The sequence below is a fragment of the Streptomyces sp. 796.1 genome, from assembly GCF_047525675.1.
Classification (GTDB): domain Bacteria; phylum Actinomycetota; class Actinomycetes; order Streptomycetales; family Streptomycetaceae; genus Streptomyces.
This window is the reverse complement of the sequence record NZ_JBLIWA010000008.1, coordinates 98,943-155,320: the sequence shown is the minus strand read 5'-3', so window position 1 is coordinate 155,320 and position 56,378 is coordinate 98,943. Positions and strand designations below refer to the sequence as shown.

52 protein-coding genes and 3 pseudogenes (1 of these 55 only partly in view) are annotated in these 56,378 nt (G+C 72.9%); 25 read left to right on the top strand and 30 right to left on the bottom strand.

What is annotated here, in order from left to right:
* The 3 genes from ACMA1D_RS08230 to ACMA1D_RS08220 all read right to left on the bottom strand — a co-directional run.
* Window positions 1-926: the start of a protein kinase gene (locus tag ACMA1D_RS08230; protein ID WP_414723190.1), read on the bottom strand. 2,158 nt of this gene lie to the left of the window's left edge; 926 of the gene's 3,084 nt are visible here — the first part of the coding sequence; the start codon lies at window positions 924-926; its stop codon lies off the left edge, out of view.
* Between the two features lie 347 nt (window positions 927-1,273).
* Window positions 1,274-3,112 carry a protein kinase domain-containing protein gene (locus tag ACMA1D_RS08225; protein ID WP_414723189.1) on the bottom strand — a complete coding sequence of 613 codons (1,839 nt, stop codon included), beginning with the start codon at window positions 3,110-3,112 and terminating at the stop codon, window positions 1,274-1,276.
* Between the two features lie 714 nt (window positions 3,113-3,826).
* Window positions 3,827-5,533: a glycerol-3-phosphate dehydrogenase/oxidase gene (locus ACMA1D_RS08220; RefSeq protein ID WP_414723188.1), complete on the bottom strand. Its 1,707-nt coding sequence runs from the start codon at window positions 5,531-5,533 to the stop codon at window positions 3,827-3,829.
* 532 nt (window positions 5,534-6,065) lie between these two features.
* Between ACMA1D_RS08220 and ACMA1D_RS08215 the strand changes: the two genes are divergently transcribed.
* A complete protein-coding gene (locus ACMA1D_RS08215; protein ID WP_414723187.1) occupies window positions 6,066-7,358 on the top strand; it encodes a nucleotide sugar dehydrogenase in 1,293 nt (430 codons plus the stop codon).
* A gap of 165 nt (window positions 7,359-7,523) precedes the next feature.
* Window positions 7,524-8,693: a sensor histidine kinase gene (locus ACMA1D_RS08210; protein ID WP_414723186.1), complete on the top strand. Its 1,170-nt coding sequence runs from the start codon at window positions 7,524-7,526 to the stop codon at window positions 8,691-8,693.
* A gap of 108 nt (window positions 8,694-8,801) precedes the next feature.
* On the opposite strand, the gene ACMA1D_RS08205 is transcribed toward ACMA1D_RS08210, so the two are convergent.
* Window positions 8,802-9,971, bottom strand: a complete 1,170-nt coding sequence (locus ACMA1D_RS08205) for a rod shape-determining protein (protein ID WP_414723209.1) — start codon at window positions 9,969-9,971, stop codon at window positions 8,802-8,804.
* Between the two features lie 375 nt (window positions 9,972-10,346).
* On the opposite strand from ACMA1D_RS08205, the gene ACMA1D_RS08200 reads away from it, so the two are divergent.
* A complete protein-coding gene (locus ACMA1D_RS08200; RefSeq protein ID WP_414723185.1) occupies window positions 10,347-10,997 on the top strand; it encodes a hypothetical protein in 651 nt (216 codons plus the stop codon).
* A gap of 178 nt (window positions 10,998-11,175) precedes the next feature.
* Here ACMA1D_RS08200 and ACMA1D_RS08195 read toward each other — a convergent pair whose 3' ends face one another.
* The 5 genes from ACMA1D_RS08195 to ACMA1D_RS08175 form a co-directional block, all read right to left on the bottom strand.
* On the bottom strand, window positions 11,176-12,303 hold the full coding sequence (locus ACMA1D_RS08195) for a GuaB3 family IMP dehydrogenase-related protein (RefSeq protein ID WP_414723184.1): 1,128 nt from the start codon (window positions 12,301-12,303) through the stop codon (window positions 11,176-11,178).
* Window positions 12,304-12,445: 142 nt separating this feature from the next.
* Window positions 12,446-12,712 (bottom strand): hypothetical protein, encoded by a 267-nt coding sequence (locus ACMA1D_RS08190; protein WP_349996246.1) that lies wholly within the window; start codon window positions 12,710-12,712, stop codon window positions 12,446-12,448.
* A gap of 201 nt (window positions 12,713-12,913) precedes the next feature.
* Window positions 12,914-14,416: an IMP dehydrogenase gene (gene guaB, locus ACMA1D_RS08185; RefSeq protein ID WP_414723183.1), complete on the bottom strand. Its 1,503-nt coding sequence runs from the start codon at window positions 14,414-14,416 to the stop codon at window positions 12,914-12,916.
* 482 nt (window positions 14,417-14,898) lie between these two features.
* Window positions 14,899-15,501 (bottom strand): sigma-70 family RNA polymerase sigma factor, encoded by a 603-nt coding sequence (locus ACMA1D_RS08180; protein ID WP_349996506.1) that lies wholly within the window; start codon window positions 15,499-15,501, stop codon window positions 14,899-14,901.
* 444 nt (window positions 15,502-15,945) lie between these two features.
* Window positions 15,946-16,557 carry a response regulator transcription factor gene (locus ACMA1D_RS08175; protein ID WP_003948568.1) on the bottom strand — a complete coding sequence of 204 codons (612 nt, stop codon included), beginning with the start codon at window positions 16,555-16,557 and terminating at the stop codon, window positions 15,946-15,948.
* 379 nt (window positions 16,558-16,936) lie between these two features.
* On the opposite strand from ACMA1D_RS08175, the gene ACMA1D_RS08170 reads away from it, so the two are divergent.
* Window positions 16,937-17,251, top strand: a complete 315-nt coding sequence (locus ACMA1D_RS08170) for a WhiB family transcriptional regulator (RefSeq protein ID WP_414723182.1) — start codon at window positions 16,937-16,939, stop codon at window positions 17,249-17,251.
* A gap of 504 nt (window positions 17,252-17,755) precedes the next feature.
* Here the strand turns inward: ACMA1D_RS08170 and ACMA1D_RS08165 are convergent.
* Entirely contained in the window at window positions 17,756-18,685 is a 930-nt protein-coding gene (locus ACMA1D_RS08165; protein ID WP_414723181.1) for a LysR family transcriptional regulator, read from the bottom strand.
* A gap of 94 nt (window positions 18,686-18,779) precedes the next feature.
* On the opposite strand from ACMA1D_RS08165, the gene ACMA1D_RS08160 reads away from it, so the two are divergent.
* Both ACMA1D_RS08160 and ACMA1D_RS08155 read left to right on the top strand, forming a co-directional pair.
* Entirely contained in the window at window positions 18,780-19,454 is a 675-nt protein-coding gene (locus ACMA1D_RS08160) for an MOSC domain-containing protein (protein ID WP_414723180.1), read from the top strand.
* A gap of 301 nt (window positions 19,455-19,755) precedes the next feature.
* Window positions 19,756-20,559 carry an SDR family NAD(P)-dependent oxidoreductase gene (locus ACMA1D_RS08155; protein WP_414723179.1) on the top strand — a complete coding sequence of 268 codons (804 nt, stop codon included), beginning with the start codon at window positions 19,756-19,758 and terminating at the stop codon, window positions 20,557-20,559.
* Between the two features lie 309 nt (window positions 20,560-20,868).
* Here ACMA1D_RS08155 and groL read toward each other — a convergent pair whose 3' ends face one another.
* Both groL and groES read right to left on the bottom strand, forming a co-directional pair.
* Complete coding sequence (gene groL / locus ACMA1D_RS08150; RefSeq protein WP_414723178.1) at window positions 20,869-22,491, bottom strand: chaperonin GroEL; 1,623 nt, start codon at window positions 22,489-22,491, stop codon at window positions 20,869-20,871.
* Window positions 22,492-22,585: 94 nt separating this feature from the next.
* Entirely contained in the window at window positions 22,586-22,894 is a 309-nt protein-coding gene (gene groES / locus ACMA1D_RS08145; protein ID WP_014178834.1) for a co-chaperone GroES, read from the bottom strand.
* A 431-nt stretch (window positions 22,895-23,325) separates the two neighbouring features.
* Here groES and ACMA1D_RS08140 point away from each other — a divergent pair, with 431 nt between their 5' ends.
* A complete protein-coding gene (locus tag ACMA1D_RS08140) occupies window positions 23,326-24,528 on the top strand; it encodes a THUMP-like domain-containing protein (protein ID WP_414723177.1) in 1,203 nt (400 codons plus the stop codon).
* 91 nt (window positions 24,529-24,619) lie between these two features.
* Here ACMA1D_RS08140 and ACMA1D_RS08135 read toward each other — a convergent pair whose 3' ends face one another.
* Window positions 24,620-26,158: an MFS transporter gene (locus tag ACMA1D_RS08135; RefSeq protein WP_414723176.1), complete on the bottom strand. Its 1,539-nt coding sequence runs from the start codon at window positions 26,156-26,158 to the stop codon at window positions 24,620-24,622.
* A 472-nt stretch (window positions 26,159-26,630) separates the two neighbouring features.
* Between ACMA1D_RS08135 and ACMA1D_RS08130 the strand changes: the two genes are divergently transcribed.
* The 5 genes from ACMA1D_RS08130 (at window position 26,631) to ACMA1D_RS08110 (ending at window position 31,142) form a co-directional block, all read left to right on the top strand.
* Complete coding sequence (locus tag ACMA1D_RS08130; protein ID WP_414723175.1) at window positions 26,631-27,371, top strand: TetR/AcrR family transcriptional regulator; 741 nt, start codon at window positions 26,631-26,633, stop codon at window positions 27,369-27,371.
* A 325-nt stretch (window positions 27,372-27,696) separates the two neighbouring features.
* A complete protein-coding gene (locus ACMA1D_RS08125; RefSeq protein WP_414723174.1) occupies window positions 27,697-29,382 on the top strand; it encodes an RNase A-like domain-containing protein in 1,686 nt (561 codons plus the stop codon).
* A 12-nt stretch (window positions 29,383-29,394) separates the two neighbouring features.
* On the top strand, window positions 29,395-30,093 hold the full coding sequence (locus ACMA1D_RS08120; RefSeq protein WP_414723173.1) for a contact-dependent growth inhibition system immunity protein: 699 nt from the start codon (window positions 29,395-29,397) through the stop codon (window positions 30,091-30,093).
* Between the two features lie 42 nt (window positions 30,094-30,135).
* The gene (locus tag ACMA1D_RS08115; protein WP_414723172.1) at window positions 30,136-30,435 is read left to right on the top strand and encodes an RNase A-like domain-containing protein; all 300 of its coding nucleotides are present in this window, start codon (window positions 30,136-30,138) and stop codon (window positions 30,433-30,435) included.
* An 11-nt stretch (window positions 30,436-30,446) separates the two neighbouring features.
* Window positions 30,447-31,142: a contact-dependent growth inhibition system immunity protein gene (locus ACMA1D_RS08110; protein WP_414723171.1), complete on the top strand. Its 696-nt coding sequence runs from the start codon at window positions 30,447-30,449 to the stop codon at window positions 31,140-31,142.
* Window positions 31,143-31,220: 78 nt separating this feature from the next.
* On the opposite strand, the gene ACMA1D_RS08105 is transcribed toward ACMA1D_RS08110, so the two are convergent.
* The 4 genes and pseudogenes from ACMA1D_RS08105 to tsaB all read right to left on the bottom strand — a co-directional run bounded on the left by ACMA1D_RS08105 (window position 31,221) and on the right by tsaB (window position 34,219).
* Window positions 31,221-31,496 carry a hypothetical protein gene (locus ACMA1D_RS08105; protein WP_414723170.1) on the bottom strand — a complete coding sequence of 92 codons (276 nt, stop codon included), beginning with the start codon at window positions 31,494-31,496 and terminating at the stop codon, window positions 31,221-31,223.
* A complete protein-coding gene (gene tsaD, locus ACMA1D_RS08100; protein ID WP_414723169.1) occupies window positions 31,493-32,782 on the bottom strand; it encodes a tRNA (adenosine(37)-N6)-threonylcarbamoyltransferase complex transferase subunit TsaD in 1,290 nt (429 codons plus the stop codon). Before tsaD ends, ACMA1D_RS08105 begins: the two co-directional genes overlap by 4 nt.
* Before the next feature lie 142 nt (window positions 32,783-32,924).
* Window positions 32,925-33,398, bottom strand: a pseudogene (gene rimI / locus ACMA1D_RS08095) (ribosomal protein S18-alanine N-acetyltransferase); the annotation flags it as partial.
* 131 nt (window positions 33,399-33,529) lie between these two features.
* Complete coding sequence (gene tsaB, locus ACMA1D_RS08090) at window positions 33,530-34,219, bottom strand: tRNA (adenosine(37)-N6)-threonylcarbamoyltransferase complex dimerization subunit type 1 TsaB (protein ID WP_414723168.1); 690 nt, start codon at window positions 34,217-34,219, stop codon at window positions 33,530-33,532.
* Window positions 34,220-34,532: 313 nt separating this feature from the next.
* Between tsaB and ACMA1D_RS08085 the strand changes: the two genes are divergently transcribed.
* Window positions 34,533-35,090: a hypothetical protein gene (locus ACMA1D_RS08085; protein WP_414723167.1), complete on the top strand. Its 558-nt coding sequence runs from the start codon at window positions 34,533-34,535 to the stop codon at window positions 35,088-35,090.
* 199 nt (window positions 35,091-35,289) lie between these two features.
* Here ACMA1D_RS08085 and ACMA1D_RS08080 read toward each other — a convergent pair whose 3' ends face one another.
* From ACMA1D_RS08080 to ACMA1D_RS08045, 8 genes are all read right to left on the bottom strand, one after another.
* Complete coding sequence (locus ACMA1D_RS08080) at window positions 35,290-36,441, bottom strand: MFS transporter (RefSeq protein ID WP_414723208.1); 1,152 nt, start codon at window positions 36,439-36,441, stop codon at window positions 35,290-35,292.
* Window positions 36,442-36,562: 121 nt separating this feature from the next.
* A complete protein-coding gene (locus tag ACMA1D_RS08075) occupies window positions 36,563-37,138 on the bottom strand; it encodes a Chromate resistance protein ChrB (protein ID WP_414723207.1) in 576 nt (191 codons plus the stop codon).
* Between the two features lie 909 nt (window positions 37,139-38,047).
* Entirely contained in the window at window positions 38,048-38,698 is a 651-nt protein-coding gene (gene tsaE, locus ACMA1D_RS08070; RefSeq protein WP_414723166.1) for a tRNA (adenosine(37)-N6)-threonylcarbamoyltransferase complex ATPase subunit type 1 TsaE, read from the bottom strand.
* An 85-nt stretch (window positions 38,699-38,783) separates the two neighbouring features.
* Window positions 38,784-40,181, bottom strand: coding sequence for an alpha/beta fold hydrolase (locus tag ACMA1D_RS08065; protein ID WP_414723165.1), 1,398 nt, complete (start codon window positions 40,179-40,181; stop codon window positions 38,784-38,786).
* Entirely contained in the window at window positions 40,178-41,419 is a 1,242-nt protein-coding gene (alr, locus tag ACMA1D_RS08060; RefSeq protein ID WP_414723164.1) for an alanine racemase, read from the bottom strand. The genes ACMA1D_RS08065 and alr overlap by 4 nt, the downstream gene beginning before the upstream one ends.
* A gap of 122 nt (window positions 41,420-41,541) precedes the next feature.
* Window positions 41,542-42,051 carry a hypothetical protein gene (locus ACMA1D_RS08055; protein ID WP_414723163.1) on the bottom strand — a complete coding sequence of 170 codons (510 nt, stop codon included), beginning with the start codon at window positions 42,049-42,051 and terminating at the stop codon, window positions 41,542-41,544.
* Window positions 42,051-42,368, bottom strand: a complete 318-nt coding sequence (locus ACMA1D_RS08050; protein WP_414723162.1) for a hypothetical protein — start codon at window positions 42,366-42,368, stop codon at window positions 42,051-42,053. Before ACMA1D_RS08050 ends, ACMA1D_RS08055 begins: the two co-directional genes overlap by 1 nt.
* Window positions 42,369-42,552: 184 nt before the next feature.
* On the bottom strand, window positions 42,553-42,747 hold the full coding sequence (locus tag ACMA1D_RS08045) for a hypothetical protein (RefSeq protein ID WP_414723161.1): 195 nt from the start codon (window positions 42,745-42,747) through the stop codon (window positions 42,553-42,555).
* 144 nt (window positions 42,748-42,891) lie between these two features.
* Here ACMA1D_RS08045 and ACMA1D_RS08040 point away from each other — a divergent pair, with 144 nt between their 5' ends.
* The 9 genes from ACMA1D_RS08040 to ACMA1D_RS08000 all read left to right on the top strand — a co-directional run bounded on the left by ACMA1D_RS08040 (window position 42,892) and on the right by ACMA1D_RS08000 (window position 48,202).
* A complete protein-coding gene (locus tag ACMA1D_RS08040) occupies window positions 42,892-43,707 on the top strand; it encodes a helix-turn-helix domain-containing protein (RefSeq protein WP_414723160.1) in 816 nt (271 codons plus the stop codon).
* On the top strand, window positions 43,700-43,912 hold the full coding sequence (locus tag ACMA1D_RS08035; RefSeq protein ID WP_414723159.1) for a DUF397 domain-containing protein: 213 nt from the start codon (window positions 43,700-43,702) through the stop codon (window positions 43,910-43,912). Before ACMA1D_RS08040 ends, ACMA1D_RS08035 begins: the two co-directional genes overlap by 8 nt.
* A 186-nt stretch (window positions 43,913-44,098) precedes the next feature.
* Window positions 44,099-44,311, top strand: a complete 213-nt coding sequence (locus ACMA1D_RS08030) for a DUF397 domain-containing protein (protein WP_414723158.1) — start codon at window positions 44,099-44,101, stop codon at window positions 44,309-44,311.
* Between the two features lie 281 nt (window positions 44,312-44,592).
* Complete coding sequence (locus ACMA1D_RS08025; protein ID WP_414723157.1) at window positions 44,593-44,856, top strand: hypothetical protein; 264 nt, start codon at window positions 44,593-44,595, stop codon at window positions 44,854-44,856.
* Window positions 44,837-45,355, top strand: a complete 519-nt coding sequence (locus ACMA1D_RS08020; RefSeq protein WP_414723156.1) for a DUF6879 family protein — start codon at window positions 44,837-44,839, stop codon at window positions 45,353-45,355. Before ACMA1D_RS08025 ends, ACMA1D_RS08020 begins: the two co-directional genes overlap by 20 nt.
* Before the next feature lie 6 nt (window positions 45,356-45,361).
* A complete protein-coding gene (locus ACMA1D_RS08015; protein ID WP_414723155.1) occupies window positions 45,362-46,210 on the top strand; it encodes a helix-turn-helix domain-containing protein in 849 nt (282 codons plus the stop codon).
* A gap of 235 nt (window positions 46,211-46,445) precedes the next feature.
* Window positions 46,446-46,679 carry a hypothetical protein gene (locus ACMA1D_RS08010; protein ID WP_414723154.1) on the top strand — a complete coding sequence of 78 codons (234 nt, stop codon included), beginning with the start codon at window positions 46,446-46,448 and terminating at the stop codon, window positions 46,677-46,679.
* A gap of 411 nt (window positions 46,680-47,090) precedes the next feature.
* Window positions 47,091-47,552: a GNAT family N-acetyltransferase gene (locus ACMA1D_RS08005; protein WP_414723153.1), complete on the top strand. Its 462-nt coding sequence runs from the start codon at window positions 47,091-47,093 to the stop codon at window positions 47,550-47,552.
* A gap of 116 nt (window positions 47,553-47,668) precedes the next feature.
* Window positions 47,669-48,202 carry a DUF6879 family protein gene (locus ACMA1D_RS08000; RefSeq protein WP_414723152.1) on the top strand — a complete coding sequence of 178 codons (534 nt, stop codon included), beginning with the start codon at window positions 47,669-47,671 and terminating at the stop codon, window positions 48,200-48,202.
* Window positions 48,203-48,269: 67 nt separating this feature from the next.
* Here ACMA1D_RS08000 and ACMA1D_RS07995 read toward each other — a convergent pair whose 3' ends face one another.
* The 3 genes and pseudogenes from ACMA1D_RS07995 to ACMA1D_RS07985 all read right to left on the bottom strand — a co-directional run.
* The gene (locus ACMA1D_RS07995; protein ID WP_414723151.1) at window positions 48,270-49,970 is read right to left on the bottom strand and encodes a bifunctional ADP-dependent NAD(P)H-hydrate dehydratase/NAD(P)H-hydrate epimerase; all 1,701 of its coding nucleotides are present in this window, start codon (window positions 49,968-49,970) and stop codon (window positions 48,270-48,272) included.
* 334 nt (window positions 49,971-50,304) lie between these two features.
* Window positions 50,305-50,670: pseudogene (locus ACMA1D_RS07990) on the bottom strand (holo-ACP synthase); the annotation flags it as partial.
* A gap of 206 nt (window positions 50,671-50,876) precedes the next feature.
* Window positions 50,877-51,626 (bottom strand): annotated as a pseudogene (locus tag ACMA1D_RS07985) (glutamine--fructose-6-phosphate aminotransferase); the annotation flags it as partial.
* A gap of 246 nt (window positions 51,627-51,872) precedes the next feature.
* Between ACMA1D_RS07985 and coaA the strand changes: the two are divergent.
* Window positions 51,873-52,886, top strand: coding sequence for a type I pantothenate kinase (coaA, locus tag ACMA1D_RS07980; RefSeq protein ID WP_414723206.1), 1,014 nt, complete (start codon window positions 51,873-51,875; stop codon window positions 52,884-52,886).
* A gap of 49 nt (window positions 52,887-52,935) precedes the next feature.
* Complete coding sequence (locus tag ACMA1D_RS07975; RefSeq protein WP_414723150.1) at window positions 52,936-53,946, top strand: DUF389 domain-containing protein; 1,011 nt, start codon at window positions 52,936-52,938, stop codon at window positions 53,944-53,946.
* Window positions 53,947-54,051: 105 nt separating this feature from the next.
* Here ACMA1D_RS07975 and ACMA1D_RS07970 read toward each other — a convergent pair whose 3' ends face one another.
* Both ACMA1D_RS07970 and ACMA1D_RS07965 read right to left on the bottom strand, forming a co-directional pair.
* Window positions 54,052-54,708 (bottom strand): maleylpyruvate isomerase N-terminal domain-containing protein, encoded by a 657-nt coding sequence (locus ACMA1D_RS07970; protein WP_414723149.1) that lies wholly within the window; start codon window positions 54,706-54,708, stop codon window positions 54,052-54,054.
* 345 nt (window positions 54,709-55,053) lie between these two features.
* Window positions 55,054-55,512, bottom strand: coding sequence for a GNAT family N-acetyltransferase (locus ACMA1D_RS07965; protein WP_414723148.1), 459 nt, complete (start codon window positions 55,510-55,512; stop codon window positions 55,054-55,056).
* 191 nt (window positions 55,513-55,703) lie between these two features.
* Here ACMA1D_RS07965 and ACMA1D_RS07960 point away from each other — a divergent pair, with 191 nt between their 5' ends.
* Window positions 55,704-56,051, top strand: a complete 348-nt coding sequence (locus tag ACMA1D_RS07960) for a hypothetical protein (RefSeq protein ID WP_414723147.1) — start codon at window positions 55,704-55,706, stop codon at window positions 56,049-56,051.
* The last annotated feature ends 327 nt before the right edge of the window (window positions 56,052-56,378 follow it).

The window sequence follows — 56,378 nt, the reverse complement described above, 5'->3', positions numbered from 1 at the left end:
CGGGGCTCGGCCGCGAGGGGTGCGCGCCGGTCGCGGCCGGCCGGCAGGGCGCCGCCGGTGTGCGGCGCGCCGGGGCGGACGGGCGGCACCGCGCCGCGGTCGGTCCGCCCCTCGGGGGCGTCGCGCCCGTCGGACGCGGCCCGCCGCCGGTCTTGCCGCGCCGCGCCGCCGGGGCCGAACTCCGTGTCGTCCAGCGGCCTGCGCGGCCGGGGCGCCCGCAGCTCCGTCGGCACCGGGTCGTACCCGCACAGCGCCTCTTCGGCCGCGCCGACCGCCAGGCCGGTGAGCATCGCCCGGCCGTCGTCGCAGACCAGCACGGTGCGGGTGGTGATGTTGCGGTGGGTCCAACCGTGCGCGTGCACTACGCGCAGGGCGGTCAACACGTCGGCGGCGACCTCGGCGGCGCGGTGCGGGCTGAGCGGGCGCTCGGCGAGCAGCGCCGCCAGCGGCCTGGCCGGCACCAACTCGCTGACGATCCACAGGCTGCCGGCCTCGGCGAAGACGTGGAAGACCTGGTCGAGGCTGGGGTGGTCGGGCACCTGGGCGGCGGCGGTGGCCGCGTCGATGGCCCGCCGCACGGCCGGGTCCGCCAGGCCGTCGCCCGGCCCCGCCCCGTACCACTGGCCGTGGCCGCCGCCGGGCCAGCCGCCTGACCCGCCGTGCGCCGGCTGCCCGCCGTACCCGCCGTGGCCGGTGCCTGCCGCCGCGTACGAGGCGCCGTCGGTGACCACCTCGGCGTCCACGACCTCGGGCAACGGCACCTGCCTGACCAGCACTTCCTGGCCGCTGTAGGTGTCGAAGGCGCGGGTCTCCACGAACTCGTACTCATCGGCGGGTGGCAGCGGCAGTCGATAGCGGTCCGCGAGCACCCGACCCGCGTAGTCGTCCACGACGCCTCCCCAGCGCGCGATTCGCCCGTCGCTCACCGCACGTAACCGTCAGATCCGGTCTGTTGTCTGTGCCTTACCGCTACCCACGGCCGCGAGTTCTCACGATACGTGCCGCGGAGTCTTTGTGCCGACTGGTCCGTCGACTCCGCCGGGACCGCTCCGGGCGGAGCCGTCCCGCCCGGCTGACCGACCGTCGGACCGGCCCGCCACGGGGCCCGTACGAGCATCACAGCCGGACGGCCAATCGGCCAGCCAGCCGGGCGGGGCAGACAGGCGGCCAGACACGCCGACCGGCCGAGCAGACAGCCGGCCGAACAACCAAACAGGCCATCAACCAGACGCAGGGAGCCCGCCCGATCGAGACCCACCCGGCGGGCGGGGGCTCAGCGCGGGGCGAACGTGCGCAGTGCCGTCTGCCGGAGCTTCGTGCACTCCGGTTGTTCCCAGGCGTCCTTGGCGCAGGTGATCATGATGGCGTAGCCGCGGTGGGCGTCGACCTTGAAGCCGCGGTTGAGGACGCGCACCGAAACGCCCCGCTGCTTGCGCTCGAAGCTCCAGTCGGCGACGGTCGGGTAGCCCTTCCAGTCGACCGGGTGGATGCCCAGGCTGCGGTAGCCGTTCATCGAGCGGGACGCGCCGGGTTCGGCGCCGCGCCACGCCTCGGCCGCGTCGGACAGCGGCTTGGCGTTGAAGTCGATCTGCACGCGCGGGAAGCCGCCGGCCGCGCTGTAGACGCCACCGCCGCTGTAGCCCGGGATGGGCCGCCGCTCCCAGCCCTCGGGCAGCGTCATGGCGAAGCGAAAGGTGTCGTCGGTGACCCGCTCGTACCCCTCGGGCACCCCCTGCTTCGGCTTCGGCTGCTGGTCCTTGTCGCCGCCGGTCGGGCCGGTGGAGGTCGGTGCTTCGACGGGCGTGGCGTCCCCTTCGCCCTGGTCGTCGTCGGCCGGGGCGCCGGCGCCGCTGGACGCGGTGGGCCGGCTGCCGGCGCCCTCGTCCTTGGTGCCGTCGCCGTCGAGCGCGAGGGCGATGACGGTACCGAGCACCGCGAGCAGCACGACCACCACGACGATCACCAGGGTGCGCTTGGGCACGACGTCGGTGATCGAGGCGCGCGGGGGGCCGCCCGACGCGGACGCCGTGGACGCGGCGGGCCTGGTGGGCGCGGCGCCGCCGGGGACCGCGTGCGGTCGGGGCGGCGTGGCTGCGTCGCGGCGCGGCCCCGGACGGCCCACGCCGTGCCCGCCGGGCAGCCCGCCCTGCTGGTGCGGCGCGGGGTGCAGGCCCGGCGTGACCTGCGGCCCCGGCAGGTGGCCGCCGGACGCGGAGGGCAGCGGCATGGTGCGGGTCGGCTCGGCGACCTTCGGCCGGGAGACGACGTCGTCCGGCGCGTTGACGGCGGCGGTCAGCAGCGCCCGCGCGCCCGCGTCGTCGAGCCGGTGCGTCGGGTCCTTGTGGAGCAGCCCGTAGATGACGTCTTCCAACATGCCCGCGTTCTTCGGCGGGTCGAGCGGTTCGGTCATCACGGCCGTCAGGGTGGCGATCGCCGTGCTCTTGTCGTACGGCGGGACGCCCTCGACGGCCGCGTAGATCAGGCCGCCGAGCGACCACAGGTCGGCCGGCGGTCCCGGACGGTGGCCGCGGGCCCGCTCGGGCGCTATGTACGAGGGCGCGCCGACCAACATGCCGGTCGAGGTCACCGACGGGTCGCCCTCCACCTGGGCGATGCCGAAGTCGGTGAGCACGACGCGGCCGTCGTCGGCGATGAGCACGTTGGACGGCTTCACGTCACGGTGCAGGATGCCTTCGCGGTGGGCGGCGCGCAGCACGTCGAGCACGGCGAGCCCGACCTCGGCGGCCCGGCGCGGGCTGAGCGCGCCGTCGTCGCGCACCACGTCCGCCAGCGACCTGCCCTCGATCAGCTCCATCACGATCCACGGCCGGTCGTCCTCGTCGACGACGTCGTACACCGTCACCGCGCCGTTGCTGCGGATGCGCGCGATCGCCTTCGCCTCGCGCAGCGTGCGGGTGATCAGCCGGCGCTTTTCGTCTTCATCCACGCTTGACGGGAAGCGCAGTTCCTTCACCGCGACGGTGCGGCCCAGCGTCTCGTCGCGGGCCCGCCAGACGGTGCCCATGCCGCCCCGGCCCAGGACTTCGCCGAGCCGGTACCGCCCTGCGAGGAGGCGCCCAGTCGTGCCCTGCGTCTGCTCCGCCTCCGACATGCGTCCCCTCTGCAATCAACCCACCCTGGCAGAGCGTCCATTGTCCCTCATCGGTGGAGCAGGGGAAGTACCGGCCCGGTGCAGGGGTGGCCTGACCCCGACCGCGCGCGGGGGCGGCCCGGCACGTCACGGGGTGTGGACGGGGCCCGCCGCCACCCCGCCATTTCCCGCCATTGCCCGCCCAACGGGGTGTGTCGGCGCCGGCCCGACTCCCCGCGCGGCCCGCTGTTCCCCCGTCATTCCGTAGCTATTCGGCCACCGTTCGGCCGAGCGTGGCCGCAGCCACCGCACACCGTCCGCCACCCTTCCGCGCCGCCCGACACCTCCCTCACCACACGCCCCGGCACACCCTGCCGACACGCCTCACCGACCCGGCGAGATGCACCTGTTCGGGCGGTACGCCCAGGCTGGGCGATACGCGCCGAGCACCGCAGTACGCACGCATGTGCTCCGGTTACCGCCGTACGCACGGATCGCCCCGGGAGGCCGGGACACGCCCGGTGCGCCCCGCCCGGCCCCGGGGCCGCACGCACACGACCCCGGTTCGTGCGCACACGCAGCTCTCGTACGCGCACGCAGCTCTCGTCCGCGTGCACAGCCCGGCACCACGCACAGCTCAGTACCGCGCACAGCTCGTACGCGTGGCACAGCTCGCACGCGGCCTGGCCGCGCAGGCCGTGTCGGCACCTGTCGGCACGTGTCGGCGCAGAACGTTCAGAGCGGCTGGATCTCCGGGGCGCCGAGGCGGGCCGCGTCCGCCGTCAGGTCGTCCGGCTGGCGCTGCGATTCGCGCTCGGCCTGCACCCGCTTCTCGTAGTGCTCGACCTCGCGGTCGACCTGGCCGCTGTCCCAGCCGAGCACCGGCGCCATCAGCTCGGCCGCCTCCCGGGCGCTGCGCGTGCCGCGGTCGAAGGTCTCGATGGAGATGCGGGTGCGCCGGGTGAGCACGTCGTCCAGGTGCCGGGCACCCTCGTGCGAGGCCGCGTAGACGACCTCGGCGCGCAGGTAGTCCTCGGCGGCCGGCAGCGGCTCGCCGAGGCGCGGGTCGGCGGCGATCAGCTCGACGACCTCTTCGGCGAGCGCCCCGTACCGGTTGAGCAGGTGCTCGACGCGCGCCACGTGCAGGCCGGTGCGGCGGGCGATGCCGGTACGGGCGTTCCACCGGGCGCGGTAGCCCTCGGCGCCGGCCAGCGGCACGTCCTCGGTGACGCAGCCGGCGACCCGCTGGTCGAGCGCGTGCACGGCCTCGTCGACGGCGTCCTTGGCCATCACCCGGTAGGTGGTGTACTTGCCGCCGGCGACGACGACCAGGCCGGGCACCGGGTGGGCGACGGTGTGCTCCCGCGAGAGCTTGCTCGTCGCGTCGGACTCGCCGGCCAGCAGCGGGCGCAGCCCCGCGTACACGCCCTCCACGTCGTCCCGGGTGAGCGGGGTCGCGAGCACCGTGTTGACGTGTTCCAGCAGGTAGTCGATGTCGGCGCTGGAGGCGGCCGGGTGTGCCTTGTCCAGGTCCCAGTCGGTGTCGGTGGTGCCGATGATCCAGTGCCGGCCCCAGGGGATGACGAACAGCACGCTCTTCTCGGTGCGCAGGATCAGCCCGGACGTGGAGTGGATGCGGTCCTTGGGCACCACCAGGTGGATGCCCTTGGACGCCCGGACGTGGAACTGGCCGCGTTCGCCGATCATCGACTGGGTGTCGTCCGTCCACACCCCGGTGGCGTTGACGACCTGTCGGGCGCGGACCTCGAACTCGGTGCCCTGCTCCACGTCGGCCACCCGGGCGCCGACCACCCGCTCCCCCTCGCGCAGGAAGCCCACCACGCGGGCGCGGTTGGCGACGGCGGCGCCGTAGGAGGCGGCGGTGCGCACCAAGGTGGTGACGAAGCGCGCGTCGTCCATCTGCGCGTCGTAGTACTGCAAGGCGCCCACCAGCGCGTCCTTGCGCAGACAGGGCGCCACGCGCAGCGCCCGGCCGCGGCTGAGGTGCCGGTGCAGGGGCAGTCCGCGGCCGTGCCCTGACGAGACCGACATGGCGTCGTAGAGGGCCACGCCCGAGCCCGCGTACAGCCGCTCCCACCCGCGGTGTTGCAGCGGGTACAGGAACGGCACCGGCTTCACCAGGTGCGGCGCGAGCCGCTCCAGCAGCAGCCCGCGTTCCTTGAGCGCCTCGCGGACCAGCGCGAAGTCGAGCATCTCCAGGTACCGCAGCCCGCCGTGGATCAGCTTGCTTGAGCGGCTGGACGTGCCGGCGGCCCAGTCCCGCCCCTCCACCAGGCCGGTCGCCAGGCCACGGGTCGCGGCGTCGAGCGCGACGCCGGCGCCCACCACCCCGGCGCCCACCACCAGCACGTCCAGCTCCTGCCTCGCCAACTGGTCGAGTGCCGTGGCACGCTCCGCCGGCCCCAGGGTCGCTGTCCTCACCGCTACCTCCCACTGTGATCGGGGTCACGCCCACTTCTGCTCGATTTTGACCGTACGAACCGGGGTCAGCCAGCCCACGCCGCCGTGCCGGCCCCTGCGCCACACGGGTGGCCGGTGCGGGGCGGCGCACACCTGGAAGGGGCTCTTTTTTCCGGAGCCACCACCGACCGCCCACCCGCGGGCACTCCACGGCCACCCCCACCACCACGACCGGCCCGGCGGACCCCACGCCACCCCGCCACCACAGCAACCACTGACCCAGCGGACCCCAGCCCCCACCGCCCCAGCAGGCCGCGGGCCAACCTCCCCGGCCACCACAGCCACCCCAGCGGGCCGCAGGTCGACCAACCCGGAGCAACCACCACCACCCAGCGGGCCGCAGGCCACCCGCACTGGGCCATCCGCACCACACCCCGCACCCATGCCGGCGCACCGGCGCGTCGGTGTCGGTGGGCCCTCCGCAACATGGGTCATATTTCCGCTTAGTCTGAATTCGCGCCCTCCGGAATCACCCGGGAAGGACGGCACCTCCATGCGCGCAGATCTCGCCGTCATCGGACTCGGCCACCTCGGCCTCCCGCTCGTCCACGCCGCAACCGCCGCCCAGGTCCCCACCGTCGGCTACGACCCCGACCCCGAAGCCGTCGCCCGGTTGACCGCGGGTCGGCTGGCCGGTGGGGCGGGGCCGGGGCAGCACGACCCGGGCGGCGGGCCGCCCTCCGCCACCGGCCTGCGCCGGATGCTGGCCGGCGGGTTCCGCGCCACCACCGACCCGGATGCGCTCGGCCCGGTCCGTACCCTCGTGATCTGCGCGCCGACCCCGCTCGGCGCGGACCGCAGGCCGGACCTGTCGGCCGTCGCCACCGCGGCCCGTACGGTCGCCGACCGGCTGCGCCCGCACACCACGGTGCTGCTGGAGTCGACCGTGCCGCCGGGGACGACCGAGGAGTTCCTGCGGCCGATCCTGGAGTCGGGTTCGGGGCTGCGCGCCGGCCGAGACTTCCACCTCGCCTACTCCCCCACCCGGGTGGACCCCGGCCGCCGCGACTTCGGCTACCCCAACACCCCCAAGGTCATCGGCGGCCTGACCGCCGCCTGCACCGAGGCCGCGGCCACCTTCTACGGGCGCCTGGTGGAGAAGGTGGTGCGGGCCCGCGGGCCGCGCGAGGCGGAGGCGGTGAAGGTGCTGGAGAGCAACTACCGGCACGTCAACGTCGCGCTCGCCAACGAGATGGCGATCTTCTGCCACGACATCGGCGTCGACCTGTGGGACGTGGTGCGCTGCGCGGAGACCAAGCCGTTCGGCTTCCAGGCGTTCCGCCCGGGGCCGGGCGTCGGCGGGCCCGGCATCGCCGTCGACCCCGGCAGCCTCGCCTACCAGGACCGCACCATCGGCTACCCGCTCCGCATGGTCGAACTGGCCCAGGAGGTCAACGGCCGCATGCCGCGCTACGTGACCCACCGCTGCGCCGCCCTCCTCAACGAGCACGGCAAGTCGGCGCGCGGCGCACGCATCCTGCTGCTCGGCCTCAGCTACAAGCCCGACGTCGCCGACCAGGACGGCGCCCCCGCGCGCGAGATCGCCTCCCGCCTGATGGACCTGGGCGCCCAGGTCTCCTTCCACGACCCGTACGTACCGCGGTGGCAGGTGCTCGGCCGGCCGGTGCCGCGCGCCGACTCCCCGTACGAGGCCGCGGGCGACGCCGATCTGACCGTCCTGCTCCAGCAGCACCGCACGTACGACCTCCAGGGCCTGGCCGCCAAGGCCCCCCTCCTGCTGGACACCCGCGGCGCCACCCCGACCGGCGCGGCCCACCGCCTCTGAGCGCCCGCGGCGAGGGGCTGACCGAGGGGGACCTAACGGCTGTACCTCCACACATCCCCTCTATCGTGTTCGCATACCGAACAATCCCCCACCTCGTCACCTCTAGCCCCCACCACCACACACCCGCCCCAACCCCCACCCATCCGAGCTCCCCCAGGCGGACCGATGCTGCACCAGAGCGCGCGCCGGGTGGTCGCGTACGCGGAGGACCGGTTCCTCGCCCTGGCCAGGTCGCCGCGGCGCGACCTCCTGCTGGCCGGCGTCGTCGCGGCCGTCGTGGTCCCGAGCACGCTGCTCCGCCCCGACCTGGGTCTGGTCCGCGAGCCCTGGCTGAACCTGCTGACCGTGCTCGTCGGCACCGCCGCGACCGTGGTGCGCCGGGAGCGGCCGGCCGCGTTCACGGGCGCCGCCTGCGCCGTCTTCCTCGCCAGCGGACAACACCTCCCGCTGTACGTGGCGACGTACACCGCCGTACGGCTGCGGCTGCCCTGGCTCACCCTGCTCACCCTCGCGGTGCCCGTCGCGGCCTGGACCACCAGCCGCTCCTTCGCCGGCCTGGACCTCTTCGAACAGCGCCCGGTCCTCAACGAACTGGGCGAACTCCTCTTCCCCGGGCTGCTCGGCCTCGCCGTCAGCGCCCAGCAGACGGCCGAACGCTCACGGCGCGCGCAGTGGGAGAGCGAGGCGCGGGCCAGCGAACTCGACGAGCGCACCCGGATCAGCGCCCTGGTGCACGACGGCGTGGGCCACCGGATCAGCCTGATGTCGCTCCAGGCCGCGTCGATCGAGGTGCAGCCGGGTACCGACGAGCGCACCCGGCGCAAGTGCTGGGCCATCTCGGACGCCGCGGCGGAGGCGATGGAGGAGCTCCGCGTCGCGCTGGACATGCTGCGCCGCCCGGCGGCCGTCGCCCCGCCCGCCGAACCGCTGCTCGACGGTTTGGAACCGCTGCTGCGCACCTACCGCGCGCACGGCATACCGCTCACCGCCAGCGTCTCCCCCACCGCCCACACCGCCCCGGACCAGACCCAACGGCTGTGCTCGCGCATCCTGCGCGAGGGCCTGAACAACGCCGCCCGGCACGCCCGCGGCGCCCCCACCCGACTGGCCGTCACCCGCACCGGCAACGCCCTGCACGTGAGCGTCGACAACGACGCCCCGCCCGCGCCGCACCAGCCACTCCCCGGCACCGGGCGCGGCCTGACCGCACTGGCCGCGACGGTCACCGAAGCCGGCGGCACCCTGCGCGCCGCGCCCACCCGGGGCGGCGGCTTCCGCCTCACCGCCGAACTCCCCTTCCCCGCCCCGCACCCCCCGCCCGCCACCGACGCCTGACCGGCACCGACGCCAGGCCAGACGCACACCAAGCCAGACGCACACCGGGCCAGACCGACGCCAGATCAGCGCCGCACCCGGCAGGCCGGCGCCGGTCCGTACGGATCGTCAGCCGCGGGCCATCTGAAGCGCGCGGTACGGCTGGGCGTCCAGCACCTTCCGCAGCGCGTCGAAGTCCTCCACGCACCGCCCGGTGCCGACCGCGACACAGTCCAGCGGGTCGTCGGCGACCAGTACCGGAATGTCCAGCTCCTGACTGAGCCGGGTGTCCAGGCCGCGCAGCAGCGCCCCGCCGCCGGTCAGCACCACACCCCGGTCCATGATGTCGCCGGCGAGTTCGGGCGGCGTCTCGTCCAACGTCTGCCGGACCGCGCCGACGATCGCCTCGACCGGCTCGGACAGCGCGTGCCGCACCTCCTCCGCGGTCAGCTCCAGCGTCTTGGGCAGCCCGCTGGCCTGGTCCCGGCCGCGGATGGTGCAGCGGTCCGGCGGCAGCAGCGCCTGGGTGCGCTCCGCCTCGGCCTCCTCGCCCGCCGCGCCGTCACTCACGTCGCCGGCCGCCCCGCCGATGGTCACCGAGCTCACCTGCACGTCGGACTCGGCCCGTTCGGCCAGCACCCGCAGGGCGTCGGCCGACCAGTAGCCGGTCGGCGCGGCCGAGCCGATCGCCATCTTGACGTGCTCGGCCGTGCGCTCGCCCATCGCCATCGAGTGCGTCTTCTTCACGTACGAGGTGATCGCGGCGTCCATCGCGTCGCCCGCCGTCCGGACCGATCTGGCGGTGACGATGCCGCCCATGGAGATCACGGCGACCTCGGTCGTGCCGCCGCCGATGTCCACGATCATGCTGCCGGTCGGCTCGCCCACCGGCAGCCCCGCCCCGATGGCCGCCGCCATCGGCTCCTCCACCAGGTGCACCTGCCGCACCCCGGCCTGCGACGCGGCCTCGATGACCGCGCGCCGCTCGACGCCGGTGATCCCGGACGGCACGCAGACCACAACCCGCGGCCTGGACAGCCGGCGCGCGCCGGTGACCTTCTTGATGAAGTGCCTGAGCATCCGCTCGGCTATCTCGAAATCGGCAATGACCCCGTCCCTGAGCGGGCGTACGGCCACGATGTTCGAGGGCGTGCGGCCAATCGTGCGTTTGGCCTCCGACCCCACAGAGAGCACCGATCCGTCCACCGCGTTCACGGCGACGACCGATGGTTCGTTGAGCACGATCCCCCGACCCCGCACATACACCAACGTATTCGCGGTGCCGAGGTCAATGCCCATGTCACGTCCGCTGAACGTCTTGCTTTGCGCCATAAGATGAGATTATTCCCTATGTCGGATTCTTATCTCGGCTCTACGCCATCCGGCCGGCGCCGGGCCGGCGCCACTCCGCCCCGCACCCCCCGTACGGACTGGCCGCGGCGGCAACCATACGCCGTACAAGACCTTCATCATCCCTTCACGCCCGACAGCGCCAAATGAGCACATAGCGGGCCGGCGTATCTCCACTACGTCCCAGCCATGTCACGGACAACTCCTCAGCTTGTCTGACTGTCCGACCAAGCTGTTAGCTTGTGGCTCGAAAACAGCCAACCGCACTCCAGATTTTCCTGTCCCCGGAGCGCGGTGGAACCACCTTCATCCCCGGGGGATCACATGAGCCAGCCTTGGCAGCAGCCGCAACAGCCCCAGCAACCCCAGCAGCCAGGCGGGTACCCGCAGCAACCGGGTGGTTACGGCTACCCCCAGCAGCCCCAGTACGGTGGCCAGCCCCAGCAGCCCCAGTACGGCGGTGGTTTCCCGCCACCGGCCCCGGCCCCGGCCCCTCCCCGCGGCAACACCGGCCTCGCCCTCATCGCGGGCCTCGGCGCCGCCCTGATCGGTGCGGTGCTCTACGCGTTCCTGCTCAAGGCCATGGCCGACACGGACGGCCCGGGGTACAAGGTGAAGCAGTTCGCGTACGCGGGTGTCGCACTGGGAGCCCTCGTTGGCTTCGTGGTGGCCAAGCTCGGCGGACGCAACCAGGCTCTGTGGGTAGTCGGCGCGGCCTTCGCCCTGGTCGCCGTCTTCCTCGGCGAAATGTACGGCTATGCGATGATCATTAACGAGACCGCGACCAACTCCGTGGAGCGCATGGGCGGCACCGCCGACCAGGCCAACCTCCCGTCCGCGAACGAGATCTTCTTCGACCACTTCGGCGACCTCTACGACCTGTGGGAGAAGGACGCGGAAGCCCTCACGTACATCTTCATGGCGCTCTCCCCGATCGCCGCGTTCGGTACGGCCTACCGCCTCGCCAACCGCTGAACCAACCGCTGATCCACGGGCCGAGGCCCGCAGCGACACCACAGCGCCGCGCCCCACCGGAACCATCCGGTGGGGCGCGGCGCTGTCTGCGATGGGGGCGGGCGGAAGGCCCGCGGCGGGGCGGCGAGCCCACGGCCGAGGCCCGGCGCCGGGCGTTCAGCCGGCTACCGCCCGCCCGTCACCGCTTGTCGTGCTGCGACGGGGCGACCGTCACCTCGACCCGCTGGAACTCCTTGAGCTCCGAGTAGCCCGTGGTGGCCATCGAGCGGCGCAGGGCGCCGAAGAAGTTCATCGAGCCGTCGGGGGTGTGCGAGGGGCCGAGCAGCACCTCTTCGGTGGTGCCGACCGCGCCGAGGTTCATCCGCTTGCCGCGCGGCACGTCCTCGTGCACGGCCTCCATGCCCCAGTGGTGGCCGCGGCCCGGCGCGTCCGTGGCGCGGGCCAGCGGGGAGCCGATCATGACCGCGTCGGCGCCGCAGGCGATGGCCTTGGGCAGGTCGCCGGACCAGCCGACGCCGCCGTCGGCGATGACGTGCACGTACCGGCCGCCGGACTCGTCCATGTAGTCCCGGCGCGCGGCGGCGACGTCGGCGACCGCGGTCGCCATCGGCACCTGGATGCCCAGCACGTTGCGGGTGGTGTGCGCGGCGCCGCCGCCGAAGCCGACGAGCACGCCCGCCGCACCGGTGCGCATCAGGTGCAGGGCCGCGGTGTACGTGGCGCAGCCGCCGACGATGACCGGCACGTCGAGCTCGTAGATGAACTGCTTGAGGTTGAGCGGTTCGGCGGCGCTGGAGACGTGCTCGGCCGAGACGGTGGTGCCGCGGATGACGAAGATGTCCACGCCCGCGTCGACGACGGCCTTGGAGAACTGGGCGGTGCGCTGCGGGGAGAGCGCCGCCGCGGTCACCACACCGGAGTCGCGCACCTCCTTGATGCGCTGCCCGATCAGCTCTTCCTTGATGGGCGCCTGGTAGATCTCCTGGAGCCGGCGGGTGGCGGTGCGCTCGTCCAGTTCGGCGATCTCCGCGAGCAGCGGCTCGGGGTCCTCGTACCGGGTCCACAGCCCTTCCAGGTTGAGGACGCCGAGGCCGCCGAGCTGACCGATGCGGATCGCGGTCTGCGGGGAGACGACCGAGTCCATCGGCGCGGCCAGGAACGGCAGCTCGAACCGGTAGGCGTCGATCTGCCAGGCGATCGAGACCTCCTTCGGGTCCCGGGTGCGACGACTGGGCACGATGGCGATGTCATCGAACGCGTACGCCCTGCGCCCGCGCTTGCCGCGGCCGATCTCGATCTCAGTCACTGTGTGGCCCTTCCTACGGATTACGCCCCCAGTATCCCCGACCGGGGGCACTGGGGGCGCATGGGCCGAACACCGGCGCATCGCGCACCGTGCGCGCGGCCGGGCGGGCCGGCGCCCCGGGCAGCGGCGCAGCGGCGTCCGCTCACTCCTCCACGAGCACCTGGGTGAAGTCCACCACGTGCACCACGAGGACCAGCAGCAGACCGTCGCTGACCAGGTACTCGATGCCGATGTTGGGGGTCAGGGCGAGCGAGCGGGTGCTCTCGTCGCCGGAGATCGCCACCGAGATCTTCGGCTGCGGGTCCTGGGCCAGTACGGACAGCCCGCGCTCCAACAGCGCCCGCCGGTCGCCGGGCAACTCATCGCGAACCCGGGCCGCTTCCTCCGTGAACTTCACCGCGTACAGCATGGGGTCCCCCTAGCTAGGGCCGGCGCCCGATGAGCGTAGCGGCAGATGACACGGCGTGATACCCGGTCGCCGGCCGCACCGCCCGGCCGAAAACCTGCCCCCCGGGCCGATGCGGGCGGCCCCGGTCGCGCACGTACGACGACCGGCCGGCCAGCGGTGCCGCACACCGCCGGCCGGCCGGCCCGTACCCGTCCCGATCGGTCAGCGCCGCGAGTAGTTCGGAGCCTCGCTGACCATCTGCACGTCGTGCGGGTGGCTCTCCTTCAGGCCCGCGGCGGTGATCCGCACGAAGCGGCCCTTCTCCTTCAGCTCGGCCACGTCCGCCGAACCGACGTACCCCATCGACGCGCGCAGCCCGCCGACGAGCTGGTGCGCCACCGAGGCGAGCGGGCCGCGGTAGGGCACCTGGCCCTCGATGCCTTCGGGGACGAGCTTGTCCTCGGAGAGCACGTTGTCCTGGAAGTAGCGGTCCTTGGAGTACGAACGGGCCTGGCCGCGGGATTGCATCGCGCCCAGCGAGCCCATGCCCCGGTAGGACTTGAACTGCTTGCCGTTGATGAAGACCATCTCGCCCGGCGACTCCTCACAGCCGGCGAGCAGGCTGCCCAGCATCACGGTGTCGGCGCCGGCGGCGATCGCCTTGGCGATGTCGCCCGAGTACTGGAGGCCGCCGTCGCCGATCAGCGGCACGCCCGCCGCGTGGCAGGCGCGGGCCGCCTCGTAGATCGCGGTCACCTGCGGCACGCCGATGCCGGCCACCACGCGCGTGGTGCAGATCGAACCGGGGCCGACGCCCACCTTGACGCCGTCCACGCCGGCGTCGATCAGCGCCTGCGCGCCGTCGCGGGTCGCCACGTTGCCGCCGACCACGTCCACCTGGATGTTGGACTTGACCTTGGCGATCATGTCGAGGATGCCGCGGCTGTGCCCGTGCGCGCTGTCCACGACGAGGAAGTCGGCCCCGGCCTCGACCAGCGCCTGCGCCCGGTCGTACGCCTCGTCGCCGACGCCCACCGCGGCGCCGACGACGAGCCGGCCCTCGGCGTCCTTGGCCGCGTTCGGGTACTGCTCGGCCTTGACGAAGTCCTTGACCGTGATGAGGCCCTTGAGCACGCCCGCCTCGTCGACCAGCGGCAGCTTCTCGATCTTGTGGCGGCGCAGCAACTGCATCGCGTCTTCGCCGGAGATCCCGACCTTGCCGGTGACCAGCGGCATCGGCGTCATGACCTCGCGCACCTGGCGGCTGCGGTCCAGCTCGAAGGCCATGTCGCGGTTGGTGACGATGCCGAGCAGCTTGCCCGCCTCGTCGGTGACCGGCACGCCGCTGATGCGGAACTTCGCGCACAGCGCGTCCGCGGTGTGCAGCGAGGCGTCCGGGCGGACCGTGATCGGGTCGGTCACCATGCCGGACTCGGACCGCTTGACCAGGTCGACCTGGTTGGCCTGGTCCTCGATGGACAGGTTGCGGTGCAGCACGCCGGCGCCGCCCTGGCGGGCCATCGCGATCGCCATGCGCGACTCGGTGACCTTGTCCATCGCGGCGGACAGCAGGGGGATGTTGACCCGCACGTTCCGCGAGATCCGGGACGAGGTGTCCACCGCGTTGGGCAGCACCTCGGAGGCGCCCGGCAGCAGCAGCACGTCGTCGTACGTCAGCCCGAGCATCGCGAACTTCTCAGGCACTCCGTCGACGTTGTCAGTCATGACACCCTTCCAGATGGTCTTGCCTCAGCGCGGACTCCCATGCTAACGGGATCGACGAGCGGCAAATTCCGCCCGCGGCCGGCACCGGGCCCACCCCGCCGCATTCGGGCCGCCCGACCCGTCCCCACCGGACCTCCGTCCCCCGCCGCCCGGCCATCCGTCCCGCCCGGCGGGAACCCCGGCGAGAAGCGCCACGGAAGCCCGCCGGGCAGCCAAGCCGAAAGCACACGAAAGCGGACGCCACGGCCCAGCCGCAACGCCCGCTTCCCTTGCCCGGACTGCTCTCGCACGAGCCGACCGCCCGCACCAGCACCGGTCCGTTCCGTACGCGCCAACTGGCCCCGTACGCGCCGACCGGCCCACGTACGCACCAACTGGCTCCGTACGGGCCCACGCGCCACCGGCCCGGTCACGGCGACCGCTTCCGCGCCCCGCCGGCGACCGGGCCGCGCACGGGCCCGATCGCTCTGCTGCCGCTCCCGCTACTGCTCGGCCAGTGCCCGCAGCCGGCTCAGCGCGCGGTGCTGGGCGACTCTGACGGCGCCCGGGGACATGCCGAGCACCTGGCCGGTCTCCTCGGCGGTGAGGCCGACGGCGACCCGGAGCAGGACCAGTTCGCGCTGGTGCTCGGGGAGGTTGGCGAGCAGCTTCTTCGCCCAGGCGGCGTCGCTGCTGAGCAGGGCGCGCTCTTCGGGGCCGAGGGAGTCGTCAGGCTGCTCGGGCATCTCGTCGGACGGCACGGCCGTGCTACCGGGGTGGCGCATCGCGGCCCGTTGCAGATCGGCGACCTTGTGCGAGGCGATGGCGACGACGAACGCCTCGAAGGGCTTGCCCGTGTCGCGGTACCGGGGCAGCGCGCACAGCACGGCCAGACAGACTTCCTGCGCCAGGTCGTCCACGAAGTGCCGGGCGTCCCCCGGCAGCCGGGACAGCCTGGTGCGGCAGTAGCGCAGGGCGAGTGGGTGCACGAGGGCGAGGAGGTCGTGGGTGGCCCGTTCGTCGCCCGCGGTGGCGCGCCGGACGAGGGTTCCGATCTCACCAGGACCCGCGGCCACAGCCGACCCAGGCTTCTCGTCGTCACGCATCGGTCCATGGTGCCTTGGCGCCGCGGCTTCCGTGGCACCGCGTCCGTGGTTGTGCGTCGAAGCGTTATACGCGGGAGCATTCGCACTCAACTCGCACGCCCTCCCCTCACGCTTGACCAAGCCGTCCCCGAGGAACTCCATGTCTCAAGGATGCGGCAGCGCGAGCCGAACCGACACAAGCGGCCGGCACATCTGCCCCGCACGGTGCCCTTCAGGCGCCCACGCCAGCAGCTTCTTCGCTGGTCAAGGGCTTGCAAAGGAAACCGTGGAACGTACTCAAATCCATACCGGAGGAGTCCGTTCCCGCCGCCCCCGCCCACCGCTCGGCGGACGGGGAGCGTCCCACCCGCACTCCGTCCCGCGGGGTGACGCCGACGGCCAGCGGCGCCGTTGGCGTCCTCCACCCAGCGAGGAGAAGGCAGGTGTTCCATGGCGAGCGGTGCCCTAGCGGACCAGGCCCCAGCGGAAGCCGAGCGCCACGGCGTGCGCCCGGTCCGATGCGCCGAGCTTCTTGAACAGGCGCCTCGCGTGGGTCTTGACCGTGTCCTCGGAGAGGAACAGCTCACGGCCGATCTCGGCGTTGGACCGGCCGTGGCTCATGCCTTCGAGCACCTGGATCTCGCGGGCGGTGAGGGTGGGGGCCGCGCCCATTTCGGCCGACCGCAGCCGGCGCGGCGCGAGCCGCCAGGTCGGGTCGGCGAGCGCCTGGGTGACCGTCGCCCGCAGCTCGGCGCGGGAGGCGTCCTTGTGCAGGTAGCCACGGGCGCCGGCGGCGACCGCGAGGGCCACGCCGTCCAGGTCTTCGGCGACCGTGAGCATGATGATGCGGGCCCCGGGGTCCGCGGAGAGCAGCCGGCGCACGGTCTCCACACCGCCGAGCCCCGGCATCCGTACGTCCATCAGAATCAGGTCCGAGCGGTCGGCGCCCCAGCGGCGGAGGACTTCCTCGCCGTTGGCCGCCGTCGTCACACGCTCGACGCCGGGCACGGTCGCCACCGCGCGGCGCAGTGCCTCTCGGGCAAGCGGGGAGTCGTCACAGACGAGGACGGAAGTCATGGCCGCCCTCCGGAGCTGATGCGCGTCACCTTGAGCCTCCAGGCTGGGTACTTTTCGTCACCTGAGCGGTTGAGTCGTCGGACAACTGCCCGAGCGCTTCATTCACCAACCGCCTCGCACTCTCAACGACGGTCACCCGAAAGAGTTACGGGCTGAGCCACCCCCCTTCGGCACGCTACGTGAGGGGAGGGACACGTTCCGTGGGACGGCCTGGCGGCAACGACTTCTTCGAATCCTTTGCCCTATTTGGTGGCTTTTACTTCATTTCGGCATCGTCTATGACTAGATTCGCAATGAGTCATATTTACATCTGCTTACACGGCGGATGGACGACCACGGGCCATGACGTCCGCACCAGATCGCCTCCAAGGGGATAGCAATGGCAGATTTCTCCCGCCTTCCCGGACCGAACGCCGACCTGTGGGACTGGCAGTTGCTGGCAGCGTGCCGAGGGGTCGACAGCTCGCTCTTCTTCCACCCCGAGGGCGAGCGCGGCGCGGCCCGCAGCGCCCGCGAGACCTCGGCCAAGGAGGTGTGCATGCGCTGCCCCGTACGGGCGGAGTGCGCGGCACACGCGCTCGCCGTGCGGGAGCCCTACGGCGTGTGGGGCGGCCTCACCGAGGACGAGCGCGAGGAGCTCATGGGCCGCGCGCGGCACCGCGCCATCGCGGCGTCGAGCACTCCGGCGGGCTGACGCCCGCCACGACCAGCAGAAACGTTTTCTCGCAGCGGGCTGGTCACCCCCGAGCCTCCTCGCCCACGCGCCGCCCCGCAACCACCGTCCCGCCCTATCAACTGACCATCACGCCGCCGCACGTTCACCCGGCCGGCGCAACGCGCGGCGACCGGTGTGGAAATCCTGCGCGGCCGGGCGCCGGGCGCGCTCGAAGACGTCCGTGGCCGGGCTGCTGGAGCGAGCGGCCCGGCCGCGGATGCGGATGCGGCGTACGGGGACGGACCGGCGTGTGGAGCAGGCCCGGCGTGGGAGCAGGCCGGCGCGGGCGCGGGGTGCGGAGCAGGTGCCTAGGTCACGCGGATGGAGCAGAGGGCCGGCCCGGCGTGCGGAGGCGGGGGCCGGCCCGGCGCGCGGAGCGCTCGCGCAAGCTCCCGTACGGAGCGAACCCGCAGGTCAGGCACGTACGGCCGAGTCGTACGGCGCGGCGAGCGGCCTGTTGCTCGGCGACGGTCGTTGCCCCCGCTACGCGCCCATGACGCGGGCGGACGCGCGCTCCAGGCGGTCGAGGGTGGCGGCCACGGCGGGGACCCGGACCAGGTCGGGGAGGGTGAGGGCGACCACCTCGCGGCGGACGGCGGGCTCGACGCGCACCGTCCGCACGCCCTTGGGCCGTACCGACTCCAGGGCCAGTTCCGGCAGCACCGCGACGCCGAGGCCCGCGCCGACCAGGCCCACCACGGCGGGGTAGTCGTCGGTGGCGAAGTCGATGCGCGGGGTGAAGCCGGCCGCCTCGCAGACCTCCACCAGGTGTCGGCGGCAGCGCGGGCAGCCCGCGATCCACGGCTCTTCGGCCAGTTCCGCGATGCCGAGCACCGGGGAGTCGGCGAACCTGTGCCCGGCCGGTACCAGCCCCACCAGCCGGTCCGCGAGCAGCGGCCTGACCTCCAGGTCGCTCCACTCGGCCGCACCGCCCGGCTCGGCGTCCGCGCCGGGCGCCTGCGGATAGCGGAAGGCCAGGGCGATCTCGCAGTCGCCGGCGCGCAGCAGTTCCACCGAGCGCGGCGGCTCCGCGTCCACCAGGGAGACCTGGGTGCCGGGGTGGGCCGCGCGCAGTTCGGCCAGGGCGGTGGGCACCAGGGTCGAGCTGCCGCTCGGGAAGGAGACCAGCCGTACCCGGCCGGCGCGCAGCCCGGCGATGGCCGCGACCTCCTCTTCGGCCGCCGCGAGGCCGGCCAGCACGCCGACCGCGTGCCGCAGCAGCGCCCGGCCGGCCTCGGTCAGCCGCATCTCGCGGCCGGTGCGCACCAGCAGGGGCGTGCCCGCGGCCTGTTCCAGCGCCTTCATCTGCTGGCTGACGGCGGGCTGGGTGCAGCCCAGGTCGCGGGCGGCGGCGGAGAAGGAGCCGGTGGCGTCCACCGCACGGAGCACTCGGAGATGGCGGGCCTCGATCACGCTTCGAGCATAAGGCGCCCTTGGGGGCAAAAGCGAAATCTCGTGGACCGCTTTGAGTTCGACGCTCTGCGGCGGTATCGCCTAGCGTGCGGGCATGCTGCTGCTCTCGCTCAACGTCGGCCGCCCGCGCGAGGCCGAGTACACCGCCATGACCCACACCGGCATCGACAAGCGCCCGGTCGCCGGCCCGGTCGCGGTCAGCGCCCCGGGGCCCAAGGGCGTCGGGGCCAGCGGCCTCGCCGGGGACGCCGTCTGCGACCTGCGCCACCACGGCGGCAACGACCAGGCCGTGTACGCGTACGCGCGCGAGGATCTCGACGGCTGGGAGCGGGAGTTGGGCCGTACGCTCACCTCCGGCACGTTCGGCGAGAACCTCACCACCAGCGGGCTCGACGTCAACGGCGCGCTGATCGGCGAGCGCTGGCGGATCGGCGCCGACCTGCTGCTCGAAGTGACCTCGCCGCGCATCCCGTGCCGCACCTTCGCCGGCTTCCTGGACGAGCGGGGGTGGCTGCGCCGGTTCACCGGGGCCGCGCTGCCCGGTGCGTACCTGCGGGTGATCGAGCCGGGCCTGATCAGCCCCGGTGACCCGATCGAGATCGCCCACCGGCCGGAGCACGAGGTAACGGTTTCCTTCCTGTTCCGCGCCCAGACCACCGAACCCGACCTGCTGCCCCGGGTGTTGGCCGCCGGCGAGGCGCTCCACCCGGAGGCGTACGCGAAGGCCCTACGGCGCACGGACGCGGGCGCGCGCCTCATGGACGCCTAGTTTCCGCTGCGGGGCGGGCCCGGCGGCGCGCCGGGTCCGTCCGCGGGGTGTGCCGGCGGGCGCCGGGCGGCCGGTCGGTGGCCCGGCGGCGGGGCCGATGGGCGCCGGACGTGCGGTGCGGTCGGCGCGGCGGTCGCGCGGACGGAGTCGCCGGCTCCGGATTCTCCGCTGGCGTACGGGTGCGTGGGAGCGCGGCCACCCGGGCGGCGTGCGCGGGGTGGCGCGACGGCTCACGGAGGGCGGTCGGACCGACCCGGACATCGCCGCCCGCCGGTTGGCCGGGGCCGGATAGCGTGCGCACATGACGACTGCACTGATCACGGGAGCGACGGCGGGCATCGGCGCGGCGTTCGCACGACGGCTGGCGGCGCAGGGCACCGCCCAGGCCAAGGGGCACGGCGCCGGATACCACCTGGTGCTGGTGGCGCGCGACCAGGCACGGCTGCGGGAGCAGGCCACCGAACTGCACGACCGGCACGGCGTGGAGGTCGAGGTGCTGGCCGCCGACCTGTCCACGGAGGAGGGCATCGCGGCGGTCGAGGAGCGGCTCGGTGACCGCAGGCGGCCGATCGACCTGCTGGTGAACAACGCCGGCTTCGGCAACAAGGGCCAGTACCTCGATGTGCCGCTGGCCGACGAGTTGACCATGCTGAAGGTGCACTGCGAGGCGGTGCTGCGGCTGACCAGCGCGGCCGTGCTGCCGATGCGCGAGCGGGGCCGCGGCGGAGTGGTGAACGTGGCCTCGGTCGCCGCGTTCGTGCCGCGCGGGACCTACGGGGCGAGCAAGGCGTGGGTGGTGCAGTTCACCCAGGGCGCCGCGCGTGACCTGGGCGAATCCGGGGTGCGGCTGATGGCGCTGTGCCCCGGCTTCGTACGGACCGAGTTCCACCAGCGGGCCGGCATGGACACCGGCAACATCCCGAGTTGGCTGTGGTTGGACGCGGACCGGCTGGTGGACGCGGCGCTCAAGGACCTGGCGCGCGGCAAGACGCTGTCGGTCCCCGACCCCCGGTACAAGACGCTGACCGGCCTCGCCAAGCTGGCCCCGCGCTCCACGCTGGCCCGGGTCTCCACGAAGACCGGCCGCCGCTACGGGCCGCGCTGACCGTACGGGCCGCAGCCCCGGCCTCGCCATTCGGCAGCCAACTCCCGGTCCACTTCAGGCAGTTGACGTACGGGCGAACGCGCCACGGCCCTGCGGGCGCCCCCGCACCCCGGGCTGTCAGGGGCATGCCGCCCCGGTCGCGACGGCGCGAGCCCGTACGGCGTCACCGCGGCGCGAGCCCGTACCGGCATCGCCGCGGCAGCAGACCCGTACCGGAGCCGCCGCGGTCGGTGGTCGGGGGCTCCCCGAAAACGCGGCGCGGCCCGGCACCCCCGATGGGGAGTGCCGGGCCGCCGACCGATCAGGTGATCAGTGCGCGTGGCCGTGGCCGTGGCCCGCCTCGGGCTCTTCCTCGGCCGGCTTCTCGACCACCAGGGTCTCGGTGGTGAGCAGCAGCGACGCGATGGAGGCGGCGTTCTCCAGGGCGGAGCGGGTGACCTTGACCGGGTCGATGACGCCGGCCTTGACCAGGTCGCCGTACTCGCCGGTCGCGGCGTTGTAGCCGGAACCCTTCTCCAGCTCGGAGACCTTGGAGACGATCACGTAGCCCTCAAGGCCGGCGTTCTCGGCGATCCAGCGCAGCGGCTCGACGACCGCGCGGCGGACGACGGCGACACCGGTGGCCTCGTCGCCCTCCTTGCCCAGGCCCTCGTCGAGCACCTTGGCGGCGTGCACCAGGGCGGAGCCACCACCGGAGACGATGCCCTCCTCGACCGCGGCGCGGGTCGCGGAGATGGCGTCCTCCAGACGGTGCTTCTTCTCCTTGAGCTCCACCTCGGTGGCCGCACCGACGCGGATCACGCACACGCCACCGGCGAGCTTGGCGAGGCGCTCCTGGAGCTTCTCGCGGTCCCAGTCGGAGTCCGTGGCCTCGATCTCGGCCTTGATCTGCGCGACCCGGCCCTTGACGTCGTCGGCGTTGCCGCCGCCGTCCACGATGGTGGTGTCGTCCTTGGTGATGGTCACGCGGCGCGCGGTGCCAAGGACGTCCAGACCGGCCTGGTCGAGCTTGAGGCCGACCTCTTCGGCGATGACGGTCGCACCGGTGAGGGTGGCGATGTCGCCGAGCATGGCCTTGCGGCGGTCGCCGAAGCCGGGGGCCTTGACGGCCACGGCGTTGAACGTGCCGCGGATCTTGTTGACGACGAGGGTGGAGAGCGCCTCGCCCTCGACGTCCTCGGCGATGATCAGCAGCGGCTTGGAGCCACCCTGCTGGATGACCTTCTCAAGCAGCGGCAGCAGGTCCTGGATCGCGCTGATCTTGCCCTGGTGGATCAGGATGTACGGGTCGTCGAGGACGGCCTCCATACGCTCCTGGTCGGTCACCATGTACGGCGACAGGTAGCCCTTGTCGAAGGCCATGCCCTCGGTGAAGTCCAGCTCAAGGCCGAAGGTGTTGGACTCCTCGACGGTGATGACACCGTCCTTGCCGACCTTGTCCATCGCCTCGGCGACGAGCTCGCCGACCTGCTTGTCCTGGGCGGAGAGCCCGGCGACGGCGGCGATGTCCGACTTCTCGTCGATCGGGCGCGCGGTGGCCAGCAGGTCGTCGGAGATCGCCTTGACGGCGGCGTCGATGCCCTTCTTCAGGGCGGCCGGGGAGGCGCCGGCGGCGACGTTGCGCAGGCCCTCGCGGACCAGCGCCTGGGCCAGCACGGTGGCGGTGGTGGTGCCGTCACCCGCGATGTCGTTGGTCTTGGTCGCCACCTCCTTCACGAGCTGGGCGCCCAGGTTCTCGTACGGGTCGTCGACCTCGACCTCACGGGCGATGGTGACGCCGTCGTTGGTGATGGTCGGGGCACCGAACTTCTTGTCGATGACGACGTTGCGGCCCTTGGGGCCGATCGTCACCTTGACGGCGTCAGCGAGCTGGTTGACACCGCGTTCGAGGGCGCGACGGGCGTCCTCATCGAACTTCAGGATCTTCGCCATGGTTGCCTTAAGTCCTCTCCAAAGAGCCGCGCCCCGGTCGCCCGGGTGTTCAGACACGGGTGGCCGGGGCGCGATTCACGTAAAACTGGGTGAATTACTTCTCGATGATCGCGAGGACGTCGCGAGCCGAGAGGACGAGGTACTCCTCGCCGTTGTACTTCACCTCGGTGCCGCCGTACTTGCTGTAGAGCACGACGTCGCCGACGGAGACGTCGAGCGGAAGACGGTTGCCGTCCTCGAAGCGGCCCGGGCCCACGGCCAGGACGACGCCCTCCTGGGGCTTCTCCTTGGCGGTGTCCGGAATGACCAGGCCCGAGGCCGTGGTCTGCTCGGCGTCGAGCGGCTGGACCACGATGCGGTCCTCAAGCGGCTTGATGGCAACCTTGGAGCTGGCGGTCGTCACGATCCGACCTCCCCCTTCGGAGATCTCACGGGGTTAACTGTCTGAGGTGGCGACCTGGTAGATCCGTCGTCGCGGGTGCCGGATCTGCCCGTCGCTGTGTTTGGCACTCCGCATTGAGGAGTGCCAGCCCTGAGACTAGGACGCGGTTAGCACTCGGTCAAGCGGAGTGCCAATGCGGCGGGGCCGCGGGTCGCTCTCGGGGGCGCGCCCGGGGGCGCTGCGGGGCGCTCCCCCAGCCGCCGCGGGCCGCACCCGGGGTCACCGCGCGGGCCGCACCCGGGGCCCGTTCCCCGATGCGCCGCCCGGCCACTCCCGGTGCGCCGTCAGGCCGCTGCCGGCCCGCTCCCCGGTGCTGCCGAGCCGCTCCCCGACCGGCACCACCCGGCCACCGGCCTCCGCCTCCGCAGCGCGGGCGCTGCGAGAATGGCGCGGTGAGTACGACCACCGACCCCGTCGGGACCTTCCAGGCCCTGCTGACCGACGAGGGGCAGGCGCTGCTGGGCGCGCTGCGCGACCTCGACCCGAACCAGGAGCTGGCCGCCGCGACCCGGCTGCGCCGCGACCATCCGGCCGACCTGGTCTCGGCCGCGATCGGGCAGGCCAGGTTGCGGCAGCGGGCGGTGGCGAAGTTCGGCGCCGATGACGCGTACCGGATGTACTTCACGCCCGACGGCGTCGAGCAGGCGACGCGCGCCACGGTGGCCACGCACCGGGCGCGGCGGTTCGCGGCGCTCGGGGTGCGCCGGCTGGCCGACCTGTGCTGCGGCATCGGCGGCGACGCGCTGGCCCTGGCCAGGGCCGGGGTCTCCGTGCTCGCCGTCGACCGCTCCCCGCTGACCTGCGCCGTCGCCCGCGCCAACGCGGAAGCGCTGGGACTGGCCGACCTGGTCGAGGTGCGCTGCGCGGCGGTCGAGGACGTCTCGACCGCGGGCTGCGACGCGCTCTTCGTGGATCCCGCGCGGCGCACCGGCACCGGGGGCGGCGGCCGGGGCCGGATCTTCGACCCCGAGGCGTACTCGCCGCCGCTGTCCTGGGCGGTCGCCGCCGCCCGCGGCCTGCCGCACGCGGCCCTGAAGGTCGCCCCCGGGCTGCCGCACGAGGCGATCCCGGCCGACGCCGAAGCGGAGTGGATCTCGGACGGCGGCGAGGTGAAGGAGGCCGTGCTGTGGTTCGGCACCGCCCCCGGCGCCCGCCGGGCCACGCTGCTGCCCGCCGGCGCCACGCTGACCGGCGGCGACCTGCCCGACCCGGAGCCGGGCCCGGTCGGCCGCTGGCTGTACGAGCCGGACGGCGCGGTGATCCGCGCGCATCTGGTGGCGGACGTGGCCGCGCAGGTCGGCGGCCGGCTGATCGACCCGACGATCGCGTACGTGACCTCGGACGAACTGCTGCCGACCGGGTACGCGAGCGCGTACGAGATCACGGACGTGCTGCCGTTCAACGTCAAGCGGCTACGGGCACTGCTGCGCGAGCGCGAGGTGGGCGTCCTGACGGTGAAGAAGCGCGGCTCCGCGGTGACCCCGGAGGAGCTGCGCAAGAAGGTGAAGCTCCAGGGCCCCGCGTCGGCGACGGTCTTCCTGACCCGGGTGGCGGGGGCGCCGATGATGCTGGTGGGGCAGCCGGCGGATCGGTAACGGCCGCTGGTGGCAGGCTGGTTGGCGTTCCGTCAGCCCACGCGCTTGGCCCGCACCGGGCCGTCCGGTGACTCGGTGCGGGCCGTACGCCTCATCCGGCCCGTTCCGTACCCGCCGGGTCGGGGATGGCGGGGGCGGCCGGCGCGTCGGAGCCGGCCCGCGGCGTGTCGGACGTGCCCTGCGGCGCGGTGGGTCGGGCGGCCGGCGTGCGACTCAGGAGGACGAAGGCGACCAGCGCCGCCGCGACCAGCAGGCCGGCGGCGCTGCCGAAGGCCACCGCGTAGCCGCTGCTCAGCCGCTCGCCCGGGGCGCCGGACGCATGGTCGGTGGTCCGGGCTGCGACGGTCACCAGGACGGCGAGGCCGAGCGAACCGCCGATCTGCCGGAAGCTGTTGAGCAGCCCGGAGGCCATGCCCGCCTCGGCCGGCGCGACGCCGGTGATGGCCGCGGTGCCCAGCGGCACGAAGCACAGTCCCACGCCCACGCTGGCCACCAGCGACGGGCCGAGCATCACGGTCCAGAACGTGCCGTCGGCGGAGACCGCGAGCGCGAACCAGGCGAAGCCCACCGCGCCGATCAGCCCGCCGACCACCAGCAGCCGGCGGATGCCGACGGCCGCCACCGTGCGGGTCGCGACCAGCGAGCCGACGACGATGCCCACGCAGAACGGCAGGAAGGAGAGGCCGGCCGCGGTCGGGCCGTAGTCGAGCACCTGCTGCATGTAGAGCGACAGGAAGTAGAACGTCGCGAACTGGCCGGAGAACAGCAGCAGCACGAAGAGGTTGGCGGCCAGTACCGGGCGGGCGGCCAACAGCCCGATGCGCAGCAGTGGTTGTCGCGTCCGCCCTTCGACGAGCACGAAAGCGGCGATGAGCAGCACCGCGACGGCGAGCGTGGCCACCGTCGCGGCCGAGGCCCAGCCGTGCGTTTCGGTCCGTACCAGGCCGAAGACGAGCGTGGTCATGCCGAGCGTGACGAGTACGGCGCCGGCCAGGTCGAGCCGGGGGCGCGGCCCGGTGCGCCGGTCGGACGCGATCCAGCGGACCGCACCGACCAGGGCGAGCGCCACGATCGGCACGTTGACCAGCAGGACCGAGCGCCACCCCGCGCTCTCGGTGAGCAGCCCGCCGGCGAGCACGCCGACCGCGCCGCCGGCCGCGCCGGCCATGCCCCACAGCCCGAGCGCCCTGGCCCGCGCGGGCCCGGCCGGGATGGTGACGGCGATCAGGGCGAAGGCCACCGGCGCCAGCGCGGCGGCCCCCACCCCCTGTACGGCGCGGGCGGCGACCAGCCCACCCGGCGAACCGACCAGCCCGCCCGCGAGGCTGGCGACGCCGAAGACGACGAGCCCGCCGATCAGGGTGCGCCGCCGCCCGACGATGTCGGCAAGCCGCCCGCCGAACATCAGCAGACCCCCGAAGGCCAGCGCGTACGCATTGACCACCCACAGCAGATCGTCGGCGGAAAAGCCCAGGTCGGAACGTATGTCGGGGAGCGCCACATTCACCACGGACATATCGAGCGACACCAGGAACTGCACGGTCAGCACCACGGCCAACAGACCGCGGTGCCCCCGCTCCACATCCTCATCGCGCGGCGTGCCCCCACCGCGGGGACCGGCATCGTGCATCACAACCCACCCTTCAGACAGGGGACTTGGACCGGTCGACGGACCGGTCGCACCATGGGGCCACACATTACTACACGCGTGGAAAAACTACGGGTGCGAGGCCGCGCCTGGAGGGCCGGCGGGCGCCCCGCAGCGGGCCACGACCGGGCGCCGGCGGCCCCGCGCACCGAAACTGGAATCATCACTCGGTCGACCGACAGCAAGACCGACAGCAACACCGGCCCGCCGGGCGCGGGCCGGCTCACGGCACGACGCGTACGAGCAGACCGGCGCGGCGGGCGCAGCGAGCACGGCGAACGCCACGAACACAACGGACACGACAAACAGAGCAGACAGCACAGACAGCGCAGACAGCACAGACACAGCGAGCACAGCGGACGGCCAGAAAGCGGGAGAAGTGGGCGCGGCGAACGAGGCGAACGGGACTGCGGCGGCGACGGAGGCAGAGGCAGCGAACGGGACGGAAGACGGGATGGCAGAACGGGCGGGCGCGGGGCGGGGAGCCGGGCCGGAGGCCGGACGCAAACCCGCCACGGGCCGACCGGTCGGCCGCCCCGCGCGCCTGGAGCGGGAGACGATCGTGGCCACCGCGCGGCGCGTACTGGAGGAGGAAGGCGTGCACGCGCTCTCCATGCGCCGCCTGGCCAAGGAGGTCGGCAGCACGCCCCGCGCGCTCTACCACCACGTACGCGACAAGGACGAACTACTCCTCCTCGTCCTGGCCGGCATGGCCGCCTCCGCCCCCCGCCCCGCCCTGCCCGACGACCCGCGCGACCGCATCTACGTCACCGCACTGCACATCCACGACCTGCTCCAGCCGCTGCCCTGGGTGGTGGAGGTGCTCGGCCTCGGCCACGTCACGGACAAGGGCGCGATGTGGATGGTGGAGGAGATCCTCGACTCGGCCATCCGTTACGGCCTCACCCCGCGCGAGGCGATCCGCGCCTACCGGGCGATCTGGTTCTACATCTACGGCGACCTCGCCTACCACGCGGCCCTCTCCCGCCGCGCCACCGAGGCCCCCCGCCCCACCCGCCACAGCCCCGTCCCCGACATGCTCACCCCGGAAGACGCAGCCACCCTCCCCCGCCTCACCACCCACGCGAACCTCTGGGCCGAGGTCGTCGACGTCTGCAACGTCCCGGAGGGCCTACACGCCCTGATCGACGGGCTGTTGGCGCGGAGCGGGGGGCGCGGCACGGGGCGGGTGTGAGGGAGCGGCTGCGGGTGGGGGAACGGTTGGTGGCGGGGAGACGGTTGTCGGCGGGGGGACGCGGTGGGGCCGCGTGCGACGCGTGGGGCACCTGACGCCGGCTGCCACCGGAAGGGCCACACGAGTTCGAGACTCGCTGTTACGATTCGAACATCCAGGGTGACGAACGGGGGGCGGCATGCCGTCCCCACGTCCCGCACCTGTCGCAGCCACGCGCCGCGCCGCCGGCGTGCCACCCACGACCGCCCGCCGGCGCGGCTCTTCCCCCCCGGCGAAGCGCGCACAAGAGGCCGCAGCACTCCGCACCCCGCCGCCGAGCAGCGGCGTGGGCTTCGACGTACAGCCCGCGCACATGTATTCCACGTCGTATCAAATGCGAGACCAGCAGTTCGACTACTACGACGCCGCCCGCAAACTGGTGGACGGGCTGAGCGGCCATCAACAGGCCGCCGGCAAGGGGAGCGGCGCCGATGCCTTCGCCGCCGAGTACAAGAAGGTCGCCGCCCTCTTCCTGGACGTCTGGTCGAAGAGCGTGGTGAGCGTCGGTGGCGCCGCCGTGGGGTTGACGGTCACGGCGAACAACTACGCCATGGCCGACTGGAAGTCCAACGAGAACAAGATGATCACCGTCCCGCCGAACCAGAAGGCGCCCGCGGTGATCGGCACAGCTCCCCAGTACGGTTCGGTCGCCGACATCCAGTGGTACGGCACGAGCCATGATTCGAGTTCCGCCATTCTGCGGGCGCTCGGCGGGGTTCCGGACTTCATCGCGGGTTTCATCCAGCCCGCCATCGAAGATGGACTGAAGCTCGGCGAAACACACGAGATCACGCCCAGCGCTTCCGCGTTCAGGGAGAAGCTGGAAGCGATAGCTGCCCACTGGCGAAAGGCCGGCGAGGTCGCGGACGGCACCGGCGACCGGCTCAGCGGCCTCGTCGGCGGCATCACCGACCGCAGCGACAACGAGTGGAAACGTGCGATGAACACGTTCTGCCAGACCATTTGGGGGACCACGGCCTGGGGGAGAACCCGAGAGGGGTACGCCTGGAAGACGACGTCGGCGCCTATGAAGCGGGAGCCCATCCTCTCAGTCCTCCATGCGACGGCTCGTGAGATGGCGCAGACGTGTCTGGACCTGGCAGACGCCGCGGACCGCGCCCGGGACGTGTCCGAACGGGCGGCGATCAAGGCCGCCAAGGGCATGATCAAGGACATGGTGGACGACTTCACGACCCCGTCGAAGGACGACTTCTTCAAGCTCATCCCCTTTGTCAGAGAAGCCCATATCCTTCAAAAGATGATCTCGTCCTTCCGGTCACACATGGACGATGCGGCCATCAACGCAGCAGTCGAGAAATATCATGAGGCCGGCCACACCTTGGCCGATCGATTAAGCCAACTCAAACCGGCCCTGGAAGAGGCCCAGAAGAGCGCCCCCACCTTCCACGCCGAGCAGGCACGCGCAGAAGCCTACGGCGCACGCTCCTTGAACGAATTCAAGAAGGAGCACAAGTGGACTGTGCCGGGAACTTCACCTAATAGCTTTACGTATCCGATCGACCTGGCCAACCAGGAGGGGATGGATAAATCGCACGCCATCGACAAGCACGTCGGCAAGACGGACGCCCAACTAGAGCAACGATTACGCGATCAGAGCAATATCCCGGCGGCATCCACATACACCGACCTCAGCTCCGCTCAGAGATTTACGCAGCAGTGCATCGAGGAGAACAAAAAGAAGATCGCAGACTTCATAGAAAATCCAGGAAATAAGCCAGATAAAGCATTTTACCTCGATCTCAGTGGCCCTAAAGTGGTTACGGGAGATACCGCCTTCTTCAGGGCCGGCCCCAACGGAAACCAAATAGCCTCGTTCGAGCCGGCATACATGGTCCAAATAAGGGTTAAACCCGCACCAGACTTAAACCCGCCGTTCATCATACTCACTTCGACACCCACCAATCGAATACCATCAAATGGACAGCAAACCGGATCCACAAACAGTCAGTGAGGGAGGCTAAAATTGGAAGACGACCTTTTGAGGTATTTCCGCCTGTCCGGGGCGCGAACCATTCTCGCTGCCCTGGGTTCACGACTTCCCACATCACCGGAAGAGCGAGCGCGCCGCCTTCAACCGATCCTTCGTGCTGCCCTAACCATGAGCCAGCAAAGTGGTGGCCGCTCGTTCCATGAGCTAACGGATCAGATTCACACGGCGGCCGAAATCTTCGCGCTCACTCCACAGGGCGTACCAGAGGATGCCCAAGATTTCCCGCAGGCGCAAACAAACCAAGAAACAGCGAAAATTCTCCATGACATCGCAAACTACGTCGCGGACTGGCGGGGCAGTCCAGACTGCAATCTGACCGATGTCATCCCAACAAGCGGGGAACTAGATTACAGATTTCCGCAGCTCAGCGACTTTCTGCAATCCTACTTCGGCCAAGACGGCGAAGCCTTCGAGGACGACATCACAGAAGCCCAAGCAGTTCAGATGTATATCGACTACACCCACCCAGCATGCCCCTGGTACATCACCAGCCTAGCCAGCGAATGCCACGAAGCCATGGCGCTCTTCCACGACGAACAGACCCTCTACGACTTCTTCCAACGCCGATGGATCGTCAGCTCCGGGTCGCTCACCTGGATGGAATTCCTGCCGCTCATCGCCGACACCATCAAGACCCACATGCGCGAGCACCACAGGTTCACCCCGCAGTGAGCCCGGTCGCGAGCCCGCACGGCATTCGAAAGGACGAGACGTTTGCTTACCAGAGCCGCGACCTACCCCGACCGGGAGACCGCCCAGTGGTGCACACAGGAGGTGGTCTCCCGTAACGAGCAGGCCATTCACCGGTGGTTGGCGCAGGGGGCCCGGCAGCGCCTCACCATCGAAGCGGCCTGGCCGTCCCGGGAGGAACCCGTCGGGCGGGTGCTGCTCCAGGCGATGATGCTGGCGGGGCGGGGTGCCGTGGACGTACGGGCGGCGCGTGTCGTGTTGAAGCGGGACGACTCCCACTCCCATGGGTTCGTCGTCCAGGCCACCTTCCCCATCTACCTGTAGGGCAGGACACCGTGCCCCTCAAACCGCGTGAACACGACGCCAAGTACGGCGAGTTGGACCAGGTCGTGCGCGCCTATCTGGGTCAGCCGGCCGACGACGACCCCGAGCGCCCCAGCGCGGCCCTCACCGCCTACCTGCGCCACACCTGGCAGGCCCGCCCGGGCGCCATCGCCACCGCCGAGCGGCAGCTACGCGACCTCGCCGAGAACCCGCCGGGCAGACTGCGCACCCGCCTCGGCGAGTACTACGTACTGCCCGACGTCGGCCTCCCGGACGCCGAGATCCCCGGCTGGCTGCTGGTGCTGGCCGAGCACCTCAAGGAGAGCGTCGAGCAGGGGCGGGTCCCGGCGCCGGAAACGCCGCAGACCCACTGGGAGTGGCAGGCCCGTTTCCCCGAGCTCGGGCAACTGCTCGGGGGCTGGTTCTCCCAGGACATGCCGGACGAGTTCGCGGACCACGGGGCGGCACTCGCCGACTACCTGGGCTCCACGGCGCCCTCGGTCATCGCCCGGCTCGTGGGCGAGGTCCACGAATTGCTGGCGCTGGGGCTCGACGACGGGGACTACGGGCTCGCACTGTCCGAGTTGGGGATGGAAGTCGACCCGCCGGCCCCGTACGGCGCCGGGGCCTGGCTCGTGCGCCTCAGCGCACACCTGACCGGCGGGGCCGGTGGGACCGGGGAGGGCCCCGCGCTGCGCAAGCCGTAGCCGCCGACGGCCGTGGCCGCCGTTCCGTACGCGGCCGGCCCCCGCCCGTTCAGCCCGGCCCGAGCAGCCTCGTGCCGACTAGGCCCGCTCCCCCGACCCCTCCTCCTCCACGCCCTCAAACCGCCAGCGGTGTACCGGGCGGCTCACCAACTCCGTCGGGGGGTCCGGGAGTTCGGGGACCTTTGCCTCGTACGGCGCGTCCCACCAGGTGATGACCAGAACGCGGTCGCCCGGGGCGCGGAAGGTTTCGCGGCGGAGGGGGGCGGGGGTGAGGGGCTGGCTGCGGGCCCAGGCCAGGAGGTCCGGGCCGCGGTCGGCGGCGGCCCGGGCCTCCCACATCAACGCGAGGGTCATGAGTAGAGGTTGTCCTTGCTCAGCTCGTGGAAGTGGTCGTGGTCATGACCGTGGTCATGACCGTGGTCATGACCGTGGCTGTGCCCGGCGCCGTGGGCATGGCCTCCGCCGTGGGCGTGCGCATGGCCGCCACCGTCGTCGTGGCCGTGACCAGCCCCAGCCCCAGCCCCCTTCCCAGAGCCAGCCCCGGCCCCAGAGCCAGCGCCAGCGCTCCCCCCGTCCCCCCGCGCCGGCACGTGCGGGTCCGTGACCGGTAGCGAGGAGTCCGCCGACAGGTCCCAGGCCGATGCGGCACGGCCGCGGGCGACCATTTCCGCGCCGAGGGCGGCCACCATCGCGCCGTTGTCCGTGCACAGGCCGGGGCGCGGGACGCGCAGGCTGATGCCGGCGTCCTCGCAGCGGCGTTCGGCCATGGCGCGCAGCCGCGAGTTGGCGGCGACGCCGCCGCCGATCATCAGGTGGTCGACGCCGTTGTCCTTGCAGGCCCGCACCGCCTTGCGGGTCAGCACGTCGACCACCGCCTCCTGGAACGAGGCGGACACATCGGCCACCGGCACCTCCTCGCCCGCGGCGCGCTTCGCCTCGATCCAGCGGGCGACGGCCGTCTTGAGGCCGGAGAAGGAGAAGTCGTACGCGGCGTCCCGCGGGCCGGTCAGGCCGCGGGGGAAGCGGATCGCGTCCGGGTCGCCCTCGCGCGCGATGCGGTCGATGACCGGGCCGCCCGGGAAGCCCAGGTTGAGCACCCGGGCGACCTTGTCGAACGCCTCGCCCGCCGCGTCGTCGATGGTGGAGCCGAGCGGCCGGACGTCGGAGGTGATGTCGGGGGCGAGCAGCAGCGAGGAGTGGCCGCCGGAGACCAGCAGGGCCATGGTGGGTTCGGGCAACGCGCCGTGTTCCAACTGGTCCACGCAGATGTGCGAGGCCAGGTGGTTGACCCCGTACAGCGGCTTGCCGAGGGCGTACGCGTACGCCTTGGCCGCCGAGACGCCCACCAGCAGCGCGCCGGACAGGCCGGGGCCGGCCGTGACCGCGATGCCGTCGAGGTCGCTGGCGGCGACGCCGGCTTCCTTCAGGGCCCGCTGGATGGTGGGGACCATGGCCTCCAGATGGGCCCGGCTGGCGACTTCGGGCACGACGCCGCCGAAGCGCGCGTGCTCGTCGACGCTGGAGGCGACCGCGTCGGCCAGCAGCGTGTGGCCGCGTACGATGCCGACTCCGGTCTCGTCGCAGGAGGTCTCGATGCCGAGGACGAGGGGTTCGTCCCGGCGGCCGGTTGCGTCAGCCATGGGTTCCAGTCTCCGTCTCAGTCGCCGCGGGCGGCGCTTGCTCGGGCGCGGCGGTGGGGGCCGCCGCGGCCCCGTGGGTCGTGCGGGTCTCGGGCGCGGGGTGCTCCGGCGCACCGTGCTCCGGCGCGGGCTGCTCCGGCGCCGGGGCCGCGGCCGGCGTGCTGGTCAGGGCCGCGGGGCCGGTGAGCCGCATGACCAGGGCGTCCACGTTGCCGGGCTGGTAGTAGCCGCGGCGGAAGCCGATCGGTTCGAAGCCGAAGCGCTCGTACAGGCGCTGGGCGCGGGCGTTGTCGACGCGTACTTCGAGCAGCACCTCGTGGCACTCGAACGCGGTGGCCGCCGTCAGCAGGTCGGTCAGCAGCCGCGCGCCGAGCCCGGTGCCCCACTGGTCGCGGGCGGCGGCGATGGTCTGCACGTCACCGGTGCCGTCCACGGCGGCGAGGCCCGCGTACCCGACGAGCCGCCCGGCCGCGTCCTCCGCGACGACGTAGTGGCGGGTCGCGCCCGGGCCCCTGGCGTGGGCGAGTTCCGACCAGAACATCCCCGACGACCAGGCGTCCTCGGGGAACAGCTCCTCTTCGATGGCGAGCACGGGCTCGATGTCCCACCAGCGCATCTCGCGCAGCCGCGGGGCGCCGCCCGGGGCCCGCGCCGCGTCCGAAGGGTCCGGGTCCGGAGCCGAGGGGTCAGGGTCCGTGGCCCGATCCGGGGCCGGGACCGCCGCGGCCCCGCCGTCGTACGGGGTGCTCACTGCGGGGTGACCACCTTGTAGTTGGCGGGCACCTGCGCGTCCGGCCGGCGCAGGTACAGCGGCCGGCAGGGCGGGAACTCGGCGCCGGCGGCCAGCATCTCCACCGCGAGCCCGGCCAGCGCCGCGGCGCTCTGGTGCTCGGGCAGCTCGCCGCCGGCCGGCAGCTCCGCCGACGGCGACGCGGCGAAGACCTCCCGGTAGAGGGTCCCGCCGGCGCCCACCACCGGCTGCCCGGCGAGCACCTCCGCGATCTCGGCCGGCCGGTCCACGGCGGGCTCGGTGATCCGGGTCCTGGGGTCGGCGTACCGCGCCCAGTAGACCTCCTTGCGCCGCGCGTCGGTGGCCACCGCGAACGGACCGGCGAGCCCGGCGAGGCCCGCCGCGTACGCGATGCCGTCGAGCGTGCACAGCCCGCGCACCGGCACGTCGAGGGCGGCCCCGAAGGCGGCGGCCGTGGCGAGTCCGACCCGCAGCCCGGTGTACGGCCCCGGCCCGGTGCCCACCACGACGTCGGTGAGGTCGGCCGGGGTCGCGGACGCCTCGGCGAGCACCCGCTGGACGGCGGGGAGCAGGAGTTCCCCGTGTCTGCGGGCGTCCACCTGGTGGGAGCTGGCGAGTACGGTCCGGCCGTCGTGCAGGGCGACGGTCACGGCCGGGGTGGCGGTGTCAAGAGCGAGCAGCAGCACGCCCCCAAGCGTACGACCGCCGGGTACGGGCTCCGTTCCCCGCGCACGGCGCCGGCGGTCCCCGGGGCCGGGTCCGGGCGCCGCCGGGCCGCTCCCGCACCGCTGCCGCGGGCCGGCCCCGCGACGCCGCCGACCCAGCCGCCGCCCCGGCCAGGCCCGCTCCCCGGCCGGCCCCGCACCGCCCACCAGGCCCGATCCCGCCCGGTCCGCGGGCCGGTCCGCAGGCCGGTCCGCCGATGTGCCGCCGAGTGCTACGGTCGCCGTACAGGTGTGTACGGTCCGCCGTACAGGTGTGGAGAAGGGGTAGGCCGGCATGGCACGGAACAGCTCCGGAACGATCGTTGCCGGGCTCACTGCCGGGGCGATCGTCGTCGTGGGCGTCCTCGCGTACCACGCATCGGCCAATGCGCCCATCAACCCGAACCAGGCCGCCCGCCCCGGTGCGTCGGACTCCGGCCACCCGGAGGACAAGGCGAAGAAGCCGGCGTCCACCGCGATCCCGACCAGCTCGGGCACCGGGCGCCGGGTGGTGTACGCGCTCGGTTCCAAGCGGGTGTGGCTGGTGGGCGCGAACGAGCAGACCATCCGCACCTACCAGGTCTTCCCGAGCTCGGTCAGCCCGGCGCCCAACACGTACCGGGTGACCTCCCGCTCCGCGAGCGTCACCGGCTCGGACGGGGTCTCCATCGAGCACGTCGTGCTCTTCCACACCGAGGGCGACATAGTGTTCGGCTTCAGCGCCGCCGTGGACGGCTCGACGCCCAACCCGAACGCCGCCAAGCGCACCGGCGGCATCCGCGAGCGCCGCGCCGACGGCTCCGCGATGTGGACCTTCGCCTCCCTCGGCACCGAGGTCGTCGTGGTCCGCTAGCGCCCGCAGGCCGTCGCCCCTCGGCCGCCAGCCAGCGGCCACCAACCGCCGGTCCGTCGCGGCCCTGCCCTTCGCCAGCTCCCGGCCACCAAACCGCCGCCCCGTCGCGGCGCCCGCCCGTCAGCGCGTGGGGCCGCCGTTTCGCCGCGGCCCCACGCCCGTCACCCACGCCCTCCCCGGCACAGGCCGACGGCGCCCCCTACTCCGGCTCGGCAACCCGTGCCGTACGGCCCCCGCGGGCCAGTGCCAGCAGGGGGCCGACCGCCAGCAGCACGGCGAGGACCGCGTACCCCGTGGTCAGCGTCGCGAGCGTGGCGACGGCCGCGACGAGGAGGGGTCCGCCGGCGTCGCCGAGTTCGCGGCCGAGTTCGGCCGATCCCATGGTCTGGCCCATGCGTTCCTCGGGCGTCGCGGCGGCCAGGGCGGCGAAGCCCAGCGGGGTGATCAGCCCGGTGCCGATGCCGATCAGCGCGGCGGCCAGCAGGACGCCGACCAGGCCGGGCAGCACGGCCGCCGCGAGTCCGGCGGCGGTGATCAGCAGCCCGGCGAGCAGCCCGGTCCGCGTCGTCAGCCGCCCTGCGTCCAGGGCGCGGCCCGCCTTGGGCTGGACGACCGCGGCCGATGCGGCCAGTACGGAGACCGCGGCGCCGGTGGCCACCGTGCCGAGGCCGGCCTCGGCTCCGGAGACCGGCAGGAAGCCGACGCCGACCGAGAGCGCGGCGGTCGCGGCGGCGAGCGCGGCGGTCGGTGCGAGGAACGCCGGGTCGGCGAGCCTGCGGGCCAGGTCGAGCACGGTCTGCCGCTTCCGGGGCAGCGGCGGTACGACCGGCACGGCGAGCGCGGCCCACACCGCGACGGCCGCCGCACACAGCGCCATCACCACGAACAGCAGCCGCAGCCCGCCGGCCCACACCAGCACCCCGCCGAGCAGCGGGCCGAGGGTGTAGCCGATGGATTTGTAGAAGCCGTACGAGCCGAAGGCCCGGCCGCGCTTGGCCGCCGGGTTGAGCCGGGCCACCAGCGCGGAGGCCGCCGGCGAGAAGGCGGAGGCGGCGGCGCCCTGCCCGAGCCTCGCGGCCCACAGCCAGCCGGCGCTGTCGGCGATCGCGTACAGCGCGGAGGCGGCGGCGAAGGCGATGAGGCCGCCGATGAGTACGGGCCGGCCGCCGACCCGGTCGGCGAGCGAGCCGAAGACCGGCTTGAGCAGCACCTCGGCCCCGTCGTACAGGGCGAGCAGCCCGCCGAGGACCAGCAGCGAGGTGACGGCGTCGTCGGAGAAGCCGCCGAGGTTGGCGGCGATGCCGTGGGCGCCGAACGCGGTGGTGAAGCCGGCCGCGTACAGCGGCCACATGGTGTGCCGCGGGGCGGCGGCCGGGGCGGCGGGCGCGGGCTTGGTGCTCATCGGGGGTCACCGCCCGGGGTGGGAGCCACGGCCGAGACCGGGGCCGGGGCCGGGACTTCTGACGTGCCGGTCATGCGCGGCCACCTCCGGTGGCATCCGTGGCGTCGCTGACGCCCGTGGCGTCGCCGGCATCGGTCGCGTGCAGGGCGGTGAAGACGCGTTCGACGTACCCCTCGCAGACGGCGACGCAGTGCGCCAGGCGTTCGCCGGCCGCGGCGGCCTCGGGCGCGCCGAAGACGTCCCGCGCGGTCAGGTCGCGGTGCCAGCGGCGCAGCCGCTCCAGGCTCTGCTCCTCTTCCTCCAGCTCGGCCAGGGTGAACTTGCCGATCCTGATCTCCTTGGCGATCTCCTCCTCGAACTTGCCGCAGTCCGCGAGGAACTCCGCCCAGTCCGCCGACCTGGCCGCCGTGAACAGTTCCCGAAAGCGCGCCGCGTCCCGTTCGGAGCGGCCGGCCGCCTGGAGCGTCACGCCCTGCCCGCCGGAGCTCTCGGCGAGGTCGAGCGCCCGCTGCACCCCGTCGGCAAAAACGGGCACCTCGGGCACCGCCCACACCCCCTGCCCCAACGAGAGCGCCCCGATCCGCCGCAACTCCCGCCACACCGCGACCCGGTGCCGCGACGGCTCGGCAGGCAGCTTGATCACCAGGACGAGCCACCGGGCGGCCTGTTGCTCGGGGTGCTGCGGTTGCTGGAGCCGATCGCGCTCTTGGGGCTCTTGGGGCTGGTCGCGTTGCGTCACGGGGGCGAATGTAGCAGGCGTTACTTCGACGGATGTACGGATGCGTACGGGCACGGCTGCGCCGGACAGGGCAGCACCACACAGGCCAGAGCGGAGCAGGGCAGAGCGGAGCAAGGCAGGGCAGCAGGACGGCGGCCGGGAACGGCTCGTACGGGACTACGGACAGGAGGGACGCAGCGACCACGCACACCAGCGGAAGGTCCGAAGGCGAGCCTTAGGAGCGTCCGGCGTGGGGAGATCGCGAGGCGGCACGGGGACGACGGAGCCTCACGGGCGTACGGAAGGCGTCGCTGGACGCACCGCAAGGCGCCGCGGACCTACCGCGGAGCGTCACGGGTGCCGTGAGGTGTCGCGGGCTTACCCGCGAGGTGCGGCGAGCGGACCGCAAGATGCCGCAGGCTTCTCGCAGATGTCGCGGGCTAGGCCGCTTTCCGCTCGCACTGCGCCGCCGGTTCGGGCTCCACGCCGGGATTGACCCCGGGGATCGGCTGGCCCCCGGGCGGGGTGGACAACGCCGTTGCCGCGGCACAAGCCGCGATCATGTCGGAAACCGAGGGCGCCCGCGACGAGAGACTGGCAGTGGGCTGAGCTGGCTGTTGGGTCGCCATGGGGTGCCTCCCGGTATTCCTGGGGGGTTCGGCGCAGCAGATGGTTAGGCACGCCTAACTTGTGCGCTCCCGTCCATGTCACCACGCCCGGGGTGGTGAGCGCAACATCTTGCCGACGGCTTGTCGGAATCTATGGCGAGTGCGCCCCCGGCGCCGCCAGCCGGGCCCGCCCGGCCCTCCCCGCTCCGTGGCCCGCCCCGCCAGCCCCTCAACCCGCCCGTTCGACCGCCGTCAGCGGCGTCAGGTCCACGCCCGCCCAGCGCGCGCCGACGCCGGTCACGGTCACCCGCCGTACGTCCACGCCCTCATCCACCACGAGCGGCCCGGCGTCGGCGTCAGCGCCGGCCACATCGGCGCCACCGGCCGCACCACCGGCCACATCAGCGGCGCCCGCCGACCCAGCACCCGGCTGCGGGCCGCCGGCCGGCGCGGCCAGCTCCTCCTCCGCACCCACCGCCCGCTCGATCACCACGTGCAGCCGGTCGTCGGACAGCTCCTCCACCTTGCCGTCGCCCCACTCCACGACCACCACCGACTCCGGCAGCGACACGTCGAGGTCCAGGTCTTCCATCTCGTCCAAGCCGCCGCCCAGCCGGTACGCGTCCACGTGGACCAGGGGCGGGCCGGCGCCCAGGGACGGGTGGACGCGGGCGATGACGAAGGTCGGCGAGGTCACGTCGCCGCGCACGCCGAGCCCGGCGCCCAGGCCCCGGGTGAGGGTGGTCTTGCCGGCGCCCAACTCGCCGGTCAGCAGCACCAGATCGCCCGGGCGCAGCAGGGCGGCCAGGGCTCGACCCAAGTCCCCCATGTGCTCGGGGGTGTTGACGGCGATCTGCGCGCGGGTGTGGGGAACGTTCATGTTCGCCGATGGTACGGGGCTGCCCCGGCCGGCGCGGCGCTCCCCGCGCCCGGTCGCGTACCGCCCCCGCACCCGACGGAACGTGTCACTCCGCGAAGCCCGGGGCGCCGGTCTCGGCGAGGAGCCGGCACAGGGCGGCGTTGACGGTCTCGGGGTGTTCCAGCATGACCAGGTGGCCGGCGTCGGGGACGATCTCCAGGTGGGCTTCGGGGAGGAACTCGGCGATGGCCTCGCTGTGCTCGCTCGGGGTGATCAGGTCCCGTTCGCCGGCGAGGACGAGGACCGGGAGTCCGGCGAAGACCGGCAGCGCCTCGGTCTTGTCGTGTTCGGCGAAGGCCGGGTAGAACTCGGCGACCACGTCCACCGGGGTCGCCTCGATCAGCCGCTCCGCGAACCTGGCCACGCCCGGGTCGACCTCGCGCGAGCCGAACGAGTACCGCTTGATCACCCCGGCGAACAGGTCGGCCGTCGCCCGCCGCCCCCGCTCCACCAGGTCCGCCTGCGCCCCGAGCAGCCGCAGCGTGCCGGGCAGTACGCGGCGCACGGCGCGTACGCCGACCGCCGGCAGCCCGAAGCTGACCTCGCTGAGCTTGCCGGCCGAGGTCCCGATGAACGCGGCGCCCACCACCCGGCGCCGCACCAGTTCGGAGAAGTGCGCGGCCAGCGCCATGACCGTCATGCCGCCCATCGAGTGCCCGACGAGGACGAGCGGCCCCTCGGGCGCCGCGGCGTCGATGACGGCCTTCAGGTCGCGGCCGAGCAGGTCGATGGTGACGGGCTCGACGCCCACGGCACGGGCCGGTTCGCCATCTGACTCGCCGCCCGACCCGCCGCCCGACTCACCGGCGGCTGCGGCTTCCGCTGCGCTTTCGCCCGTTGGTTCGACGGCTGACCCGCCGGCCGAGACGCTGACCAGGTCGCCGACCGAGCCGCCAACCGGGCCCACAGCCGCGTCAGCCGCGTCAACATCCGGCTCGGCGGCGCGCACCCGCTGTCCCCGGCCCCGCTCGGAACGGCCGTGGCTGCGCTGGTCCCAGTAGACGGCCCGCACCCGCCCCGCCAGCGCGGCGCGCTGGAAGTGCCACGAGTCCTGGCTCAGGCAGTAGCCGTGGCAGAACACCACGGTCAGCGGCGGCCCGTCGGTCGCGCCCGGGGCCGCGTCCCCGTCCCCCGAAGCGGCCGGCCCCTCCGCCACCTCGTACACCAGCTCCGTACCGTCATCGGCGACGGCCACCCCGGTCCTGCCACGCAGCGTCCCGTACGGGCTGGCCGCGTCCAGGGCGAGGCGGGCCTTGCGGCGCACGCCGCGGCCCACGGTCAGCCGCTCCACGGCGACCCCGACCGCGGCACCCGCGGCCACCACCCCTATCGCGGCACCCGCGATCCCCGCACCCCGTCGCCATCCGGCGCGTGCCGCGGCCTCGATCACCCCGTCGGCCACGTCCTCCACCGCAGTGCCCATGCCGCCGGTGCCGTCGCTCATGACGAGGTGCCTGCCCCCTCGCCCGCCACGGACACCTCACTGAGCACATCCGTACCGCCCACGTCCTCCGTACGGTCCGCGTCCTCCGTACGGTCCGCACCGTCCGCGTGCAGATAGACGCGGGGCACCCGGGCGCCGATCCGGGTGACGATCTCGTACGCGATGGTGCCGGCGGCCTGCGCCCAGTCCTCGGCGGTCGGCTCGCCGCGGTCGCCGGGGCCGAACAGCACGGCCTCGTCGCCGACGGCGGCCAGGTCGTCGCCGATGTCCACCACGAACTGGTCCATCGCCACCCGCCCGGCCGCCCGCCGCCACGCGCCCGCGACGAGCACCGGTCCGGCGCCGGACGCGGCGCGCGGAATGCCGTCCGCGTACCCGACGGGCACCAGTGCCAGCGTCGTGGGGCCGGCGGTGCGGTAGTGGTGCCCGTACGAGACGCCGTGTTCGGCCGGTACCCGCTTGACCTGCGCGAGCTGCGCGGAGAGCGTCATCACCGGGCGCAGTCCGAAGTCGGCGCTGGTGCCGATCTCCGGGCTCGGCGAGATGCCGTAGCTGGCGATGCCGGTCCGCACCAGGTCGAAGTGCGACTGGGGCAGGGTCAGGGTGGCCGGCGAGTTGGCGATGTGGCGCACCTCGGGGGTGATGCCGGCGGCCTCGGCGTGGCCGAGCATGGTGCGGTACGCGGTGAGCTGGGCCTCGATGGAGGGGTGGCCGGGTTCGTCGGCGCAGGCGAAGTGCGACCAGATGCCGGTGACCTTGATCGTGCCGTCGGCCTCGGCCTTGCGGGCCGCGGTGACGAGGTCGGCCCAGTCGTGCGGCTGGCAGCCGTTGCGGCCGAGCCCGGTGTCCGCCTTGAGCTGCACGCGGGCGGGGCGCCCCGCGGCCCGCGCGCCGGCGACGGCCTCGCGCAGCGCCCACAGCCCGCTCACGGACACGTCGATGTCGGCGGCGACGGCGTCCCGCCACGGCCCGCCCGGCGTCCACAGCCAGCACATCAGCCGCCCGGAGTCGCCGGCCGCGCGCAGCGCCAGCGCCTCCTGCGGGGTGGCCGTCCCCAGCCAGCTCGCCCCCGCCTGCCGCGCCGCCCGCGCACACGGCACGGCCCCGTGCCCGTACGCGTCCGCCTTGACCACGGCCATCAGCTCGGCCCCGGCCACCCGCCCGCGCAACGTGCGCACATTGGCCCGCAACGCAGCCAGATCGACCACGGCTCGGGCACGCATCGGTGTCTCGTTCATCCCCTCCAGTGTCTCAGGAGCGGGGATGGGGCCTTTCGGGCGTGGACCGGGGTGGGGGCCGGCCGACCTCGCGGGCCGGCCGACCGACCGCGGGCCACGGTCGGCCCGCGTCTCCCCGTGTCTCACTCCCGGGGTCGTTCGCCCTGCCACAGGACGCTCGGCGGGTCCACGGCGCCCATGCGGACGCGCAGGGCTTCGGCCATGGTGGGCGGCAGGGTCTCGTACGGCTCCCAGCGCAGGTGGCTCTCGTCGCAGGAGCCGCAGACGGGGAGCGCTTCGGTGGGCATCCAGCCGCCGTCGAAGACCAGCACGAACTGGTCGCGCGGGACCTCGCGGGTCGGTGGCCGCTGGTCGACGGCGAGCAGGTTCAGCGGCTCGGCCGGGGCGTGCAGTCCGAGCGCGCCGGCGATCCGGGCGAGCGCGGCGCGCACCGATTCGCCGGGCTGCATCACGACGCCGGGCGTATCCGTGTCCACCCCGTTCGTGACCTGAAGCCCGCGCGGCCACGCGCGCCCGACGTCCAGCGGGCTGGACGGGTCGGCCGGGCACCACACGAGGAGAGTGACGCACACCTCCGACGCGAGCAGGGGCCCGGGGTTCAGCGAAGAAAACGGATGCTCCGTACCCGCCATCACGTTTCCCTCCCTTCCGTGATCTGTGCCATTCCCGCGCATTCCACGGGACTCCGATCGTCAAAGGTGATCAGCCCGCAGGAGGCGTAGCCGTCCGAGAAGAACCAGCCTTCCGCCGTATCGAGTTCCTTGCGCCGCCTATTGGGACAGAGCACGTTTCGGCGCAGTGCGTACGGGTCGAAGAGGGCGAGTTCGTACGCCTGCTGGAATTCGGTGTCGGTCACCGGCGACCACGCGTCGTCGGCACGCAGGAAGAAACGCAAGGGGACGCCGCGGACCATGACCCGGTGGGCGCCTTCGAAAACCTGCGGTTTCACCGCACGGCACCCCCGCTCGGGGCGGCGGGCATGTGACTCCCCCGCAGGTGCTGCTGCAATGCGTGGCTGGCGGCCTTGAACCCGAGCGGGTCCTTACGCGCCCGGGCCCACTGCCGCGACTCGGCGAGCTGCCGGCACCGCTGACACCGCCAGGCCCGCCCCCGCCGCCAGGCCCCACCCGGGATCACGCGGCACCTCCGCTCCGCGCGCGGTGCTGCGGGCAGCGGCAGGCGGGCCAGACCGTGGAGGTCAGCGAGGCGAGGTCGGCGCGGAGCGCTTCGGCCGATTCGACACTGACGACGGTGACCGCTCCCCGGCCACGGGAATTCCTTTCGCCGGGGCGCTTGCGGTAGACGCGGATCGTCATTCTGTGCTGCATTACCGACACCCTTGTCGTACGGGCGATCACCGTGTGTGATCGATCTCTCCTAGCGTCGGCCCGTGACCCTTTGCCCGACAGGGGGTTGGACTCTCCAACGGCCGCTGTAGAGAAAGGGGTTCAGCAGTGAGACCACCCAGCAGCGTGAACGACGAGGGCCTTTCGCCTCAGGAGTTCTACGGGAAGGAGCTCGCTCGACGCCGGGAGGCGAAGGGATTCACACAGGAATCGTTCGGGGAACGGCTGTTCGTATCCGCGAAGTTGGTTTCCCACTGGGAGTCGGGGCGTCGCCGCCCACGCGAAACGGACGCCATGCGCATCGATGAAGTACTGGAGACCGACGGCTTCTTCTTCCGGATGCGTCGAGATCTGGTCGAGTCACGCTTCGCGGATCACTTCAAGGCTGCGGCGGAGTTGGAGGGGTTGGCCCGCACCCTCAGCTTCCACGGCTCGACGCTGATCCCGGGCTTCCTTCAGACGAAGGAGTACGCACAGGCAGTGTTTCTTGCTTGCCAGGTCAACCCCGATGCTGCGGACATCGAAGAACGCGTCGAAGAACGGATAAGGCGCGCCGACATCATCAATGAGCCAGACGGGCCCGTTGTTTGGGCCCTCCTCGATGAGGCTGCGATCAGGCGTTGCGTGGGCGGAGCGGCCGTGATGGCGACGCAACTCCGGCACATCGCCGCACTTGGTCGGCGTGGTCGCGTGCGAATTCACATCCTCCCCTTCAGCCGAGGTGCGCATGCACTCCTGGAAGGCATGCTCGTCCTCATGTCCTTCGACGACGCGCCCTCGGTCGCGTATGTGGAAGGGCTGATGACAGGCCGATTGCTGGATGATCCAGCCATGGTGGAGGCATGTGCGTCGCACTATGCTCTGGCTCTGGGCGACGCTCTGTCGGCAGAGGAGTCCCTGGACCTACTGGAGCAAGTTGCAGAGGAGTTCGACCATGGCTGACAACCATGCGCTGCACGCCGTGAGCTGGCGAAAGTCCAGCTACAGCGGCGGAAGCGGTGGCGAGTGCGTTGAGGTCGGTTTCGGTATGCCGAGCGCCGTCCCGGTCCGCGACAGCAAGGACCCAAAGGGCCCGGCCCTCAGCTTCGACACTGCGGCATGGACCACGTTCGTGGCGGGCGTGAAGGCCGGCGACCTCACCGCGTAACCGTACGAAGCGGAGCCCCCGACCGCCGGCAAACCGCCGGGCGGACGGGGGCTCTTCGCGTGCCGACGGGCGGGGCCCCCTCCGCTCCCCCTGCCACCGTGCGCCTGTTTGCTCGCCCACGAACGCGAGCAGCCCTCGGAAGGAAGTCCCCGGAACCACCCGAGCGAGCGACGGAGGAGTTCAACGATGACCGACAACAGGGCACACAATACGGCGAGTTGGCGCAAGTCGAGCTACAGCGGCGGAAGCAACGGCGACTGCATCGAAGTCGGCTTCGACATCCCGAGCGCCGTCCCGGTCCGCGACAGCAAGAACCCGACCGGCCCGGCCCTCACCTTCGAGCCGACCGCCTGGACCACGTTCATAGCGGGCGTGAAGGCCGACGACTTCACGGCGTAACGCGTACACCGCCCACCCCGTACGACACGGCCCCCGACCGCGGGAGACTCCCCACGGTCGGGGGCTTCTCTGCTGCTCGCGCACCGGGCCCACGACTGGGTTCGCATCACCCAACAGAGCTCACGCAGCGGGTAATTCACAAGATCTGGATCCACCCATCCGCCTGACTCTTGGGCGCGGGCAGCACAGCTCCAGGTTGGCCTTTTCGCACCATTGACGGCCACCGTCGTATACGCAATAGTCGCGCAATCGGTGCAATCGACATCGTCACAGGAGCGAACATGAGGCTACGTTTCCTGGGAATCATCCCGAACACGCCCATAGATGACTCCCCCACTCTCTGGCTGGACGAGGACACGGGCGATCTGCTGATCCAGACCTATCGCGCCACCCCCGATGAGGTGGCGGCGTGCCAGGGGATCGGCTCCGTCCCAGGGCATTCGACGAACGTTCCGGATCACGAGACGATCGTTCGGCTTCCGGCCGTCATGCTGAAGTTCATCCCACGCTCGGAAGGGCCCGACAGTGACACACCCCGTTCGTGAGGGGCTAGCACAGGCAAGGCACTCGGCCGTGCACCTGGAGATGCGCGACGGCTACACCCCGAACGATCCCGAGTTCGCCCGCTGGCAGGCTGGCCACCGCTATGACGGTGACCAGCAGCGACTACCCGAATGGTGGTGGGGCTGGCACGACACCATGGTCGCAACGTCAGCTCGGGGAGTCGTCGTCCGCCGGGCGCGCATCGTCTCCGAGCCAATCACGGACTACATCCGGTACGAATACGATCTGACCTTCGCCAACCTCGCAGCCGGCGAACAGGTCCGCTGGCTTCCTCGGCGCAAGGCAGCCGACATCGCACTTCCAGGCACCGACCTCTGGATGTTCGACGGGGCGAAGGTGCTCTTCACCTACTTCTCCGGAGCCGGGGAAGCCGTGGACCGGGAGTGGCGCACGGAGGAGTCGGTCGTCAAACTGGTCGACACCGCTTTCGAGGCCGTATGGCAGCGAGCCACGCCGCACGAGGAATACAAGCCGACCTGACGGATCATGCCCACAGCACGCTCTTCCAGCATCCAACAGGCCAAGAAGACCCTGGCCGACCGTCTCCGTGAACTGCGCACCGACGCCGGACTTGACGGAAAGACCCTTGCTCAGCGGTGCGGCTGGCACCCGTCCAAGGTGTCACGGATCTCGACGGCCAGAACGGCGCCAAGCGAGGAGGACATCCGCGCTTGGTGCCGTGCGTGTGAGCGGGAAGACCTCACGGCGGACCTGATCGCCTCGCTCCTTGCCGTGGAGGGCATGTGGGTGGAGTGGCATCGCGTGGAACGCGGAGGGCTACGTCGGCCACAGGAGGCGGTGCTACCCCTCTTCGAGCGCACCAGTCGATTCCGTTCGTACTCCTCGTGGCTGGTCCCCGGCCTCCTCCAGACGCACGAATACACGGCTGACGTCTTGCGTGCCGTGCAGCGGAGGCGGGTGCCCGTCGATGACGTCGCCGACGCCGTCGCGGTACGGATCGAGCGTCAGCGCGTGCTGTACGAGGGGCATCGCCGCTTCGCCTTCCTGCTGGAAGAAGCCGTGCTGCGCAATAGCCTCGGCGACGTCGACACACAGGTGGCACAACTGGAGCACCTGACGCAGGTAGCCGCCCTCCCCAACGTCAGCATGGGAGTGGTCCCCACCCGACTCGGTCGACCCCGCATGCCGGTGGAGAGCTTTTGGGTTTTTGACTCCACGCAGGTCAACGTGGAATTGGTGACGGGGCACCTCACCATCACCCAGCCCAGCGAAGTCTCCACGTACGCCAACACTTTCGCCACGTTCGCCGACATGGCGGCCTACGGGGCGAAGGCTCGCGCCCTGATCTCGCGAGCTCGCGACTCGTTCACGTAACGCGCGCTGCGCGCCGCTCACGGCCCGCCGCCCCACCCTCTAAGCGGTTCGCCTGCAATCACCCGCAATTGGCTAGGTATCGATGCGTTGACGCTCGTAGCGTCGTCTTCACCTCGGCACGGCCCCGGCCCAACTCGGCGCCGCCGCAGGCATCCCCGGGCGCCACCGCCCGCGGATCACCGACCGCGCAGGCAGGCACACCGCCGCGCGGCTTCCCCGCACAGGAGGTCGGCACATGGACACCCCACTCCTCGATACGTACGACACCCGCACACCGGACAGCGAAGGCTGGCGCGGCATCCCCTTCCGCCACCCGGCACTCAACGTTCCGGCCGACACCACGTACACCGCACCCACCACGCAGCCCCCGCACGCCACCGCGGCAGCCGACGGCGGCAAGCACGACGGCGGCCCGATGCCCCCGGAGGCACCCCGCGACCCCGCACCCGGCGGCGGGGACGACGACTAACCCGGGCGACCCGAGGCCACGGCGTACCCGTACGAAGCGGAACCCTCACCCGCCGGCGTCAGGCACGGCGGGCGGGGGCTTCGTCGGTCGGGGCCGGGGCAGGGCCCGGCGGGTGTGTTCAGCCCGTTTGGCCTGTTCAGCGGCGTGAGCGGGGGCGCTGCGATACTTCGGGCGATGGCTGCGGCCGTGGGCACGGCCGGGCACGGCCCCAGGGTTCGGGGCCGTGCGGACAACGGAGACAGTGGGGCGGGGATGGCGGCGACGGTGGGGAACGGTGCCGGGGTTGGGGCTGGGTTGGAGCCTCCGGCCGTGGGGGCGGGTGCGGCTGCGCCGGGTGGCGGCTCGGGCGTGGTGGGGCAGGCGCCGGCCGGGGGCGGCGGGTCACGGGCTGGGCAGGCGCGAGCCGGACAGGTGTCGGGCGGGGGCGCCGTTCGTTGGGAGTTGCGGGCCGCCGTACCGGCGGACGTCGAGGTCATCGCGGAGTTGCGGGCCACCGTGATGCGGCCGGACCTGGAACGCCTCGGCCGCTACGACGAGCACCGGGTGCGGCAGCGGCTGCGGGACGGGTTCTCACCGCAGCACACGTCGGTGATCGTGGTCGACGGCGCGTTCGCCGGCTGCGTCACGGTCCGGCCCGCCGACGACGACCGGCAGTGGCTCGAACACTTCTACCTCGCTCCGCACCACCAGGGTCGCGGCCTCGGCTCCGCCGTCCTGCGCACGCTGCTGGAGCGCACGGACGCCCGGGCCGTACCCGTCGCCCTCAACGTCTTGCAGGGCAGCGCCGCCCGACGGTTGTACGAGCGCCACGGGTTCGTGGTGGAGGCGGAGGACCCGATCGATGTGTTCATGGTGCGGGGGGTGGGTGCGTAGGGGCGGGGGTGTCGAGGGCGGGGTGCGGGGCCAGCCGGTGGGCGCCTCGAACCGCACGGCCTTCACTGTCTGCTGTCTGGCGGGGCAGGATGCTCGTGGAGCAGTGAGAGGAGCCCATGGTGTCGCAGACCGACCTGGCCTTCGTTGACCTGATCGCCGGTGCCCGCCACTCGGCCGTGCATCTGGAGATGCGCGACTCGTACGGCATCGGAGAAGAGGCAGCCGAATTCGAGCAGTGGCGCGCGGGCTGGCGCCCCCAGCCCGAACCAGCCACCTGGTGGGGCGACTTCCACACCTGGGTACGCGACGCGGTGCAACGCGGAGTCGTCGTACGCCGCGCGCGCATCGTCTCCGAGCCCGTGAGCGACTACATCCGGTACGAACACGCGTGCACGTACCAGAACGTGACCGCCGGCGAATCCGTCCGATGGCTGCCACGGCGCCAGGCATCCGACCTCACGCTGCCAGGCAACGACTTCTGGCTCTTCGACCAACGGATCGTCATGTGGAACCACTTCACGGGCGACGGCGGATCAGCGGGCCCCGAGATCGACCACCGGCCACACGTCGCGAAGCTCTGCGCCACAGCCTTCGACGCCATGTGGGAACGAGCCACGCCCCACGAGGAGTACCAGGTCCCGTCACCCTGACCGGGGTCGTGGCCCCACCCACCCGCAAGCCCGACCCCCTCCCGACCCACCCACCAAGCAACCCCCCTCACCCATAAACCCCCCGCCACGCCTCCCCCAACCCCTCCGCGACCTCGAAGGCCGTGATCGGGGCGCCCGGGTGGCCGGGGGTCGTTGCTGCGTGGCGGGCCGCCAGGCCGTGGAGGTAGGCGCCCACCGCGGCTGCCGTGGGGGCCGGCAGGCCCGTGGCGAGGAGGGCGCCGGTCAGGCCCGAGAGCACGTCGCCACTGCCGGCCGTGGCGAGCCAGCCGGTGCCGGTCGGGTTGACGCGCACGGGGTACGGGCCGGGGGCCACATCATCGGGAGCCACCCCGTCGGGAGCCGCGCCACCGGGAGCCGCACCATCGGGAGCCGCACCATCGGCCGCAGCCCCCCGTACCGCGTCCGGTGTCGCGATCAGCGTCGTCGAGCCCTTGAGGAGCACCGTCGCGCCCGTCCGCGCGGCCAGCGCCCGTACCGACGCCAGGCGGGCGGACTCCACCTCCGCGCGGGGGCGGCCGAGCAGGGCCGCCGCCTCGCCGGCGTGCGGGGTGAGCAGGGTGGGGGCCGTGCGTCCGCGCACGCCGTCGGGGGGCAGCAGGCGGAGCGCGTCCGCGTCGACCAGTACCGGTACGTCGCTGGCCAGCACCTGTGCCAGCGCCTGCCGGGCCCGTGCGTCGTCGCCGAGGCCGGGGCCTACCACCCACGCCTGTACGCGGCCCGCCTTGTCGGGCGGGCCCGCGGAGACCAGGGTTTCGGGGAAGCGGGCGATCACGGCGTCGGCCGCAGGGCCCACGTACCGCACCGCGCCCGCGCCGCCGCGCAGCGCCCCGGCGACCGCGAGCACCGCGGCGCCGGGGTAGCGGGCCGAGCCCGCGACGACGCCCACCACGCCGCGCCGGTACTTGTCGCTCTCGGCCGACGGCCGCGGCAGCACCGCCGCCACGTCCGCGTGGTGCAGCGCCTCCACGTCGGGCACCGGCGGCAGCCACGGGCCGAGGCCGATGTCCACCAGGTGCAGGGCGCCGGTGTGTTCGGCTGCCGGGTCGATGAGCAGGCCCGGCTTGTACGTGCCGAAGGTGACCGTCAGCGTGGCGCGCACCGCCTCGCCGCGCACCTCCCCGGTGTCCGCGTCCACACCGCTGGGCAGGTCCACTGCGACCACCGGGGCCCCGGCCGCGGCGACGGCCGCCACCAGTTCGGCGGCGTCCGGCCGCAGGCCGCCCCGGCCGCCGATGCCCACGATCCCGTCGAGTACGAGATCGGCCCGGGCGATGGCGCGCAGGGCCGGGTGGGGAGCGGGGTCCGGCGTGGAGCTCGGGGTGGGGGGCGCTGCGGATTCGCCGTCGCGCTGCGCGTGCTCCGCGTGCGCCGCCGGGGCCGCGACCGACCGGCCGCCCGCGGCGCGCAGCGCGCTGAGGCCGCCGGCGTGGGCGCGGTCCGGGGCGAGGAGCACGGCCGTGACGGCGGCGCCGCGGCGGGCCAGCCTGGCGCCCGCGTACAGGGCGTCGCCGCCGTTGTCGCCGCTGCCGATCAGGAGGACGATGCGGGCGCCCGACACCCGGCCGGGGCGCCGGGGCGCGCTGCCCGCACGGCCGGGGCCCGGGCCTGGGCCCGCGCCGCCGAGCAGTCGCGCGCAGGCCGCGGCCAGGCCGGTCGCCGCCCGCTGCATGAGCGTTCCGTCCGGCAGCCGAGCCATCAACTCCCGCTCGGCGGCCCGTACTGTCTCCACGCCGTACGCAGTTCTCATGCGCCCAGTCTGCCGCGCGGGCCGCGGGAGCGCGGGCCTCACGGGTGCCGCGAGCCTCACGGGTGCGCGGCTCCGTACGCCAGGTCCCGCGTGCGTGCGGTCGTGGGTCCTGGCCCGCCCGTCCGTGTCTCCGTACGCATCACGCACCCGCGTACGCGCCTGCGCCCGCCCGGGGCAGGCTCAGGCACCGGGCTCAGGCACCGGGCTCAGGCACCGGGCTCAGGCACCGGGCTCAGGCACCGGACTCAGGCTGTGGGTCGTGGTCCGGCTCCGGCTCCGCCGGCCAAGCGTGGTCCTCGTACGGGGGTGTCGCCTCGTCCGTCGTCGGGATCTCGCCCTCGGCGATCACCACGGCGGACGCCACGCCCGCGTCGTGGCTGAGGGAGACGTGCCAGGAGCGGACGCCGAGCTCGGCCGCGCGGGCGGCGACCGTGCCGCGCACCCGCAGCCGGGGCTGGCCGCTGGGCAGGGTCCAGATCTCGGCGTCCGTCCAGCGCAGACCGGTCGGCGCGCCGAGCGCCTTCGCGATCGCCTCCTTCGCCGCGAACCTGGCCGCCAGCGAGGCGACGCCCCGGCGTTCGCCGCTGGGCAGCCACAACTCCCGCTCCACGAAGACCCGTTCGGCCAGCGCGGGGGTGCGCTCCAGGGCCGCGCCGAACCGGTCGATCGCGGCGACGTCGATCCCCACCCCGATGATCATGCACTGACCCCTTCCGTACCGCTTCCGTACCGCGGCTGCACCGACAGGGCCCGACCGCGCCGGGCCGGGACCATTGTTCCCCCTGTTCCCCTTGTGGCAGCAGGGGGCTCAGCCGGCTTCCGTACGGGGACGGTCTGGCCTGGGCGGGGGCGGCCCGGCCCCGCCCAGCTCAAGCACGCCACACGCGCGCCCCGTCAGCCGCCCGTGCCGCCCGTCGCCGCCGGCGCCGCGTCCCCGTCGACGCGGTACGCACGGGCCGGCGCCGGTACGCCGTCGAAGCCGGTGACCACGATGCCCTCCCTGCGCACCTCCACCACCTGGTCGGGGCCGAGGGCGACGGCCTCGTCGGTGTGGTCGGTGAACGCGGCGGGCTCGGATGCGAGGAAGTGCTCGCCGGTGCCGACGCCGACCACGAGCGGTGCGCCGTGGCAGCCGCCGACCAGTACGTCGGGCTCGTCGGCCACCACCGCGACCAGCGCGAACGCGCCGGTGAGCCGCCCGCAGACCTGCCGCATCGCCTCGGCCAGGTCGCCGGTGGAGGAGAACGCCTCGGCGAGCAGGTGCGCGACCAGCTCGGTGTCGGTCTCGGACGCGAGGCGGTGGCCGCACGCGGCGAGTTCGGCACGGAGCGGGCCGGCGTTCTCGACGGTGCCGTTGTGCACGACCGCGACCCGGCCCGCGTCGTCCAGGTGCGGGTGGGCGTTGGCGTCGGTCGGCGCGCCGTGGGTGGCCCGGCGGGTGTGGCCGACGGCGGTGGTGCCGGTGGGCAGCGGCCGGGCGGCCAGCTCCCGGTCCAGGTCGGCGAGGTCGCCGGCCTTCTTCGCGGCGGCGAGCCCGCCGTCGGCGAGCACCGCGACCCCCGCCGAGTCATAGTCGCGGTGCGCGAGGCGCCGCAGTCCGGCCGTTACGACGTCGAGGGCGGACTGCCCTCCCACATAGCCAACGATTGCGCACATGCAGGCAGGGTACGCGCGGGCGCACGCCCCGCCGGCTCAGCCGACCAGGCCCGCCGCACGCCCGACCTGCCGCGCTGGCCAGGGCCGGCGGCCACGCCGGCCGGCCACCGCCCGCGACGCCCGGCGGAACGGACGGCTCCGCCACCGGAACGGCCGAGTCCGCCCCCGGCGCGCGCCGTGCGCCACGCCCGGCGTGACCGAACGCACGCCCCGCACCGCATCAGGAGAACCCACAATGAATCAGTGATCAGGTCTTCGGTGAGTGACCAGCGGCCAGGGAGCGGCCCGCAGAGCGGCCCCCGGCGGGCCGATTCGAGCCCGTACGTCGACCTCTCGCGGGCCGAGTGGAGCGGGCTGCGCGAGAAGACGCCGCTGCCGCTGACGGCCGACGAGGTGGAGCGGCTGCGCGGGCTCGGCGACGTCATCGACCTCGACGAGGTGCGCGACGTCTACCTGCCGCTCTCCCGGCTCCTCAACCTCTACGTCGGCGCCACCAGCAATCTGCGCGGCGCGCTCAACACCTTCCTGGGCGACGCGGGCGCCGGCCAGGCCGCGCAGCGCGGCACCCCGTTCGTCATAGGGGTGGCCGGCAGCGTCGCGGTGGGCAAGTCCACCACCGCCCGGCTGCTGCAAGCCCTGCTCGCCCGCTGGCCCGAGCACCCGCGCGTGGAGCTGATCACCACCGACGGCTTCCTGCTGCCCAACGCGGAACTGCACCGGCGCGGCCTGATGTCCCGCAAGGGCTTCCCCGAGTCGTACGACCGCAGGGCGCTGACCCGCTTCGTGGCCGACGTGAAGGCGGGCAAGGAGGAGGTGACGGCGCCGGTCTACTCGCACCTGGTGTACGACATCGTCCCCGACCAGCGGCTGACCGTACGCCGCCCGGACATCCTCATCGTCGAGGGCCTGAACGTGCTGCAACCCGCACTGCCCGGCAAGGACGGCAGGACGCGGGTGGCGCTCGCCGACTACTTCGACTTCAGCGTGTACGTGGACGCCAGGACCGAGGACATCGAGCGCTGGTACCTGGGCCGGTTCCGGCAGCTCAGGGAGACCGCGTTCCAGAACCCGTCCTCGTACTTCCGCAAGTACACGCAGGTGTCCGAGGCCGAGGCGCTGGAGTACGCGCGCATGATCTGGCGTACGGTCAACCGGCCCAACCTGCAACAGAACGTCGCCCCCACCCGCGGCCGGGCCACCCTGGTGCTCCGCAAGGGGCCTGACCACAAGGTGCAGCGGCTGCGGCTGCGGAAGCTGTGAGCGCGGGCACAGACACCGGCACCGACCACGCCGAGCTGAGGAGCCCGCCGTGCTGCACCTGCGGCTGATCGTCCCCGCGCACCGCACGTCCGAGGTGATCGCGTTCATCGAGCACAGCGTGGGCACCGCCCACCTGGCCGTACTGGCCGGCGCCGGCCGCAACCCGGCCGGCGACCTCGTGCTGTGCGACGTGGCGCGGGAGGCCGCCGACGACGTGCTGCGCGGGCTGCGCGAACTCGGCATCGACGAGTCCGGCGCGATCACCGTCGAGAACATCGATCTGACGCTCTCCCGGCGGGCCGACAAGGCGGAGGCCGAGGCGCCGGGCGAGAGCTCGGACGCGGTGGTGTGGGAGGAACTCGTCGAGGCCACCCACGAGGAATCCACCCTCTCGGTGACCTTCCTGGCGTTCCTGACCGTCGCCACCATGCTGGCCGCCTGCGGCGTGGTGCTCGACAACGCGATCCTGATCGTCGGGGCGATGGCGGTCGGGCCCGAGTTCGGACCGCTGGCCGGGCTGTGCACGGCGCTGGTGCGGCGGGCGCCGGGCCTCGCGCTGCGGTCGCTGACCGCGCTGCTGGTCGGCTTCGCCGCGGCGATGGCGTTGACGGTGCTGTTCAGCCTGGCGATGGACGCGGTGGACCTCTTCCACCGCGCGGACGTGGAGGCGGAGCGGCCGAACACCAACTTCATCTACCGGCCCGACTGGTTCTCCTTCGTGGTGGCCTTCCTCGCCGGCATCGCCGGCACCCTCTCACTGACCTCGGCCAAGTCCGGCGCACTGGTCGGCGTGGCGATCTCGGTGACCACCGTGCCGGCCGCCGCCAACGCGGCCGTCGCCCTCGGCTACGGCGACGTGGTCCAGGCCCGCGGCTCCACGGAACAGCTCCTGCTCAACCTCGGCGGCATCGTCGTCGCCGGCACGCTGACCCTGCTGACGCAGCGCTGGTACTGGTCCCGGCACGTCAGGACCCGCCCGGCCGGACGGTTCGGCGGTGGGCACGGGGGCGGGCACGGCCGGGGCGGCCGGGGGCCCGGCGGCAGTTCGGCGGCCACCTGAGGGACCACTGAGGTGTCCGCCCGGAGCAGCCGCCTGAGGGAGCCGTCTGAGGGACCGGCCGCCCGGGCCACTGCCCGGGCGGCGGGGCGTGCGGCGGGGCGGGCGTCAGCCCAGGAAGAGCGGCAACTTCGCGGCCAAGTCGCCCAGTTCGGCCCGCTCCGCTTCGGTGGGGGCGCGCCGGCCGGTGGCGATCAGCAGGGCGTCCGTGTCGGAGAACGCGGCGGGCAGCTCGGCTCCGGCGATCTCCTCCAGCATCTGGCGGGTGCGCGCCAGGCCCTCCGCGGGCGGCTCGGCCACGTGCGGCAGGTGGGCGCGCAGGTCGAGGTGGTGCAGCGTCCACTCAAGGACGTACATCGTCAGGTACTCGTGCACGGTCAGCACCTCGTCGCGGGTGCTCACCCGGGCGTCCGGGTCGGCGAGCACGGCGGCGCGCCCCGCGGCCGAACCCAGGTCGTCCAGGTGGAACTTCAGCAGGTGCGGCTCCTCGTACGCGGCGGCGAGCCGGACGGTCAGCGCGTCCAGCGGGTCGTCACCGGTCGGCGCTTCGGCACCCACGGTCCAGTAGGTCAGTGCGGTGATGGTCGGTTCGGCGTCGGCGGGCGTGGCCAGCGTGATCAGGACGTCCTGTGCGTCGATGACCAGGTGACACACGAGGTCCTGCACGAGCCAGCCGGTACAGCCGGACGGCTGCGTGAAGTCCTGGTCGGCGAGGTCGGCGACGGCCGTGCGCAACGCCGCCCATGAGTGCGAGAAGAGATCCACACGCGGCAAGCTATGCGGCCCGATGAACCCGGAACAACCGCATTACCGTCCCCAAGTCGCCCGTACGGACGGGGAGTAGGGGGTTGAAGGGGTAGGGGGGAGTAGGGGGTCGAATGGTCGAGCGGGAGGTGGGGCGGGCGCCGGGGCCGGCGGGCGCCGTGGGGTGCGCCGGGCCCGACGCTGGCGCGGCCCCGCCGGAACGGCGTCCCACCTGCGTACGGCCCCGCCGAGCCCGGGTACGTCGCCGCCCCGTACGCCCCGGCCCGGATGCGGCCCGGCCCCGCCCGGATGCGGCCCCGCCGGTCCGGAGCCCGGCCCGGTACGGGGCGGCCAACCCCCTACCCCCTACAGCGCGATCAGGCCCGCCTCGGTGGTCCTGAACCCGCAGGCGTCGAAGTAGAACGCCCGCAGATGGGCCTCGAAGTCCACGTGCAGCCACTCGCACCCGGCGGCCCTGGCCCCGACCACCGCGGCCTCGACCAGCCCGCGCCCGATGCCCGTGCGCCGCCAGCCCTCCCCCACCACCGTGTCCAGCACGAAGGCGTGCACCCCGCCGTCCCACGCCACGTTGACGAAGCCGACGAGTTCGTCCCCCACCCGGGCACACACCCAGCCGAGGCTGTGCCGGTGGAGTTGGCCGTGCCAGTCGATGTCCAGCACCGGATGGTCGAACCCCTGCGCGTGCAGCGCGTTGACTTCGGGGTTGGTGAAGGGGCCGCGCCAGACGTAGGCGGGCCCGTCGGCCCGCCCGTGCGCGGGGCGGCCGTCCTGCTCGGGTTCGGACGCGTGTGCGTGGTCGCTCATGAGCGCGAGGGTAGGCGGGCGCCCGACCGGACACGACGGGAGGGCCGGACTGCGGGGCGGGGACGACGGGGCGCACGGCAAGCGCGTACGGCGGCCCCGTACGGTGCCGGTCCCTGCGGCGGCCCCACGCCGAGGTCCACCCGCCGGACGCATACGTCGCGCACATGCGGCGGCGCACATACTGGGACACCATGAACGCCCCCGCACTGCGCGCCCGGGTCGAGTCCGGTGCCGAACACGAGGACCCGTCCGACGAACGGGTACGAGAACTGCTCACCGCACTCGCCGGTTTCGCGGAAGAGTTCCTGGTCATCACCCGTACCGCGGACCCGGAAGGACAGACCTACCTCCAGGTCGCGCACTCCGAGGCACCGCCCTGGAACTTCGTCGTCGAGTACCGCGACGGCGGCCCCGACCGCCACTTCCAAGCCTTCACCGACCAGGTCGACGTACTGCACCGCACGGTCACCGGCTGGATGTCCCAGCGCCCCGGCTGGCGCGACCTACTGGAGTGGCAGCCGCTCGAACTCCGGCCCTGACCCACGCGACACGACCGCCGTACGGGCCCAGGTCCAGGTGACGTGGCCGCCGTACGAGGCGGAGCCCACACGACGCGACCGCCGTACGGGCCCAGCCCCAGGCGGCGTAAGCGCGGCACGAGGCGGAACCCAGGCGACCCGGCCACCCAGGGGGCTCGGCTCCACGCCACGTAACGGCCGCACGGGGCCGGGCCCGCGGGGCGCAACCGCCGTAGGGGACCGGTCGACACGGCGCAACCGCCGTACTGGGCAGAGCCCACGCGGCGCACCCGTCGCAGAGCGCGGGCCACCGCCGAGCGCAGGCCGGCGGTCGGGGGGGGGGGGGGG

Coding starts and splice junctions, on each gene's coding strand:
- ACMA1D_RS08010 (WP_414723154.1), top strand. CDS start 46,446: ATGGACACCCCACTCCTCGATACGTACGACACCCGCACACCGGACAGC.
- ACMA1D_RS08035 (WP_414723159.1), top strand. CDS start 43,700: ATGGCTGACAACCATGCGCTGCACGCCGTGAGCTGGCGAAAGTCCAGC.
- ACMA1D_RS08105 (WP_414723170.1), bottom strand. CDS start 31,496: ATGACCCTCGCGTTGATGTGGGAGGCCCGGGCCGCCGCCGACCGCGGC.
- ACMA1D_RS08135 (WP_414723176.1), bottom strand. CDS start 26,158: ATGCACGATGCCGGTCCCCGCGGTGGGGGCACGCCGCGCGATGAGGAT.
- ACMA1D_RS08170 (WP_414723182.1), top strand. CDS start 16,937: ATGGCAGATTTCTCCCGCCTTCCCGGACCGAACGCCGACCTGTGGGAC.
- groL (WP_414723178.1), bottom strand. CDS start 22,491: ATGGCGAAGATCCTGAAGTTCGATGAGGACGCCCGTCGCGCCCTCGAA.
- ACMA1D_RS08210 (WP_414723186.1), top strand. CDS start 7,524: ATGCTGCACCAGAGCGCGCGCCGGGTGGTCGCGTACGCGGAGGACCGG.
- alr (WP_414723164.1), bottom strand. CDS start 41,419: ATGAACGAGACACCGATGCGTGCCCGAGCCGTGGTCGATCTGGCTGCG.
- ACMA1D_RS08000 (WP_414723152.1), top strand. CDS start 47,669: ATGGTGTCGCAGACCGACCTGGCCTTCGTTGACCTGATCGCCGGTGCC.
- ACMA1D_RS08055 (WP_414723163.1), bottom strand. CDS start 42,051: ATGGCGGGTACGGAGCATCCGTTTTCTTCGCTGAACCCCGGGCCCCTG.
- ACMA1D_RS08080 (WP_414723208.1), bottom strand. CDS start 36,441: ATGTGGCCGCTGTACGCGGCCGGCTTCACCACCGCGTTCGGCGCCCAC.
- ACMA1D_RS08025 (WP_414723157.1), top strand. CDS start 44,593: ATGAGGCTACGTTTCCTGGGAATCATCCCGAACACGCCCATAGATGAC.
- ACMA1D_RS08225 (WP_414723189.1), bottom strand. CDS start 3,112: ATGTCGGAGGCGGAGCAGACGCAGGGCACGACTGGGCGCCTCCTCGCA.
- ACMA1D_RS08200 (WP_414723185.1), top strand. CDS start 10,347: ATGAGCCAGCCTTGGCAGCAGCCGCAACAGCCCCAGCAACCCCAGCAG.
- ACMA1D_RS08065 (WP_414723165.1), bottom strand. CDS start 40,181: ATGAGCGACGGCACCGGCGGCATGGGCACTGCGGTGGAGGACGTGGCC.
- ACMA1D_RS08175 (WP_003948568.1), bottom strand. CDS start 16,557: ATGACTTCCGTCCTCGTCTGTGACGACTCCCCGCTTGCCCGAGAGGCA.
- ACMA1D_RS08205 (WP_414723209.1), bottom strand. CDS start 9,971: ATGGGCATTGACCTCGGCACCGCGAATACGTTGGTGTATGTGCGGGGT.
- ACMA1D_RS07995 (WP_414723151.1), bottom strand. CDS start 49,970: ATGAGAACTGCGTACGGCGTGGAGACAGTACGGGCCGCCGAGCGGGAG.
- ACMA1D_RS08015 (WP_414723155.1), top strand. CDS start 45,362: ATGCCCACAGCACGCTCTTCCAGCATCCAACAGGCCAAGAAGACCCTG.
- guaB (WP_414723183.1), bottom strand. CDS start 14,416: ATGACTGACAACGTCGACGGAGTGCCTGAGAAGTTCGCGATGCTCGGG.
- tsaE (WP_414723166.1), bottom strand. CDS start 38,698: ATGAACGTTCCCCACACCCGCGCGCAGATCGCCGTCAACACCCCCGAG.
- ACMA1D_RS08160 (WP_414723180.1), top strand. CDS start 18,780: ATGCTGCTGCTCTCGCTCAACGTCGGCCGCCCGCGCGAGGCCGAGTAC.
- ACMA1D_RS08130 (WP_414723175.1), top strand. CDS start 26,631: ATGGCAGAACGGGCGGGCGCGGGGCGGGGAGCCGGGCCGGAGGCCGGA.
- tsaD (WP_414723169.1), bottom strand. CDS start 32,782: ATGGCTGACGCAACCGGCCGCCGGGACGAACCCCTCGTCCTCGGCATC.
- ACMA1D_RS08085 (WP_414723167.1), top strand. CDS start 34,533: ATGGCACGGAACAGCTCCGGAACGATCGTTGCCGGGCTCACTGCCGGG.
- ACMA1D_RS08215 (WP_414723187.1), top strand. CDS start 6,066: ATGCGCGCAGATCTCGCCGTCATCGGACTCGGCCACCTCGGCCTCCCG.
- ACMA1D_RS08030 (WP_414723158.1), top strand. CDS start 44,099: ATGACCGACAACAGGGCACACAATACGGCGAGTTGGCGCAAGTCGAGC.
- ACMA1D_RS08180 (WP_349996506.1), bottom strand. CDS start 15,501: ATGCGTGACGACGAGAAGCCTGGGTCGGCTGTGGCCGCGGGTCCTGGT.
- ACMA1D_RS08190 (WP_349996246.1), bottom strand. CDS start 12,712: ATGCTGTACGCGGTGAAGTTCACGGAGGAAGCGGCCCGGGTTCGCGAT.
- ACMA1D_RS08045 (WP_414723161.1), bottom strand. CDS start 42,747: ATGCAGCACAGAATGACGATCCGCGTCTACCGCAAGCGCCCCGGCGAA.
- ACMA1D_RS07965 (WP_414723148.1), bottom strand. CDS start 55,512: ATGAGCGACCACGCACACGCGTCCGAACCCGAGCAGGACGGCCGCCCC.
- ACMA1D_RS08155 (WP_414723179.1), top strand. CDS start 19,756: ATGACGACTGCACTGATCACGGGAGCGACGGCGGGCATCGGCGCGGCG.
- ACMA1D_RS07960 (WP_414723147.1), top strand. CDS start 55,704: ATGAACGCCCCCGCACTGCGCGCCCGGGTCGAGTCCGGTGCCGAACAC.